This window comes from Actinomadura sp. CNU-125, assembly GCF_001942465.1.
Lineage (GTDB): Bacteria > Actinomycetota > Actinomycetes > Streptosporangiales > Streptosporangiaceae > Spirillospora.
The window spans coordinates 1-42,245 of the sequence record NZ_MKJY01000563.1 but is presented as its reverse complement, the minus strand read 5'-3'; the positions used below and the strand labels follow the sequence as shown (position 1 = coordinate 42,245).

Here is a 42,245-nt window from a genome sequence, read left to right as displayed (position 1 = left end):
GCGCGGCCGCCGAGGCGACCGCGGAGGCCGAGCGGCTGGGCGTCGAGCAGCGGGCGGCCGAGGCGGAGCTGGCGGGCCCGCTCGCGGAGGCGGCGCGGCTGCAGGCGGCGGCGGACACGGTGTCGGCGGAGTCCGGGGAGCTGACGCGCGTCGCGGACGCGGCGTACGCGCGGTGCACGGAGCTCGAACAGCGCGCGCAGCACGCCCAGGGCGAGATGCAGGCGGCGCGGCAGACCGAGGAGTCGCTGGCGGACGAGCTGCAGCGGGCGCGGGAGGCGTTGCCGGCGGCGGTCCACGAGGCCGAGCGGGCGATGGCGGCGGACGCGGACGCGGCGGCGGAGGGGCACGCGAGCTACTACCGGCTGGTGTCGGCCGAGTCGGCGCTGTCGGCGATGCAGAAGAAGATGTCGCTCGGGCAGCGGCTGCACGTGGCGTCGCCGCCGTCCGGGCTGCGGAGCATGCGCGCGGAGGTGAAGGCGCGGCGGCGGGAGCCGACGAGGCGGCGAAGCGGGCGGCGGAGACCCGGCACACGGCGGAGGAGGCCGACCGGCTGCGGCGCGGGCTCGACCAGTTCGTCACCGACGGCGGCGCGCGGCTCGGCGCGGCACGGGAGGCGCAGCAGCGGCTCGGCGAGGAGCTGGCCTGGCTGGCGACGGAGCGGGAGCGGGCGGACGCCGAGCATCGTGAGCAGGCGCGGCTCGCCGCGGAGGCGGTGCATCGCGCGACGGAGGCGGGCCTTGCGGCCCGGGTCGCGAAGCAGGCGGCGCGCAAGATCGAGGAGCGTGCCGAGGCGGCGCGGACGGCGCGGGAGGAGGCGCTCGCCGCGGCCGAACGGGACGGCGCGGCCGCCGAGGACGCGGCGGGGCGTGCGCGGCGGCGTCGGCCGAGCTGGAGCGGCGCTCCACGGAGGCGGGGGACGAACTGGCGGCGCGCGACGCCGAGCTGCAGACGGCCGAGGACGCGGAAGCGCGCGCGCGGGAACACGTCGAGGAGATCTGCGGTTCCGACCCGTCCGCCGAGCCGGACGCGATCGCCGCGCACCAGTCCCGCGCGATGGCCCGCATCGAGGAACTGTCCGGCTATCTGGACGGCCGCGCGCCCGACGGCGGCGTCCTCCTGCGCACCGCCGACGTGGTCGTCGGGACGCCGGTCGCGGGTTTCGCACTGGACGACGCGGAGTTCGACGCGTTGATCGCCGTGGGCGACGTCCGGGACGCGGACTTCCTCGTCGGCGCCGTCCGGACCCGGCGCTGGGTGCTGGTCGGCGCGCCCGGCGCGAGGCCGCCCGCCCACCGCGAGTACGCGAACGAGGAGCCCGCCGATCATCTGGCCCGCGGGCCGCTCGGCCGGGCCGTCGACGCCGGTGCCGCCACGGACGTCCCGTCCGGCGACGCCCCGGAACCGGACGACTCGACGGCCGCGGACCCTCGGGACACGACCTTCGCGGATCCGACGATCACGGACGTCCCGCCGGACGAACCGACGACCGCGGACCCGACGATCACGGACGCCGCACCCGACGAACCGACGACCGCGGACCCGACGATCACGGACGCCGCACCCGACGACGCGGCATCCGAAACCCCGAGCCCCTCGGACGAACCGCCCGCCCCCGACGAACCCACCCGTTAACGACGGAACCGCCCGAGGAGCGCGCGGGCGTCCTCGGGCGGCGTCGGAGGGGTACGGGCGGGTCGGTCAGTCGTCGTCGTCGCCGTCGCCCACGAACAGGTTCAGCACCCAGCCGACGACGCCGACGACGATCGCGCCCCAGAACGCGGCCCAGAAGCCGTCGACGTGGAAGGGCAGTTCGAGGCGCGCGGCGACCTCGCTGGTCAGCCAGAGCAGCAGCGCGTTGACGACGAGGCCGATGAGGCCGAGGGTCAGTACGTAGAAGGCGCAGCCCAGCGTCTTGACGATCGGCTTGATGATCGCGTTGACGATGCCGAAGACGACGGCGACGCCGAGGAGGGTCAGCGCACGTCCGCCGGCGGTGTCGCCGACGCTCGTGACGCCCTGGACGGTGATGCCGTGGATCAGCGCGGTGGCGGCCCACAGGGCGACCGCGGTGATGCCCACCTTGAGAAGAATGCGCACATCACCAGCATGCGCGGCCGGCCCGGGGGCCGCCATCAGCCCGTGCGGCGATTTGCCGGGGCGAGACGCTCACCGTCAGGTAGGAGACGCCCTCATTCGCTCCGGTCGAAGAAGGGGGACTTGACGGACGGGCCGCGGCCCGCCGGGGCGGGCTCGGGGTGCGGCGGCCACACCTGCGGGCCACCGGGCCGGGCCGGCTGCCGCTCGGGCGGGGGCGTCCCGCCCTTGCCCTGGCGGACGCGCGCGAGTTCGCGCTCCAGCCGCCGCTTCTCCATCTCGAGGGTGGTGAGCGATTCCTCGTGCTCATCGCGCAGGTCGCGCAGGTCACGGCGGGCGCGCAGCATGCGTCCGGCGCCCAGGAAGGTGATCATCATGCCGATGACGAAGACGGCCGCGACCGCGGCTCCGGCGACGAACACCTGCCATTCGTTGCTCACGAGCGGCACGTCCTGGCCGAAGACGACCAGGTGGGCCGGGCCGGTGTTGGCGAGCAGGACGCCCGCGCCGGCGGTGATCGCCGCCGCGACCAGGACGAATCCAACGAAAACCATGTGCAGAGCTCCTCTGCTGTGACTCCGGAGGGGGTACGGAGGGAACCCACCATGCCAGACACCCGTGCCCTAGATCCAAAAATCCACATTCGTCCCGAATTGGGTTCTACTTCGCTCAGCCGGGTACGCACCGGGGACACCGACCTGGGAGGACGATCATGCCCCTGCAGTCCATCGTGTTCGATCTGGACGGCGTCCTGATCGACTCCGAGCCCGTCTGGGAGGAGGTCCGGCGCGCCTACGTCGCCGAGCACGGCGGGCGCTGGCTGCCGGACACGCAGGAGCGGATGATGGGCATGAGCACCGACGAGTGGGCCGGCTACATCGCGTCCGACCTGGTCGACGGCCAGTCCGCCGACGACGTCGCCTACGCGGTGATCGACCGCATGTCGCAGCGGTACGCCGCGCACCTGCCCGTCCTGCCGGGTGCGCGCGAGGCCGTCCACCGGATGGCCGAACTCCGCCCGCTGGGCCTCGCCAGCTCGTCCCCGCGCGCCCTGATCGACATCGTCCTCGGACACCTCGGCGTCGACGCGCTGTTCCCCGCGACCGTCTCCACCGAGGAAGTCGACCAGGGCAAACCGGCACCGGACGGATATCTCACCGTGGCCGCGCAGCTCAACGTCCGCGCCGCCGACTGCGTCGCGATCGAGGATTCCTCCAACGGGCTCCGCTCCGCGCACGCCGCGGGCATGCGGGTGATCGCGATCCCGCGTCCCGCGCACCCGCCCGCCCCGGACGCCCTGGCGCTCGCCGCCCACGTCGCCGACGGCCTCGACGACCTGACCGCGGAGGTTATCCACAAGGTGGCGAAGTGACGCACGGTGTCGGCGGCGGCTCCTAGTATGGGCGAATGTCCTCCCCCGAGACGCCTGAGGCCACCGAGATCGACGAGACGCTGCGGCGCGTGTTCGGCTACGACACGTTCCGCGACGGCCAGCGCGAGATCGTCGAGCAGGTGGTCTCCGGCGGGGACGCGCTGGTCCTGATGCCGACCGGCGGCGGGAAGTCGCTGTGCTACCAGATCCCGGCGCTGGTCCGGAAGGGCACCGGCATCGTGATCTCCCCCCTCATCGCCCTCATGCAGGACCAGGTGGACGCCTGCGCGCGCTCGGCGTCCGCGCGGGTTTCCTCAACTCGACCCAAGACCTGGACGAACGCCGCATCGTCGAAGCGCAGTTCGTGCAGGGCGAACTCGACCTGCTCTACCTCGCGCCCGAACGGCTGCGGCTCCCCGCGACCGTCGAACTGCTCGACCGCGGCGACGTCTCGCTGTTCGCGATCGACGAGGCGCACTGCGTGTCGCAGTGGGGCCACGACTTCCGGCCCGACTACCTGATGCTGTCCGGCCTGCACGAACGCTGGCCGGACGTGCCGCGCATCGCCCTCACCGCGACGGCGACGGAGGCGACCCGCGCGGAGATCGCGTCCCGGCTCGACCTCGAACGCGCGCGGCACTTCGTCGCGAGCTTCGACCGTCCGAACATCCAGTACCGCATCGAGCCGAAAACCGACGCGAAACGCCAACTCCTCAAGCTGCTCCAAACGGAACACCAGGGCGACGCGGGCATCGTGTACTGCCTGTCCCGCAACTCGGTGGAGAAGCACGCCCAGTTCCTGACCGACAACGGCATCGAGGCCGTCCCGTACCACGCGGGCCTGGACGCCGAGACGCGCGCGGCGAACCAGTCGCGGTTCCTGCGGGAGGACGGGCTCGTCGTCGTCGCGACGATCGCGTTCGGCATGGGCATCGACAAACCGGACGTCCGCTTCGTCGCCCACCTCGACCTGCCCAAATCGGTCGAGGGTTACTACCAGGAGACCGGACGAGCCGGACGTGACGGCCTCCCGTCCACGGCCTGGCTCGCCTACGGCCTGCAAGACGTCGTCAACCTGCGCAAGATGATCGACTCCGGCGAGGGCGACGCCGCGTTCCGCCGCCGCCAGAGCTCGCACCTCGACGCGATGCTCGCACTCTGCGAGACGCCCGGCTGCCGTCGCGTCCAGCTGCTGAACTACTTCGGGCAGCCCGGCGAGCCCTGCGGCAACTGCGACACCTGCATCGCCCCGCCCGAGACCTGGGACGCGACCGTCCCCGCGCAGAAAGTACTCTCGACGGTCGTGCGGCTCGACCGCGAGCGCCGGCAGAAGTTCGGCGCCGGGCACATCGTCGACATCCTGCTCGGCAAGAAGAACGCGAAGATCATCCAGTTCGACCACGACTCGCTGAAGACGTTCGGCATCGGCGCCGAACTCCGCGACGTCGAATGGCGCGGCGTCGTCCGGCAACTCCTCGCGCAGGGCCTGATCGCCGTCGAGAGCAACCACGGCACGCTCGTCCTCACCGACGCGAGTTCCGAGGTGCTGCGCGGCGGACGCAGGTGATGATGCGCCGCGAACCCGAGCGGGCGACCACGAAATCCGCCAAGGCCGCGAAGGACCGCAAGGCGCCCGTCGAGCTGCCCGCCGAGGCCGCCCCGCTGTTCGAGCGGCTGCGCGCCTGGCGCGCCGCGACGGCGAAGGAGCAGGGCGTCCCCGCCTACGTGATCTTCCACGACGCCACGCTCCGCGAGATCGCGACCGCGCGCCCCAAGACCCTCGCCGAGCTGGGCGGCGTGAGCGGCGTCGGCGAGAACAAGCTGGCGAAGTACGGCGAGCAGGTCCTCGAAACCCTCGCCGCCGACTAGAAATCCACACGCGGAACGCACAACCGAACGCGAACATTCGTTACCCGCGTGAGGTATCACGGGGCGCGGGCGAACCTAGCTTCCTCCACATGATCCCCCGAACACGCGCCCTGCTGGCGATCGCCGCACTACTGGCCGTCCTGACGCCCGTCCCGGCCGCCGCCGCACCGCCCGCCCAGTCCGTCCCCGCCGACACCGGCGCGCGCATCACCGACCAAACCTGGCTGGACGAGCGCACCTTCGACGTCACCATCGACACGCCGGGCCTGCCCGAGCAGGTCAAGACCCGTGTCATCGTCCCCGCGGGCTGGTCGCCGGACGCCGAACGCACCTGGCCCGTCGTGTACGCCTACCACGGGGGCCGCGACAACTACGTGTCGTGGACGCGCAGCACCGACATCGAGGAGTACGCCGCGTCCTACGACGTCATGGTCGTGATGCCCGAAGCCGCCAACGGCGCGTACACCGACTGGTACAACGACGGCGAGGGCGGCCCGCCGATGTGGGAGACGTTCCACACCACCGAGGTCGTCCAACTCATGGAACGCAACTTCCACGCCGGGACGGCCCGTGCCGCGATGGGCATCTCGTCCGGTGCGAGCGGCGCGATGGCGTACGCGGGACGGCACCCCGGCATCTTCGAGTACGTCGCGGCGTCCAGCGGCGTCATGCACATGACCATGCCGGGCATTCCGACCATGCTGGTGCTCACGCAGGCGCTCTACACCGACACCGAGGACGCGACCGACGTCTGGGGCGTTCCGGGCATCGACGCCGAGAACTGGCTCGCGCACGACCCATGGGTCCTCGCCCGCAACCTGCGCGGCGTCGGCCTGTTCGTGTCCAGCGGCACCACCGGCCTGCCCGGCCCCCACGACGCCCCGGCGCCCGGCGAAGAGGAATCGGTGCAGGTCCACGAGGTCACGTGCGGCCGCACCACCGAGTCGTTCCTGCTCCGCCTCGACGCCCTCGACATCCCCGTCACGGCCCACGTCTACGAGGACGGCTGGCACAACTGGGAGGCGTGGCGGCCCGAGATGGACCGCTACTGGGAGCCGATGATGGAAGCGATCGGCGCACCTCACGTCTAACGAACCGGCGGGCCCTCGTCCGAGGGCCCGCCGTCACCGCACGAGACCCGTGTGCCGCCACAGCGCCCGTCCGGGGCCCTCGATCAACCCCAGTTCCTCCAGGAAAGGCATGATCTTCCCACCCATCCACAGGAGCGTCTCCCGATAGCGAGGATTCCCGAGCGCGATCCGCCGCCCCTCCTCCGGCTCCAGCCCGACGCACCGGTACACCTCGGGATCGATCATGAAACCGACCGGCGCGGTCGCCGTCAGCGCCGCGGTGAGCCGGTGCGCCGCCAGCCGCGCCTTGCCCAGCCCCCGCATGCTCCGGACGATCTCCGCCCGCGCGAACCGGACATGCCGCGCCTCCTCGATCACGTGGATCCGGCTGACGTCCCGGACGAGCGGCTGCACGCGCGGATCGTCCATGATCGCCCGCTGTATCCGGTCGAAGACCTCCTCGCCGACCAGGAACGTCGCCCACATCGCAGGCCCCGCCCCGACCGCCTTGTACAGCCGCCCGCCGTGGTGGACCACACCGGGCAGCCGGGTGCGCGGCGCGCCGAGCCGGTCGAGCAACCGGCCGAACATCACCGAATGGCGCGTCTCGTCACCGACCTCGGTCAACGCGAACTGCGCATGCGCGCTGCGCGGATCCAGGTCATAGACGAACCGCATGAACAGCTGCATCAGCGACACTTCAAGCCAGACGCCCACATACGTAATGCTCGCGAACTCGTGCCGCGACAACTCGATGCGCCGCTCCTCGTCGAGCCGCCCCCACACGTCCGTCCCGTACAGGGACACGCGTTCGGGCGGCATGAAGTACTTCCCGGGCTCCATCGGGGCGTCCCAGTCGACGTCGACACCGGGATCGAACGACGCCTTGGCCGCCGAACGCAGCAACCGCCGCGCGACGACCTCCCGCTCCTTCATCATCACTCCACGGGCAGACGGAAATAGGACCGCCCAACCATCCACCCGCCGCAAAACCCCGAGCCACACTCGTGTCGCGCGTACGACCGAACCGACTTTTGCGTCCTACTCATATACGGTGACGGACACCCCGCGTTCGACGAGCCGCCGTTCGATCAGCGGCTCCACGAGTTCCCACCGCCCGCCCCCGAGCCCGCACCCGATCCGCGGCATATGGACGCTCGCCGACAGTTCCAGCGCCCTCTCCCCGACCTTCTCCAGCGCCCGGTCGAGAGCCTCGTACCGGATCGGCGGCCCGCTCCGGCTCGGCTTGATCCCCCGCTGCGCGACCATGTTCGCCACCCAGATGTACCGCTCCACCTGCACGAACTGGACGGCCCCCAACCCGAAACCGTTCCTCGCCCGCGCCCGGTGCCAGGCCCGGTACTCCGCCTCCGGCTCCTTCCACCGCCGCGACACCGCGAGGACGAACCCTTTCCCCCAGCCCCCGAGATCGTTGCACACGTGCGCGACGATCTTCACGCCCTTCGCCTGCGGCGACGTCGCGTCCCCCTTGATGTACCGCATGGCCCCACGCTAACCGGAGCCACCGACACTTCAGGAAAGCAACCGAACAAGATCCAATTCGTCACCGCGAACATCCGCGAGCCACGAATCGCGCACATACTCGAACGTCTCCGTGTCGAGCAGCCCAATACTCCCGGGCATGACCTCCTGCCGAGGATTGAACGGCTCGCCCCCCTTAACCTTCGGCTGCACCAACTGACCAAGCGCATACGAAACCGTCGCCCCGTACCGTCGAGGCCCGTTCTCGTGGTGATAGTGACCGCTGACGTGCATCCGCGGCTGCAAACGTTCAAGAAGTGCAGTCATCTTCACCGACCCCTGCACAACACCCCGATAACTGGACATCGCGTAAGGCCCATCGTGGGTGACGAGCACATCGACACTCCCGGCCTCCGCGTCCAGCAACCTCGCGTAGGCATCGCGTCGTAGTCCATGCCCTCCGACTCGATCAACCCCAGGAACGCGAACCTCAACCCGGCCACGTCCACGACCGTCCCGCACGGCACATGGACGAACGCCCCGAGCGGATCCACCGCCCCCTCGCGCCCCGCCAACCACTCGTGATCTTCATGATTACCGCTCACGAACACCACCGGCGGCACCCGCGTCAACGCGAGCCGAACCCCCTCGGCCAACCGCGGCGACGGATCGAGCAACCGAAAGAAGTCGTGCTGCGCGGGATGATCACCCCCGAACCGCCGCGACGCCTCGTCCCACCTCTCCACCGACGGGAACGCCCCCAAGTCCCCGACCTGGACGACCGCGTCGAGCCGTCCCCGAGCCTCGGCCAACAGCGCCGCCGCCCCGAGCGCGTGAAGCACGCACCCGTGCACGTCCCCAACGAACGCGACCCGCACCCGACCTCCTCGGCCCCAAACGCCAAAGGCCCCTCCCGATCCCGGAAGGGGCCTCTGACCCGCTGCGCACCCGTAGGGATTCGAACCCCAAACCTTCTGATCCGTAGTCAGATGCTCTATCCATTGAGCTACGGGTGCTTGCCGCTGAATACTGTACCGGCTCCACCGGTCGTCCGCGAATCGGTTCCGTCCGCCCCGGACGGACGTGACGCGGGTCACGGAACCGTTCGTGGCCGTCAGGCGCCAAAGCGGTAATCAAGACGGAACTGACCTGCGCGGTCTACCCTCGTCCAAAGCTCCAAACCCCCCAGAAGGAGAAAACATGCGCATGTCTGCCACCAAGCTGGTCGGCGTCCTCGCCGTCGGTGGCGCCCTGTTCACCTCCACCGCCTGCGGCCCTCTCGGCTCGATCGCGGGCGGTGGCGCCAAGGACGAGGCGTGCAAGAACATCGAGACCGAACTGCGCGGCATCGCCTCCAGCAGCCCGTCCTTCACCGGCGGCGGCACCGACCAGACCGCCAACGAGTGGCTGGACGCCGCCTCCAAGATCCGCAGCGAAGGCCAGGACGCCGGCGGCGACGTCGAGTCCGCCGCCTCCGCGTTCGCCACGGACCTGGAAACCGTCGCCAACAGCCTCAAGGAGCTGTCCTCGGGCAACCTCTCCGGCGGCACGCCGAACATCAGCCAGATGCAGCAGCACGGCCAGGAGCTCGGCGAAGCCTGCGGTTACTCGGGCTTCCGCCTGGGCGGCTGACGGTGACGACCTCCGCTCCCGCGGCCCCGGGAGCGGATCGTCCCCGCAGGCGGAGGTTCCGGGCTATGCTTTCAGTGACCCGAGCTCAGGCTTTGCCGGTCGGCACGCCGAACCGGTAACCTGTCCTGTGCCCGAGGGCCACTGGAGGATTCGCCTAGTCCGGTCTATGGCGCCGCACTGCTAATGCGGTTTGGGTTCACGCCCATCCGGGGTTCAAATCCCCGATCCTCCGCCGTCTGAACTGCGGGGTTGCGTCTAGCTACGCAACCCCGCAGAGTCTTTTCCGAGCCAGATCGAGGCCCGAGCACGCACAAACGGCATGGCGCCGTCCAGCACGCTCACCACCCCTCGGCGCGTTCGGCCCGCCTACAGGACGCCCGTTCAGACGGCGCCGCGACGCGGCACGAAAGACCCGATTCTTGCCGCAGCGTCGGTCGCGAGTTCCGCGGCGACCACGGCCGAGGTGAACGACTCCGTGGCGTGGCCAAGGATCTCTGAGACGGCCTTCATGCTGACACCGGCCGCATGCGCCATGGCGACGGATCGGCGGAAGCACGGGCCCTTCCATAGCGATCACGGCCAGTTCGACGGTCGTGCGGTGCCGCTGGGCGATCCGCTCGAACGACCGACCGTCCTTGAGGTGCGGTTCGCGGTACAGCCTGTAGTGCTTGAGCTTCTCGTTGAGGGGTGCGGTGGGACGCCTGGCGTCCGGTCAGGTTTCTGTTTGTGGTCGGGGCAGGCTGCGCTGCGCCAACGCGTCGATGATCTTTTCGATGCCGTGCGGCTCCAGCAATCCCGGGACCGTCAGGTCGTCCACGATCACGCCGAGCATGGCGGTGTACTGGAGCAGCACAGTTTCGTGGTCGCCGGGGAGGCCGGTGTCCAGGTGCCAGGCGATGTTGGCCTCCAGCATCGCGGTGAAGGTACGGGTGAGATCTTCCCGCAGTTCCGGGCGGCGTGTGGCTTCCAGGCGCAACTCCAGCATGGCGAGGTGGCTGCTGCGGTCGGCGCGCATCCGGTCCAGCAGCTGGCGGAGCAGGGTGGCGGTCAGCTCGGGGGTGGGCTCGGCCTTCATGGTCTCTGCCAGCGCGGACGGGTCTGGGGTGAGGCGCTCGTGGGTGCGGGCCATGACCTGGCGGAGCAGGTCGGCGCGGTTGGCGAAGTAATTGGTGGTGGTGCCGGTGGGGACGCCGGCCTCCTTGTCGACCGCGCGCAGGGTGAGCCCGCGTGACCCCTCCTTTGCGAGGACCTCGATGGCGGCGTCGAGCAGCGCGGTGCGGCGGGCGGTGTTCTGTCGCATCTCATCTCCCGTGATTCGCCCAGGATTTGACATCACTGCAAGTGCAGTACTATCTTCAAACCACTTCACACAGAGTACATCAGATGATGTTCGTCGAGAGGAAACCCGAGATGCGAGTTCAGCCCACGCGCCGACACCTCCCGCAGCAGCCCCCGATGCCGCGCTCCCTGCCCCGCCCTCGCCCGCTTCCCAAGCCGGGCACCCGCCGCTGACCGACCGAAAGGCCCCGCATGCGCAAGCTCGTGTACTACATCGCCGCCACCCTCGACGGCTTCATCGCCGGCCCCGACGGTGCCGACCCCACCGGCCCCGGCGGCTTCTGGACGATCCCGGACGACTACCTGCAGCACCTCATCGCCGAGTACCCCGAAACGCTGCCCGGCCCCGCTCGGCAGGCCCTGGGCATCACCGCCGAGGGCACCCGCTTCGACACCGTCCTGGAAGGGCGGCACACCTATGAGATCGGGATCAAGGCCGGCATCGCCAACGCCTACCCGCATCTGCGTCACCTGGTGTTCTCCCGGACCCTGTCCGAGAGCCCTGACCCGGCCGTCCAAATCGTGTCCGGCGACCCGGTCACCGCCGTGCAGGAGTTGAAGGAGCAGGGCGGCAAGGACATCTGGCTGCTCGGCGGTGGCACGCTGGCGGGCGCCCTGTACCGGGAGATCGACCAGCTCGTGATCAAGCTGGCGCCGCTGACCATCGCCGCCGGCATCCCGCTGTTCGGCCGCGCCGCCGCCTTCGACCCATCCACCTGGCGACTCACCGACCAAACGGCCTTGGGCAGCGGCGCCCTCTTCCTCACCTACACCCGCATCCCGGCCGAGCACGAGGCGTGACCGCCTTGCCGCCGCGGCTCATCCGGGGGACGGGTCCCCTCATCGGCGCGGGCCGGCGCCGTGCAGCAGGGTGTCGATGACGCGGGCGGCGAGGGCGTCCGGGTCGGCGCCGTCCGTGTTGCCGTTCAGGGATTCGCCGATGAGCGTGTAGTAGACCCGGCGCACCCAGTCGAGATCGGCTGCGTCGTCGATGAGCTTGTCGGCCTGGGCCCGTTTCAGCACGGCGGTGCAGCGGCGGGCGATGTCCTGTTGGAGGACGGCGGCCTCACTGTCCGGGTTTGTCGGTAGCCCCAAGGCGAATGCCCAGGCGCTCTTGACCTGGAGCACGTTGGCCGTGATCCGGTGCATCGCTACCAGCGGCGGCGCGGTGTCCGGCCTGCCGTCGTCCACCGCCTGGGCCAGCCGGCGGGCCGCGGATGAGGCCAGCGCCTCGATCAGCGCCTGTCGATTGGCGAACCGCCGGTGGATCGTCGTCCGGGCGACTCCCGCGGCTGCGGCGATCTGCTCCATGGAAGCGCCGGGGTCTTCGACGAGCACCCGCTCCGCCGCCTCCAGGATCACGCGCACGCTGCGCTCTGCGTCCGCCCGCAACGACCGGGCCGCTGCCTCGCTCATCATGCCTCCCGTTGGGTCACTTGTAACGCAAAGACTACATTGTCGATGCAAGGTTGCTGTGATTTGCATCAGGGCTGTTGCATGTTTTGATGTTATTGGTACAGTCTTTTCGCAGTTGCTCCCCTGACGACGGAGAAGACATGCACAGCACCGCCCTCATCACCGGAGCGTCGTCCGGCCTCGGCGCGGAGTTCGCCGCGCAAGGGCACGATGTGATCCTGGTGGCGCGGTCCGGCGACCGGCTCGCCGCCCTCGCCGAGCGCCTGATCGCCGAGCACGGCGTCCAGGCTCATGTGCTGGTCCAGGACCTCGCCGAACCGGACGCGGCCCGCCGCGTCGCCGACCAACTGGCCGCTCGCGCGCTGAGCGTCGACCTGCTGGTCAACAACGCCGGCTTCGGGACCTGCGGCCGTTTCGAGGAGATCTCCGGTGCCCGTGACCACGATCAGCTGATGGTCAATGTGGTCGCGCTCGTCGACCTCACCCATGAACTGCTGCCGGGGATGCTCGAACGCGGCCGCGGCTCGGTCGTCAACGTCGTCTTCCAGGCTTCCCCGTACTTCGCCGTCTACGGCGCGGCCAAGAGCTTCGTACTGAACTTCGGCCTCGCCCTGCGGCAGGAGTACCGCCGGCGCGGCATCCGCGTGCTCACCTTGTGCCCCGGCCCGGTCGAGACCGCGTTCTTCGACACCCTCGGCACCCGCCGTGCGGCCGTCACCGGTTCCATGACCACCGCGGAGCCCGTCGTCCGCGCCGCTCTGCGCGCGCTGGACCGCGACCGCGGCTATGTCGCCCCCGGATTCGGCAACGCCCTGGCCGCGCACCTGACACCCCGCCGCCCCAGGACCCTGGTCGCCGCCATCGCCGAACGCATCACCCGCAAGGTCCTGGCCCCCTCCCCGGCGGTGCTGGAGCACACCACATGAAATCCCCCGTCGGCGCCGCCTCGGCGATGCTGCTCGTCGGCACCTCGACCGCGGTCTCCGCCACCATCGCCGACTACCCGGTCTTCACCGGACAGGCCCTGCGCTACGGGCTCGCCGCGGCGATCCTCCTGGCCGTCGTACGCCACCGGCGCCTGCCCCGCGTCCGCCTGACTCCACGTGACATCCTGCTCCTGATCGCGCTGGCGGCCACCGGTTTGGCCGGGTTCAACGTCTTTCTCGTCGAAGCCACCCGGCATGCCGGGCCCGCCATGATCGGCACCGTGGTCGGTGCCGTCCCCCTCGTCCTGGCCCTCGTCGGGCCCTTGCTGGAACGCCGACGCCCGGCCCCCCGCACCGTCGGCGCCGCGCTCGTGGTCGCACTCGGCGCGGCCGTCGCCGCCGGCCTCGGCTCGGGCAGCCTCACGGGCCTGCTGCTGTCCCTGGGCGCACTCGTCGGCGAAGTCGCGTTCTCTCTGCTCGCCGTCCCTCTGTTGGCCAAACTCGGCCCCCTGAGGGTCGCCGCCTATCCCGCCGCTGTCTCCGTCCCCATGCTGCTGGCCGCGGGCCTCGCCCTGGACGGTGCGGCCTCCCTGCGGGTGCCCACGCCCAGCCATGCGGTCGCCTTCGCCTACCTCGGCGCGATCGTCACCGCGGCCGCCTTCTTCCTCTGGTATGACGCACTGCGCCGCCTCGGCGCCGACCGCGCCGGCCTGTTCGCCGGCCTCGTGCCGGTGGGCGCACTGCTCACCACCATCGCACTCGGCCTCGGCCGGCCAGGTACCGCCGACGTCATCGGCGCCCTGCTCGTCACGGCCGGCGTCGCCATCGGCATGCGACGACCCGGCCAGGACAGCCGGGGACCACACCGGCCCGGCAGTCCGGCGGGTGAGCCGACCTCCGGTCGGACACTGCACCATGCCTGACGCGGCCCCGGTCAGCGCCCGATTGGGATATTGGCTACGGATGGCTGTCGGTACGTCGTGTTCTTGTAGCATGGGGTGGTCTCTTCGTTCGAAGGAGTGTCACCTTTCATGCCCAGCGAGGTTCGGCGGCAGGCCGGGGCGGGGAGCGCGCAGTCGCTGCTCATGACCATGTTGGGCGAGTATCTGTTGCCGCACGGTGAGCCGGTTTGGACGTCGGCGCTGCTGCACGTGCTGGCCGGGCTCGGGGTCGAGGAGAAGTCGGCGCGGCAGGCGTTGAGCCGGACGGCGGCCAAGGGGTGGATCGTCTCCGAACGGAGCGGGCGTCGGGTTCGGTGGGCGCTGACCGGGGCCGGGCACACGCTGCTGAGCGAGGGCGCGGAGCGGATCTACTCGTTCGGCCGGGAGCGCGAGACCTGGGACGGGCGCTGGCTGGTGCTGCTGGCCAGTGTGCCGGAGTCCAAGCGGGACCTGCGGCACCAGTTGCGCACGGGACTCACCTGGGCGGGGCTGGGCAGTCCGGTGCCTGGGGTGTGGATCAGTCCGCACGCCTCTCGGGAGGCCGAGGCCAAGCAGGTGGTGGAGAGGCTTGGGCTGGGGTCGGCGTTGTCGTTCTGTGGTCCGTTCGCCGGTATCGGGTCGGAGCGCGGGATGGTTGAGCAGGCGTGGCATCTGGACGAGCTCGCGGCTGCCTACGATGGGTTCGTGCGGGAGTTCGCGGGGCTTCGGCCCGCGTCGGGCGATCAGGTGCTGCTCGCGCAGATCCGGCTCGTGCACGAGTGGCGGCGGTTTCCCCGTCTGGATCCGCAGTTGCCGCTGGAGTTGTTGCCTCCGCACTGGATCGGGGTTCGTGCCGCGAATCTTTTCAATGATCTCCATGGGGAATGGCGGGGCGCCGCGCGGGAGCGTTGGGCGGCCCTCGCCGTTGAAGGCTGACGATCGGCTGTCAGGTGAGGTTGTAGACGCGGGCGGCGTTGCCTGCCAGGACGAGCGCGGCGGTGTCGTCGTCGGGGCACAGGGCGGCGACGGCGCGGGCGTTGCGGGCGATGCCGGGGACGCCCGGCCAGTCGGTGCCGAAGATCATGCGGCGGGTGAGGCGGTTCCAGTTGTGCTTGGCGTAGTACTCGCGGAGCCGGGACGGGGGGAGGCCGGACAGCTCGATCCACACGCGTTCGCTGGTCAGCGCCATGAACGCGGCCGCGTCGTACCACCAGCCGCGGCCGCCGTGGGCGAGGGCGACGTTCAGGCGGGGGAAGTCGCGGAGGACGTCGTCGAGGAGGACGGGGTCGGCGAACTTGTTGGACGAGCCGGGGAACGTGCTGGTGCCGCAGTGCACGACCAATGGGGTGTTCGTTGACTGGCACAGCTCGTACGCCGGGTACAGGCTGCGGTCGTTGGCCGGAATACCGGCGTGGACGGGGTGCAGCTTGCAGGCGACTGCGCCGAGGTCGAGCTGGCGTTGGAGTTCGTCGTCGACCGGGTAGTGCAGGTGCGGGTTGATGTTGGCGATGGCCTTGATGCGGGACGGGTGGTGGCGGGTGAGCGGGAGCAGGTCCTCGATCGGCTGGACGCCGGTGGCCTTGGGGCTGTACTCGGCCAGGAGGAGTGCGACGTCGACGCCTTCGTCGGCGAGGTAGGCGTCGAAGCGGTCGGGGACGACCGTGCCGGAGTCGTCGTAGACGCGGTCCAGGATCGCGGGGTCGCCGAAGTCGTGCGCCCACTGTTTCCAGGCGGGCTTGAGGGTGGGGAGCCGCGCGGCGTGCAGGTGCACGTCGATGAGCGGCATGCCGTCCAGCATCAGAGCGCGTCGGGTTCGGTCACGGGGGTCTCCTTCGAGCCGGCGAGGAGGCCGGCGGCGTGGGCTCGCAGTTCGACCCGGCGGACCTTACCGGTGGCGGTGGTGGGGAGGGTCTCGGTGAACACCACGCGGCGGGGCCGTTTGAACGAGGGCAGTCCGGCCCGGCAGAACTCGATCAGGTCGGGTTCGGACGGTGTGGCGGCGGGCGCGGGGACGACGTAGGCGACCGGTTTCTCCAGCCCGTCGGTGTCGATGGCGGCCACGACCACGGCCTGGGCGACGGCCGGGTGCGCCAGCAGGCGGGCCTCGACCTCGGCGGGCGAGACCCAGATGCCGCTGGCCTTGAGCATGTCGCCGGTGCGGCCGAGGCAGGTGTAGTAGCCGTCCGAATCCATGACGTAGGTGTCGCCCGTGCGCAGCCATTCGCCTTGGAAGACCCGGCGGGAGGCCGTGTAGCGGGACCAGTAGCCCGTGGCGGTCGAGTCGCCGCGGACGAACAGGGTGCCGGGCGTTCCCTCGGCGACATCGTTGCCCTGGTCGTCCAGGATGCGCAGGTCGTACCCGGGGACCGGAACGCCGGTCGTACCAGGACGTACTTCGCCTTCTTTGTTGGACAGGAAGATGTGCAGCATCTCGGTCATGCCGATGCCGTCGAGGATGTCGATGCCGAAGCGTCCGGTCCAGCGCCGGTAGAGCTCGGCGGGGAGGGGTTCGCCGGCGGAGGTCGCCAGCCGCACCGCGCCGAGGGCTTCGGGGGGAAGCTGCGCGCGGAGCATGTTGGCGAAGAAGGTCGGGCCGGCGAAGAACAGCGTCGCGCCGAGGTTTCGGGCGTGGGCCGCCAGGGCGTCCGGACGGGACGGCGCGGGCTCCAGGATCGCGCTCGCCCCGGCCGCGAGGGGGAACAGCACCGAGTTGCCGAGGCCGTAGGCGAAGAACGCCTTCGCGGCCGAGAGGCACCGGTCGTCCGGGCGGATGCCGAGGACCTGCGCGCCGTAGGTCTCGCACACCACGCGGATCGACGCGTGGCGGTGCATCGCGGCCTTCGGTGTCCCGGTCGTCCCGGAGGTGTAGAGCCAGAACGCCGGGGAGTCGTCCGAGGTGGGGTACGCCCCGGTCGGGTCGGTCTGAGCCAGGTCGGTGAGCGTGTGCACGGGGAGGTCGGTGTCGATGCGGGCGCCGACGCCGGTGAGGATCGCCGTCAGTTCCGGTGACTCGGCGGCGGCCGCGGCGGCGGGTCCGGCGAAGTCCGCGGTCACGGCCAGGAGCGCGGCTCGGGAGTCGCGGAGGAGTTCGGCCAGGCCGTCCGCGTGCAGCATGGTGGAGACCGGCACGGGGACGGCGCCGATCCGCATGGCGGCGAGGAAGACCGTGACGAAGTCGGGCGAGTCGGCCATGAACATCAGCAGTCGCTGCTCCGGCAGCAGGCCGGTGCCGCGCAGGCCGGCGGCGGTGCGGCCGACCCGGTCGTGCAGTTGCGCGTAGGTGAGGTCGCCGCCCGGTCCGGTCAGGGCGAGGCGGTCGCCGTCGCCCCGGTCGAGGTGACGGTCGAGCAGGTAGAGGGACGCGTTGAAATCGCTCATCTGCCGCTGCCCGCTTTCAGGCCAGGTGGACGTAGTCGTAGTCGAACGGGTTGCCGTTGATCCCCTGGCGGGGCGGCGCGATCCAGGCGGCGATCTTGCCGGGTTCGTGGACGGGCCGCATCAGCGAGCGGACGTGCGTCTTGTCGACGTCGGTCGGCAGCCAGTCGCCCTTGCGCCGGTGCCATTGCGCGGACGGCACGACCTCGCCGTCCGGGGTCGCCTCGATGCCGGCGAACGCGCCGACCCGGCGGTTGAACGCGACGTGCGGGAGGCGCAGCCGATACTCGATGCCCGCTTCGTCGAGGATGCGGTTCCAGCGGTTGACGCCGTTCCGGCAGTCGCCGGTGTACTCGCGTCGCAGGTCGGTGTTCAGGCCGACGAGCGCGGACACCTCCGTCCGGCCGATGCCGCCGTCCACTACGGCGTCGACGAGGATCGAGTCGTCGACGAGGCGGTGGTCGTCCTTGCGGCGTTCCTCGGACCAGCGGCCCTTCAGTCCGGCGGTGTAGTAGTTCGCGACGTTGGTGGAGGTCTCGCCGCCGAACAGGTCGAGGGAGACCGAGTAGTGGAAGTTGATGTACTTCTGGATCACGTTCAGGGGGATGCCGCCGTGTCCGGTCACGTCGTCGGTGTCGTGCTCGCGCATCAACTCGACCGTCCGCCGGACCACGCGGTCGATACCGGTGGTGCCGACGAACATGTGGTGCGACTCCTCCTTCAGCATGACTCGCACGTCCGGCTGAGCGGGTCGAACGCCGATTCCTTCAACGTGCCCAGCTGGTACTTGCCGTCCCGGTCGGTGAAGTAGGTGAACATGAAGAAGGAGAGCCAGTCGGGGGTTTCCTCGTTGAACGCGCCGAGGATACGGGGCGACTCCTCGCTGCCGGAGTTGCGGTGGAGCAGTTCCTCGGCCTCTTCGCGGCCTTCGCGGCCGAAGTAGGCGTGCAGGAGGTAGACCATCGCCCACAGGTGGCGGCCTTCCTCCACGTTCACCTGGAACAGGTTGCGCAGGTCGTAGAGGCTGGGCGCGGTGGCGCCGAGGTTGCGCTGCTGCTCGACGGACGCGGGTTCGGTGTCGCCCTGGATCACGATGAGCCGCCGCAGGTCGGCGCGGTACTCGCCGGGGACCTTCTGCCAGGCGGGCTCGCCCTTGTGCTGCCCGAACGCGATCCGCCGGTCGTGCTTGCGTTCCGCGAGGAAGATGCCCCAGCGGTAGTCGCGCATCGCCACGTGGCCGAAGTGCGCCCAGCCCTCGCGGCCGACGTTCACGGCCGTGCGCAGGTAGACGTCCCGGGTGGGCAGGGTCGGGCCCATCGAGTCCCACCAGGTCAGGAAGTTCGGCTGCCACGACTCCAACGCGCGTTGCAGACGGCGGTCCTCGTGCAGGTCGACGTTGTTGGGGATCTTCTCCGAGTAGTCCGCGGTGATCGCCATGCTCAGACTCGCTTCCTGTCGAAGTCGGCGCGCCGCCCGGTGCCGTACTTGCGCAGGGCGCCGTCGGGGCCGGAGGCGTTGGGACGGTCGAAGATCCAGTTCTGCCAGGCCGTCAGCCGTCCGAAGATCTTGGTTTCGAGGGTCTCGGGGCCGGTGAACCGGTAGTTGGCCTCCAGGCCGGTCAGCGCGTCCGGGGAGAACCCGGTGCGTTCTTCGATCGCGATCCGGACCTCCTCGTCCCAGTCGATGTCGTCGGGGGCGAAGGTGACCAGGCCGAGCCGCTCGGCGTCCGCCGCGGCCAGTGGCCCGCCCCGGGCCGACTCGGCGGCGGTCAGGCTTTCGGGGTCGCCGAAGAACCGGGTGGCCAGGCGGGTGAGGCCGTTGCCCATCGGCAGGGGGCCCAGGTTCATCGGACCGACCGTGATCGCGGCGGGGTCGGCGTCCGGGTCGACCTCCTCGAAGACCCCGGCGAGCTGGAAGGAGCGGTCGGCGGCCAGCGCCGGTTCGAGGAGGGAGCCGGCGAAGCAGCTGCCGGGTTCGATCAGCGCGATGAGGCTGCGGCTCGTGACGTCGAGGCGCTTGAAGGTGCGTTTGAGATACAGGACGATCTCGTTCGCCAGCCAGTCGCGGGCGTTGTCGAGCAGGAGCGCGTCGTGGGCGAGGACCCGCTTCGCGTCGCCCCGGGTCCGCAGCACCCACGTGCCGAGGGAGGTCTCGTTGGTGCGCAGGTCGAGGATCAGGTCGTCCAGCTCGCGGGTCATCGCCAGGGTCCAGAAGTCGGCGCCCCGCGCGTGGACGCCGGACGCGTCGGCGGGCGCGTCCTCCTCGGGACCGAGCACGGTGATCTCCACGGTGCTCCGGTCGCGGTCCAGCACCGCGTCGACGTACCGGTAGGCGACGCGGTCGTCGGTGCGGGTCTTGTCCAGCGGGGGAAGCCCGATGCCGCGCGCGTCCGCGGGCCGGGGCGATCGTTCGGCGAAGGCCGCGGCGCGCTCCCGGACGGTCGCGGCCCAGGCCGTCCGGGGGACGACCTCGTCCACGAGCCGCCATCGCACGGCCTTCGCGCCGCCGATCCCTTCGGCCTTGGTCGAGAAGTAGTCGGCCAGGTCGCGGCGCACGTGCCGCTTGTCCGACACCCGGGTCAGGCCGCCCGTCCCCGGCAGGACGCCCAGCAGCGGCAGCTCCGGCAGCGAGACGGTCGACGAACGGTCGTCGACGAGCATGATGTGCTCGCAGGCGAGCGCCAGCTCGTAGCCGCCGCCCGACGCCGTCCCGTTGCACGCGGCGATGTAGGTCTGCCCCGAGTTCGCCGTCGCGTCCTCGATGCCGTTGCGGGTCTCGTTGGTGAACTTGCAGAAGTTCACCTTCCACGCGTGCTCGGACGCCGCCAGCATCCGGATGTTCGCACCGGCGCAGAAGACCTTCTCCTTGCCGCCGGTCAGCACGACCGTCCGCACTTCGGGGTGCTCGAACCGCAGCCGCTGGACGGCGTCGTACAGCTCGATGTCCACGCCCAGGTCGTAGGAGTTCAGCTTCAGCTCGTAGCCGGGCACGAGGCCGCCGTTTTCGTCGACGTCCATCGTCAGTGTGGCGACCGGGCCGTCGAACGTCAGCCGCCAGTGCCGGTAGCGGGACGGCTCGGTCCGGAACTCGACCCGGGCTTCCCGCGGCGTGGTCGCCGGTTCGCTCGCCAAGGTGGTCATCGCTGTCCTCCCAGGGTCTCGACGGCTCAATGTTCCACAGGAATACGATGTCGCGTCAATAGGTTGTCGCATGAGACTGCGGGCGGTCCGTTGCCGTGAGCGGCTCGGACCACGGGGGCGACGTGCGCGCCCCGTGGTCGCCGTGCGCCGGCAGGTTCCCGCCTTGTTGGTAGGCGGACATTTCGCGTTTTGCTTCTCGATGTTTCTCCATAACGGCCATACGAGACTCTGCGCCTGATTCCCCCCCACATAGGGAGGTCAGTCGTGAAGAAGCTCTACGCCGTGGCCGCCGTGTCGGCCGCCGCCGCCGTCCTCGTCGCCGCCGGGCCGCCCGCGTCGGCCGAACCACCGCCGCCGCCGGGCGAGGCCACCGCCCGGAGCCATCTCGCGGACCTGACCGTCCGGGCCGAGGGATCGATGACCGGCTACGACCGCGAGAAGTTCCCGCACTGGAGCGACCAGGGCGGCGGCTGCAGCACCCGGGAGAAGGTGCTCCAACGCGACGGGCAGAACGTCACGGTCGGGTCGGACTGCTATCCGACGGGCGGCTCCTGGACCAGCCCGTACGACGGCGCCACCTGGAAGCAGCCGTCGGACATCGACATCGACCACATGGTGGCCCTGGCGGAGGCGTGGCGTTCCGGGGCGTCGAGCTGGACGACGTCCCGCCGCGAGGCGTTCGCCAACGACCTGGACAGCTCGCAGCTGTGGGCGGTCACCGACAACGTCAACCAGTCGAAGGGCGACCAGGACCCGGCCGAGTGGACGCCGCCCAGCGCCGGATTCCACTGCATGTACGCCCGGTCGTGGATCGACGTGAAGTGGCGGTACGGCCTCACCGTGGACTCGGCGGAGCGCGGCGCCCTCGAAGGCCTGCTCGGCACGTGCTGAGGGCCCGCGGGCGGGCCGGTTCGCGGGTGTCGAGTTTGGCGGTCCGTGTCCGGGTAGCCCAGCGGGCATGACGCAGACCATGTCCGCTCGGGCGGGCGCGCCCGAGCGTTACGACGGCTTCGACACGATGCCGATCGCGGGGGTGTGGCGGGCCGGGCGCGCGGGCGGGTCCAGGGCGGACCTCGACCCGTGGAGCGGCGCCACGCTGACCGAGATCCCGCTGGCCGGCGCCGACGACCTGGACGAGGCGTTCCGTGCGGCCCACGAGGCGCAGCCGGGGTGGGCCGCACGGACGCCCGGGGAACGGGCCGGTGTGCTCCGTACGGCAGCCGCGATCTTCGAGGCGCGCCACGACGAGATCGTCGACTGGATCGTCCACGAGTGCGGGGGGACGGTCGCGAAGGGCGAGCTCGAATGGGGGCTCGTACGGTCCGTCCTGCACGAGGCCGCGTCGATGGCGCACCATGTCGAGGGGCGGATCACGCCGTCGGACGTCCCGGGCAAGGAGAACCGCGTGTACCGGCGGCCGATCGGTGTGGTGGCCGTCATCAGCCCGTGGAACTTCCCGGTGCAGCTGTCGGCCCGCTCGGTGCGCCCGCGCTGGCCGTGGGCGACGCGGTGGTGCTGAAACCGGCGAGCGACACGCCGGTGACGGGCGCGCTGCTGCTCGCGAAGATCCTCGACGAGGCGGGGCTGCCGCCCGGGGTGCTGAACGTGACGATCGGGTCCGGCGGCGAGATCGGGGACGCGATCGTCGAGCATCCGCTCGCCCGGATGGTGTCGTTCACCGGGTCGACGCCGGTGGGCGAGGGGATCGTCCGCAAGGCCGGGGTGAAGAAGCTCGCGCTGGAGCTCGGGGGCAACGGCCCGCTGGTGGTGCTGGACGACGCCGACCTGGACCGTGCGGTGGACGCGGCGGTGTTCGGGTCGTTCTTCCACTCGGGACAGATCTGCATGATCGCGAACCGGGTGATCGTGGACGCGGCGGTGCACGACGCGTTCGTCGAACGGTTCGTCGAGCGGGTGCGGACGCTCGCGGCGGGCGACCCGTCCGACCCGGCGACGCGGATCGGGCCCGTCGTCAACCGGAGCCAGCTCGACGGGATCCGCGACAAGGTCGCGCGGGCCCGGGAGGAGGGCGCGGAGCAGGTGCTCGGGGGCGAGCCGGGCGGGCCGTCCGGTCTGCTGCTGCCGCCGCACGTCCTGCTCGCGGGGAACGACGTGGCCACGGCCCGCGAGGAGGTCTTCGGGCCGGTGATCACGGTGATCCGGGCGGACGGCGAGGAGGACGCGCTGCGCATCGCGAACGACACCGAGTACGGGCTGTCGAGCGCGGTGTTCACGCGGGACGTGGAGCGCGGCGTCCGCTTCGCCCTGCGCGTGGACGCCGGGATGACGCACGTGAACGACTCGCCCGTGAACGACGACGCGAACACGGCGTTCGGCGGGGAGAAGGCTTCGGGCATCGGCCGGTTCGGCGGCGAGTGGGCGATCGAGGAGTTCACGACCGACCACTGGGTCAGCGTCCAGCACGGCGAGCGCCGGTTCCCGATCTGAGCGGGAGCGCGCTTCACGCCTGTTCTCCCTCGTCTCGCTGGTGCGGGCGCACGGCGCGCAGGATCGCGGTCGCGGTGCCCGCGAGCACGGCCGTGAACAGGGCGATCGTCGCGTCGGGGACCCATGCCCACAGGCGGCGCGCGTCGAGCACGGTGAGGACTCCGGCGAGGAGCAGCCAGGGGACGAGGCCCGCGAGGGACCAGGCGGCGATCGCGCGGACGCGGCGGGACGAGCGGGGCCGGCGGACGACGGCGATCGAGCGGGCCGTCGTGAGGACGAGCGCCAGGGCGAGCGCCGTCGTGCCCCAGACGGTGGCGTGGTGGACGGTCGCGAACGGCGCGTCGTCCGCTTCGGCACCTGCGAGGACGCGGGCCGCACCGAAGCCGATCTTCATGACGGAGTCGTCCCGCAGGAGGCCGTACAGGTTCTGCTGGAGGACGAGCGCGACGTCGCGTTCGGGCAGCAGGAAGATCATCGCGGAGTAGCCGGGGGTCGCGCCGGTGTGCCAGATGGCGTTCTGCAGGGGCGCGTCGAGTCCGCCTACGCGCCACCCGAAGCCGTAGCCGGTTCCGGGTTTGGTCTCTTTACGCATTTGCTGGACGGACTCGGGCGTGAGCATCGAGCCGGGGCGCAGTTGTGCGGATGCGAATGCGGCCAGGTCGTTGAGGTCTCCGCCCATGTAGCCGTAGGCGGCGCCATGCGGGTCGTACTCGTCGGCCGTTGCCGTGGGGATGCCCCAAAGGTACTGGTGGCCCGGCGCCAGTTTCTTTGCCGATTCCGCGTCAGCTATGACGCCGTCCATGTGGGCGGGGCCGAACACCGCTTCGCGCATGAAGTCGGCGAACGAGCGTCCGGTGACGGCCTCGACGACGGCGGCGAGGGCGACGTAGTTCGCGCTGGTGTAGGCGTACTCGGTGCCGGGCGGGCCGAGGGGGTCGAGGTCGTCGAGGTCGGCGAGGCGTCCGGCCGGGCGGGGGCAGTCGGCGGCGTGGCAGTCGGCGATCTCGAAGGTCGCCTCCGGGGGGATGCCCGAGGTCTGGCCGAGGAGGTGCCGGACGGTCACGTCCGGGTCGAACGTGAACTCGGGGACGTGGTCGGCGACGCGGTCGTCCAGCCCGAGGCGTCCGGACTGGACGAGCGTCATGACGCCCGTCGCGGTGACGGGCTTGGCGACCGAGCCCCAGAGGAACGGGGTCCGGTCGGTCACCGGGTCGCCGCGGCCGTCGGTGCCCCACGAGCGGTGGTGGATCGGGCCGTCCGGTCCGACGACGGCGTAGGAGACGCCGGGGGCTCCGGACTCGCGCATGCGGTCGCGGACGTAGGCGTCGATCTCGGCGTACGGGGCCGCGGCGGCATCGGCGGCGTGGGCGGGGACGGGGACGGACATGAGCGTGCACAGAACGCCCAGGACGACCGCCAGGACGGCGGCCGGCATGCGGGACATGGGTGGCTCCTCGGATAACCGTATGGTCGTACGGTTTTTACCGTATGCTGGTACGGTAATCAAGTGCCGAGAATCGCCGACCACGAGGCGCGCAAGCGCCAGATCGGGCTCGCGGTGTGCGAGCTGATCTCCGAACAGGGGCTGGACGCCGTGACCGTGGCCCGCACGGCCGCCGCCGCGGGCATCTCCGTCGGGCTCGTGCAGCACTACTTCCGCACGAAGGACGACATGCTCCTGCACGCGTTCACGCAGGTCAGCGCACGCATCCGGGAGCGGATCGAGCGGCATGCGCGGGCCGGGACGCAGCATCGGCGGCCGATCGCGCACATCATGGCCGAGGCGCTGGTCGAGCTGGTGCCACTGGACGAGACGCGGCGCACCGAGTTCCGGGTGGCGCGGGCGTTCGCGGGGCGCGCGCTGGACGCGCCCGAGCTCGCGCGCGTCGACGCCGAGACCGCCCGCGCGCTGCGCCTGGACGCCGCGCGGGCCGTCCACAACGGCAAGGAGTGCGGGGAGGTCGACCCCGATGTGGACGAGACGGCCGCGGCCGTGCGGCTCACGGCCGTCACCGAGGGCCTGGCCATGCAGGTCTACCGCGACCCGGACGGGGCGGAGGGCCGGAGCGCGGCGGAGCTGACGGCGTCGATCGTCCGGGCGGAGCTGGCGGCCGTGTTCACCGGGGAGTGCCGCCAGTACGCGGGGGCGCGCACGGGGGCGGAGGTCAGCCGGGGGCCAGGCGGCTGAGTTCCTCCCACTCGCGGTACAGCTCCGCGCGGGCCCGGTCCATCTGCTGGACCTGGTCGTAGGACCGGCTGCCGACGATCAGGCGGCGGGGCGGGTCCGGGAGCTCGGCCAGCCGCATGATGACGGGGGCGGCGGAGCTCGGATCCGGGCCCGCTTCGTCGCCCCACATCTCTTCGAGCTCGGCGCGCAGGGACGCGTAGGCGGGGTCGGGGTCGGTGGCCGTCGTGCCCCGGGTGAACAGCCCGGTGTCGTAGCCGCCCATCTGGACGACCGTCACCTTGACGCCGAAGCGCTCGACCTCCATCGCGAGGGCCTCGGCGACCGAGTCGAGGGCGGACTTGCCGGCCCCGTAGAACCCGACGGACGCCATGCCGCCGCCGGTGCCCATCGAGGTGACCTGCAGGATCCGGCCCGAGCCCTGCGCGCGCAGGTGCGGGACCGCGGCCTGCGACACCCAGACGGCGCCGAAGAAGTTGACGTCGAGATGGGCCCGGATCTGCTCCTCCGTGGCCTCCTCCACCATCCCGTACAGCATCCCGCCCGCGTTGTTGACGACGACGTCGAGACCTCCGAGCGCGGCCTTCGCGTCGTCCACCGCACGGAACACGGCGGCGCGGTCGGAGACGTCCAGGGGGAGGAGCACCAGGTCGTCCGGGTGTTCCGCGGCGAGGTCGGCGAGCGGCTCGGGGTCGCGGGCGGCGGCCGCGACGCGGTGCCCGGCGGCGAGGGCGGCCTCGGTGAACGCGCGGCCGAGTCCGCGGGTCGCGCCGGTGATGAACCATGCTTGCGCGGTGGTCATATGTCGCACCTCCTGGCGATAGACGAGACGGTCCGTCTCGTTCGTGGGATCAGTATGCACACGATGTCCGATCGGAGTCAAGACGGTCCGTCTCGTCTCGTCTCGTGTTAAGGTGCGGGCATGACCAGCAAGAAGAAGCCCGACCGGTCCCGGCGCAGCGAACGGTCCCGGCGCGCGATCCTGGACGCCACCCGCGAGCTGATCTCCGAGGTCGGGTACGCGAAGGTCTCGATCGAGGCGATCGCCGCGCGGGCGGGCGTCGGCAAGCAGACGATCTACCGCTGGTGGCCGTCCAAGGGCGCGGTGATCTTCGACTCGTTCCTCGCGCTCAGCGAGGGCGGGGGCGAGGGCGGGGGCGAGGGCGAGGTGACGCTGCCCGACACCGGCGACCTGGAGGCCGACCTCAAGGCCGTCCTGCGCGCGACCGCCGCCGAGTTCGCCGACCCGGGGTTCGAGCGGCCGGTCCGCGCGCTCAACACCGAGATCCTCGGCGACCCGGAACTCGCCGCGCAGTACCACGAGAAGCTCGCCGGGCCGGTGGACGAGGCGAAGAAGGCGCGGCTGCGCAGCGGGCAGGCGGCCGGGCAGCTCGCGGCGGACGCCGACCTCGACCTGGTCCTCGACATGCTCTACTCCCCCCTCACCCTGCGCTGGCTGTACCGCTCGGGGCCGCTCACCCCGGAGTACGCCGACGCCCTCGTCGACGCGACGCTCCGCGCGTTCCGGCCCTGAGCGGAGCCCGGCGCGTTCGCGCGGGTCGCCGAGGCGCCGACCCCGGAGGACGCCCGGGGCGGCTTAATGCCAAGAAATGGGCGAATCTTCCCCTTTATAGGCGTGTGAGAGGTCACGTGCCGGAAACAGGAAGTCCGCAACCCTTGCGAGCGGAAAGGAGAGGGACAATGACCACTCGTTCGAGTCGGTCGACGAGCGGTATGGAGCACCATCCCGACATCGTCGAGATGCGGAACCGGTACGAGGCGGCGTCCGCCACGCCCGCCGCCCAGGGGACGGACGGACTGATCGTCCTCGCCGGCCTGTTCCTGGCCGTGTCGCCGTGGATCGTCGGGTTCTCCGGCTTCACGAACCTGGCGGTCAACAACCTGATCATCGGGATCGCGGTGGCGCTGCTCGCCGCGGGCTTCGCCGCCAACTTCGCGCGGACCCACGGCATGGCCTGGGTGGTGCCGGTGCTCGGCGTCTGGACGATCGTCGCCCCGTGGGTGATCAGCGGGGACCAGGCGACGACCCGCACCATCTGGACGAACGTCGTCGTCGGAGCCGTCGCGGTCTGCCTGGGACTCGCGGCCATGGGCGTCGCGATGATGCGCAGACGCGGCTGACGCACGCCGCGAGCCGGGCCGGCGCCCCCGGCCCGGTTCAGCCTTTCCGGGGACGGCGCAGCAGGCGCGGGCGGACGCGGCCGAGCCCCTGCAGGGGACGGGGACGCAGGCCCGAGACGTCGAACCGCAGTTCGTCGCGCGGAAGGGCCTCGGCGAGCCCGCCGTCGATCAGCACCGCGCCCGGGTAGGCGGTCGCGGTGAGCCGTGCCGCGAGGTTGACCGGGGTGCCGAACACGTCGCCGAGCCGCTGGACGACCTCCCCGTAGGCGAGGCCGACGCGGACGTCCGGGAAGCCGGGCTCGGCGGCGAAGCGTTCGGCGAGCCGCAGCCCCGCCTCGGAGCCCGACCGGTTCGGCGACGACGAACAGCACCTCGTCGCCGAGCGTCTTGACGATCCGGCCGCCCGCCTCGACGACCACCTCGCTCGCGGCGGACTCGAACCGTTCGACGAACGCCGCCAGCTCGTCGGCGTCCAGTCTGCGGCTGAGGCGGGTGAACGAGACGACGTCGGCGAACCCGACGGCGAGGTGGGCGATGCCGGCCGCCGGGTCGGTGCGGGCGGCGGCGGTGCCCGCGGCGGCGCGCATCCCGGCGGCGGCGAGCTGCCGCCGCCAGCCGTGCAGGAGGAGCCGTTCGAACGCGGGGCGCAGCTCCTCGGTCGATTCGAGCGCGGTGACGACGAGGTCCGCGGTGACCGGTTCGTCCGGGGGCAGCATGGCGCTCAGCCGCAGCAGCCACACGTCCCCGAGCCAGCTCGCCAGCCGTCCCATCGTCTGCCCGACGGCCCGGACGAGCTGCAGCACCATCTCCTCGTCGACGAGGTCGCCGTCGAGGATGTCGCGGATCTCGCGCAGGGCGGCCACGTCCCCGTCGGTGAACGCGGCCTCGTCGTCGGCCGGGATGGGGAAGCCGAGGGCCTGCCAGATCCGCACCGCGAGGTCGCCGGACAGTCCCGCGACCTCCTCGACCTCCTGCCGGGTGAGGTGCATCGGACCGCCGAGGAGCGTCTCCTCGATGTCGTCCGGTACGCGGGATGCGACCATGGCGCCACCTTGTCATCGTTCGATGTCACATATCTTGGCGGAGTAAGATCACGCCGGTCAAGGCGGACGACACCGGCGGGTGGGGATGGCCGAGTACCGAATCGACGAGCTGGCGCGGACCGGCGGGAGCACCGTCCGCAACATCCGCGCCTACCAGGACCGGGGCCTGCTGCCGCCGCCGCGCCTGCAGGGCCGGGTCGGCCTCTACGACGACAACCACCTCGCCCGGCTGCGGCTGATCGGCAAGCTGCTCGGCCGCGGCTACACCCTGGCGATCATCAAGGAGCTGCTGGCCGCCTGGCAGACCGGCAAGGACGTCGGCGAGGTCCTCGGCCTCGAAAAGGTGCTCACCGACCCGTGGTCGGACGAGCTCCCCGGCACCGCCACCGACGCCGAGCTCGTCGAACTCTTCGGCGCCGGGCTGGACGAGGACGAGGTCGCGCACTTCCGGCAGCGCACGATCGAACTCGGCCTCATCGAGCGCGAACCGGACGGCGACGGCTACCGCGTCCCGAGCCCGCGCCTCCTGCACGTCGGCGCCGAACTCGTCGCGGCCGGGATCCCGCTGGACGCCGTCCTCGACATCGCCGCGCAGATCCGCGCCGACTGCGAGGTCATCGCGGGCCGGTTCGTCGGGCTCGTCGAGGAGCACGTGTTCGACCGGCTCGACCAGGCCGCGCCCGGCGGCGAGGAGGTCACCGAGGTCGCGGCGGTCGTGCGCCGGATGCGTCCGCTGGTGAAGATGGTCGTCGACCCGTTCATCGCGCGGGCGATGGAGGCGCGCGTCCAGGAGGCGCTCGGCGACCGGCTGGAGACCGTCCGGAACCAGCCCACGCAGAGCTGACGCCGCCGGGCCCGGTCACGGCACCGCGGGCGGCGCGTCGGCGATCTCGACGTCGAGCTGCGCGGTGGCGGTCAGGACCGTCCCCGCGGGCGCGCGGGCGCGGGCCGGGTCGGTGACGACGCCGCGTTCGCCCAGGTAGCGGTAGGTGCCGGGGTCGAAGATGTACTCGGTGCGGACACCGCTGCCGGGAACGACGAGCGCGACCGCGACGCCGGTGCGTCCGGCGGCGTCCACCGCCTCGCCGACCGTCTGGACGCCGGAGATCGCGGCGGCCGCGCGGAACAGGGCGGCGCGCTGCGCGGCGGGCATGTACGCCTCGGTGAGCATGCCGCCGAGGTTCTGCCATGCCTGCGCGTCGGCCTCGGGGCCCGTTCCGAGGCCGGCGTAGAGGTGCGCGTACATGCCCTCCGGAGTGACGGGCAGTTCGCTGAGGTAGGCGTAGTCGGTGCGCAACCACTCGGCCCGGTCGTCGAAGTCGGCGGCTCTCTCGGTGGTGGTCTCGCCTACGCCCGCGCGCGCGCTGTCCGGGATGGGACTGCCTGGCCACGGCCTGGGCTGCAGGTTCGTGGTCCGCAGGACGGCACGGGTCGAGTCGCCCTCGACCGGCGTCCACATCGTGCGCTTCACCCGATGCAGGTAGCGGGTCTGCCCGGCGGCGGAATTCTCCTCGGACGTGTTCATCATCTGCGACTCGAACACGAGGAACTGGCCGGGCTTCGGATGCAGTTCGGGGTGCTCGCCCGCCTTGTCCGCCGCCTGCTGGAGGAACCGGACGTGCGCGACCGGCATCGTGCGGACGACCGCGGGCCCGGCGCCGCCGCCCGGGGCGTCGTCCCCGATCACGGCCAGGGACACGACGGCCGTCGCCACGACGGCGGCGGCGCCGAGTACGGCGGCGACCCCCGTCCGGAAGCGGACGCGGACGCCGGAGCCGCGACGGAGGCGGGGACGGGCCGCGGCGTCCTCGGCCTTCCCCGCGATGGCGGCCCGGAGAGCGGCCTCCTCGCCGCGCAGGCCGGGCGTTTCGGGAACCTCGGAGCGGAACTCGCGGAGTCGGCTGATCTCAGTCATGGACGGGCTCCTCGTGCACGATCGTGCGAAGGTGCGACTCTTCGGGTTCGCCGAGTTCCTTCCGCAGCCTGCGCCGCGCCCGGCTGATGCGGGACCGGACCGTCCCGACGCGCACGTCCAGCGCCTCGGCGATCTGGACGTACGACAGGTCGCCCCACGCGAACAGCAGCAGGGCGTCGCGGTGCCCCTTCGGCATCGCGGCGAGCGCGGCGGCGATCCGCGGCCCGTCGGCCCGGGCGCTGATCCGGTCGTCGCTGCGGTCGGTGAACGGCTCGACGACCGGGTCGCGCCGGTGCGCCGGAGGACGCGCAACTGCCGCACCTCCGTGCGGACGTGCCGTCCGACGAGGTTCGTCGCGATCCCGAACAGCCAGGGGCGGGCGCTCGGGCGGGACGGGTCGTATCGGTCGCGCTGCCGGAACGCGGCCAGGAACGTCTCGGCGACGACGTCCTCGGCGGTGTCGGCCCCGAGGCGGCGGGTCACGTAACGCTTGAGGTCGGGCGCGTGTCGACGGAAGATCTCGGCGAACGCGTCCGGATCGTCCCGGGAGCGCCGGATGTGGAAGGCGTCATCGCCGTCCGTGCTCATGTGGGTGGCCTCTCGGCTCTGCGAATGGTCACCCGTACTTGCCGGGCCGGAGACGGCCGGTTCCCCGCTCGGCGGTCAGAGCAGGGTGACGCCCCACTCGACCTCGACGACGTGCGGGAACCCCTCGGAGTCGGTGAAGGTGAGCTTGCCGGTGCCGGGCAGGCCGATCAGCGCGGTCCGCAGCGTGACGGTGAGGTTCATGGTGCCGTCCTCGGGCATGCCGCCCTGCATCTGCGACAGTTCGAGCTGGCTGGTGGAGGACATCGCGGTCCACTGCACCGGGCCGTTCTCGGCGGCCAGGCTGAGGTAGGCGGTCTTGGTCCCGTTCAGCTCGACCTTGTTCGGGTTGACGACCAGGACGCCCTTCTCCAGCGGCGGATTCGGCGTCGGGGACGACGGCGCGGGCGAACTCGGCGGGCTCGTCGTCGGCGACTGCGCGGGCGACGAGGAGTCGGGCCGCGTCTGCGGGTTCATGGGCGGCGTCCGGGGGCCGCCGCTGCCGCCCCCGCCGGGACCGGCACCCGGACCGGACGGCCGTCCGCCGCCGCCGGGGGACGGCGACGGGCTGGTCATCGACCGGCTGCGGTTCGGTGCCGAACGGCGGCCACGTCAGCGTGCCCTCGCCGATGCCGGGCCCCATCGCGGCCACCGCGGCCACCGCCGCCGCGAGCGCGCCCGCCATGCCGCCGACGGTGAACAGCCAGCGGCGGGTGAACGGCGACGGGACGTCCGGCTGGATCGGCAGGCCCGCGGGGGTGAGGGCGCCGCCGCGGGCGGCGATGTCCGCGCGGTGCGCGCCAGCTCGGGGTCGGTCGCGGTGTGCATGACCCGGTGCCGGAGGGCGGCGGGCAGCACCGGGGCGGGCACGGCGCCGAGCAGCACGGTGCGCGGACCCGGCCGCGGCGCAGGCAGTCCGGACAGTCGTCGGCGTGCGCGTCGCCGCGCATCGCCCTCGGCGGCGGACGGACGGGACGCGCACGCGCGGGCGGCGCGGCGCAGTTCGTCGGCGAGCGCGGCTAATCACGGCCCGGCCGCGCCGCGTGCGCGCCTTCGCGCGGCGGGCCGACAGCCCGAGCGCGGCACCGAGCCGGGCGGGCGGCAGGCCGTGCCGGAACGCCAGCAGGACGATCTCCTGGTCGACCGGGTCGAGGCGGGACAGGGACGCGCGCAGGAGTTCGTGCAGTTCCTCCGACGGCGGGAGTTCGCCGGCGTCCTCGGTTTCGGCACGATCCAGAAAGGGCGCGTCGGCGAACTCGCCGTCCCGTTCCCAGTACAGATCCTTGACGCGTCCGCGGCGGATGCAGCGGCGGCGCGCCGCACCGTACAGCCAGGAGCCGAGGTGGACGTGGTCGCGCATCCGGGGGGCGCGGCGGGCGGCGTCGATGAAGGTGTCGTGGACGATCCGCGCCGCGGCCCGCTCGTCCCCCAGCATCGACAGTACGTAGTCGTAGACGCGCTCGCCGTACTCGTCGTAGATCGCGGCGAGGGCCGACTCGTCGCCGTCGTTCAGCCCCTTGACCAGCTTTCGGTCGGAGGCGTCGGCGGAGGGGGACATCCTCGGCATTCAAGCTCCCGGCGCCGGCATGGGAGTCCGTCCCCAAGGGGGTCGTCCGGACAATCGGCCCACCTTGCATACACCCGTCGACCCCCGGAAGGCCACATGAACCCCGAAATCACCATTAACGGTGACCTGAGGGTTACCGATCACATCCCTACGTGATCACGCGGACCCTGACTCGACGTCAGAATGCCGTTCACGGCCCGTCGGGCGGGTCGCCGTCCGGACGGTCGCGGCGCCGCGGCCGCTGCGGCGGGATGCCGGGGAAGTCGTCGCCGAGCGCGTCGTCGTCGCGGAGCCGCGCCATGGCCCGCGAAACGGTGCTCTTGACCGTCCCGACGCTGACGCCGAGCACCTCCGCGATCTCCGCTTCGGACATGTCCTCGTAATAGCGGAGCATCACGGCGAGCCGCTGCCGTTCGGGCAACCGGCGGAGCGCGCGGCCGAGCACGTCCCGCAGTTCGGTACGGCGCGTGTGATCATCGACGGGACGGTCCGGAAGATCATCGGTGGGGTAAATGTCGAGTTTGCGGCGTCGCCACCAAGAAATCTGCGTATTGACCATGGCCCGCCGGACATATCCGTCGACCGCCGCACGATCGCGAATGCGTCCCACGCCAGGTACGTCTTGGCGAGGGCGGCCTGGAGGAGGTCCTCGGCCTCGGCTCGGTCGCCGGTCAGCCGCTTGGCGGCGCGGAGCAGGGCGGGCCCGCGTTCCGTAACGTAGTCGCGGAACTCCTCTTGCCGCGTCCTGCTCAACTCATCACCGGACCAGGGGTTGTGGAGCCGCCCGGCCGCCTTTCCTGATCTTGGACCGTGCGCACTCCCGGTACAGTTGACGATCGCACGAAGATCGTAATTCCGGTCCTACAAAAAGCACATATTCGGGTCAACCAGTGCATAATCTTCAACCCAGGTAGATCAGACGTCCCCCACCTGGCCACTTATCGCGACAAATCCGTCGACACGGATGTCGGCACACGTGAACCTTGACTCGCTGTCCTAACAACAGCGTCCCCACCGGCCCGGTTCAGACAGCCGTGCGCCACCGCCGACCACGCCGGAGTGCCGCCGCATGCCGCCACGCCACCGCCGCGGAGCGACCCGCCGCCACCGCAAGGCCGTCCTCGGCGGCCCCGCCCCCACCGCCCCTTTGCCGGAGATCCCGCGCCGCATCACCGAACCCCGGTCCTGGCGCGGCCGTTCCGGCCGCCGCCGGTCGGGGCGTCACCGCGCGGGAGGCCGCCGGCGCGGGCATGTCCGGACCGGGCGGTGGGCCGTTCGGGTCCTTCAGCGGGCCCGTCCGCAGGATCGACCCCGTCGAAGTACTGGCGGACGCGCAGACGGGCGGGGTCCGAGCCGGGACGATCGTGGACGCGACGGCGCGCGCGCTCGTCCTCGACATCGCGGGCACGTCCGTCCGGATCGGGATGGACCAGGACGTTCGGGTCTGGCACGGCGGGCGCGGGGACCTCGCCGCGCTGCGGCCGGGACGACGGGCGATCGTGCGGGTGGGCGGCGGCGCGCCGGACGGCGACGGGGGCCGGGCCGACCGGGTCTGGGTCGACATCGAGCGCGTCGCAGGCACGATCACGGCGTGCGGGCGGGACACCGTGGAGGTGGACATGGGCCCCCATCGCGGGCGCGCCCGCGTGGTGATCCCCCCGCACGCCCTCGGGACGGTGCAGGTCAGGCATCCGCGGATGCAGCCCGGATACCTGTTCGACGTGATCTGCGTGGGTTCGCCGGACGGGCCGCTCGCGGTGCGTCCGGGCACGTCCCAGCCGGGATATCGGGTGGCCGACCTCGCGGCGCCCGAACCCGCGGCGCCCGTCCCGGGGACGCTGCACGGGACCGTGACCTGGTTCGGGGGGCTCGCCGCGCCCGCCGGGGCGGCGTATCCGGCGGTCGATCCGGAGGGGCACGCCGGGGGCTGCGCGGACGCGCCGGCGCCGTGCGTCGCGATGCCGTACCTGTCGCTGGGCAGCGCGGTCGTGGTGCGCAACGAGTGCGACGGCCGGGAACGTTCGGTGCCGGTGATCGAGTGCGGGTGCGTCGCGGCGCGGTTCTGCGACCGGTGCACCGAGTGCGGGGCGTCGCCGCGGGGGCGGGTCGCCGAGCTGACGCCCGCGGCGTTCGTCGCGCTCGGCGGCGAACTGGACGCCGGATGCTTCAACTCGACGGTGCGTCCGATGATCGGCGGGAGGGCCGCGAGATGGTGACGACGGCGCAGAACGCGCAGGTCCTGCTGCTGGCGGCGGTGCTGCTGGCGGCGTGCGCGGCGAAGCTGGCGTTCCGCGAACCGGTGCCGCAGGCGCCCGACCATGTGCACGGGGTGCCGGTCCCGGCGGGTCTCGCGCGGTTGACGGCGCTGCGGCGCAGCCGCCGGATGACCGTGTGCCTCGGCGCGGGCGAGGGCGTCCTCGGGCTGGGGCTGCTGGTGTCGTCGCACCTGTCGGTGCGGCTGGCGACGACGGTGGCGTTCGCGGCGGCGACCTGGGTGGTCGGCGAGCTGCGGGTGCGGCGGCCGGACGCCGGGTGCGGGTGCTTCGGCGGCCTCAGCGGCAGGCGGGTCGGGCGGCGCAGCGTGGCGCGGGCGGTGCTGCTCACGGCCGTCGCGGTCACGGCGCTGGGCGCGCCGCACACCGGCCTGGACGCCCTGCGCGACGGGCACGTGACGCTCGGCGCGGTGTTCGCGGTGGAGTTGCTGCTGTTCGCGGCGCTGTCGCCCGAGGTGACGGCGGTGTTCGGACGGCGGCGCCTGCCGGGGGCGCGCCCGGTGACGCCGTGCGAGCGGCGGCGCAGCCCGCTCGCCGAGACGTACGCGACGCTGCACGCGAGCGCCGAGTGGGCCGCGTACGAGAACGCGGTGACGAGCGCCGTCCCGCTGGACGTCTGGCGCGAGGGCTGCTGGCGGTTCCTGGCGTTCCCCGCCCGCCTGGACGGACGGGACGTGCGGCTCGTCTTCGCGGTGTCGACCGCGGAGCGCGCGCGCGTGGATCGGCAGCCCGTCCGCGTGCAGGCCGAACCACGGCTCTCTGCGGCTCTCTAGCCCCATCTTGGGGCAGCCCTATATACGGCTAGAAAACCATCGCGATGGGCATCGCCTTCTATAGCTCTTTATAGGACTGATGCTAGGTACGGCTATAGAACGGTGACCACAGCAATCTAGAGCTCTCTAGGGTTTTCGCTAGAGAAGCGAATATTTTTCGCGAGTCAGGGTTTCGATCCGGCCCTATAGCGGGCTATGAGCCGGAACCTAGAAAGCCCTAGACAACCATCGAGGACGGCGAAACAGCAGGTCAGCCGGGTTGCGAGCGGAGGAACTTGCCGAAGTGCGGCACCGTGAACGCGATCATGCCGCGCTCCGCGCTGTAGATCAGGCCCTTCTTGATGAGACCGTCGCGGGCGGGCGACAGGCTGGACGGCTTGCGGCCGAGCTCCTGCGCGACTTCGGCGGTCGGGACGGGGTCGTCGCCGAGCATCGCCATCGCGCGCATGTAGTCGCGTTCGGCGGGCGTGGCCCGCTCGTAGCGGCTGCCGAAGAAGCCGACCGCGAGTTCGCTCTCGGCCTCCGGCGCGGCGACCTTGATGTCGTCGGCGGTGATCGGGGTGCCGGGCGCGACGTCCCACACGACCTTCGCGTACGCCTGCACGAAGTACGGGTAGCCGTCGGCCGCGCCGTACAGCGCGTCCAGGGCGTCGGGGGTGAAGGTGACCTCCTCCCGTTCGGCGGGCGCGAGGAGGGCGTGGTCGGCGGACTCGCGGTCGAGCCGGTCGATGCGGGCGTACCGGAACAGGCGCTCGCTGTAGGACTTGCTCGCCGACAGGACGGCCGGCAGGTGCGGCAGCCCGGCGCCGACCACGATCAGCGGGCCGCCGACCTGGGACAGCTCGTGGCACGCCGCGCACAGCGCGGACACGTCGTCGGGCGGGACGTCCTGCATCTCGTCGACGAACAGCGCGATGCCCGCGCCGACGTCGGTCGCGACGGACGCGGCGTCCACGAACAGCTCGGTGAGGTCGATCTCCAGGTCGCCGGAGTCGGCGCGGCCGCGCGCGGCGGGCACGTCGATGCCGGGCTGCCAGCGGTGCACCCGCGCCTTCTTGTCGTCCGGCTCGGCTCCGGCCTGCGCGAACGCCTTGAGCACGCCGAGGAAGTCCTCGATGCGGTCGGGGGCGCGGTGCCGGGGCGCCAGCTCCCGGACGGCCCGGTGCAGCGCCGACGCGACCGGGCGGCGGATCGACTGGTCGGGCCGCGCCTCGATCTTGCCGGTGCCCCACAGCCGCTGGATCGCCATCGAGCGGAACGCGTTGAGCAGCACGGTCTTGCCGACGCCGCGCAGCCCGGTAACGATCATGCTGCGTTCGGGGCGGCCGCGGGCCACCCGTTCGAGCACCACCTCGAACTGCCTCAACTCGCGGTCGCGGCCGGCCAGCTCGGGGGGACGCTGCCCGGCGCCGGGGGCGTAGGGATTGCGCACGGGGTCCACGCTCTCGGACTCTATGAGGCGGTATAGCTGCGGCCGTAGATTTCCGTAGAAACCGCTGCGGCGTGTCGCGGGTCGCTGCCGCCGGTGGCACGCCGTCCCGTCGCGGATCGCCGTCGTCGCCATGTCGCCTCCCCGGGCGAGCGCGTTCGCGGGCTGGATCGAACTCGTCGAACCTCTGTTCGACTCGTTCGAACACAGTAGCGCACGCACTCGCCCGCGTCACACGAACCCGCGAGTTCGGCGGCGGATTCACACCACGGTTTCGTCGGCCTCCGAGCGGTGGGGGATCTTTTCGGCCGGGATCGTCCCCATGCGTCCGGCCTGGAAGTCCTCGAACGCCTGCACGATCTCGTCCCGCGTGTTCATCACGAACGGCCCGTACCGCGCGACCGGCTCGCGGATCGGCAGGCGCCCAGCACGAGGACCTCCCAGCCGTGCGCGCTCGCCTGCGGCTGCGCGTCGGCCGCCCGCAGGACCAGGCCGTCGCCCGTCCCCTTGCGGTGCGAGCCGCCGAACACCGCGAGCCGCCCCTCGTCCAGCGCGACCTCCTCGCGGCCGACCGTCCCGCGCCCGGACAGCACGTACACCATCGCGTTGAAGTCGCGCGGCCACGGCAGCGTCAGCCGGGCGCCCGGCGCGACGGTCGCGTGCAGGTAGTTGATCGGCGTGTAGGTGACGCCCGGCCCGTCGTGCCCCGCGAGGGACCCGGCGATGACGCGGACGAGCGACGACCCGTCGTCCGCCGCGAGGAGCTTGACGTCGCGCGCCTCGATGTCCTGGTAGCGGGGTTCGACCCACTTCTGCGCCCGGGGCAGGTTCACCCAGAGCTGGACGCCGTGGAACAGGCCGCCGCCGGTCACGAGCTCCGGCGGCGGCTGCTCGATGTGCTGGATACCGGACGCGGCGGTCATCCACTGGGTGGCGCCGTCGGTGATGAGACCGCCGCCGCCCGTGGTGTCCCGGTGCTGGAAGGCGCCGTCGATGATGTAGGTGACGGTCTCGAAACCGCGGTGCGGATGCCACGGGGTGCCCTTGGCCTCACCGGGGCCGTACTCGACGGCGCCCATGTGGTCGAGCAGCAGGAACGGGTCGGCGAGCGACAGGTCGATGCCGGGGAACGGACGCCTGACCTGGAACCCCTCGCCCTCCAGGTGCTTCTTCGCGGTGACGACCTTGGCGACGCGGCGCCAGTCGGTGTCGTCCTCGGGCAGCAGGGGAAGGCGCGGCAGGGTCAGCGGGTCGGCGGTCACGGCGGGCATGGTGTCTCCCCTCGGTGGGCGCCCGGTCGGCCGCCGGGCGCTGTTTCCCGCACAACATAGTTGATGCTTCAACTATTTCCGGTTCGGGGTACCGTCTCGTTGGGGCCGGAGCGGGGGCGCCGAGCCGGGAGTGCCGGGTTCCGCCCTCGGATTCCGTTCTCCGCCGTTTAATTGAACGTTCAATCTGTGTTCTATACTGGTGCCATGAGCGAACCGCGCTGGCTCGACGCCGCACAGCAACGTGACTGGCGTGCCTACGTGGACGGCAGCGTCCGGCTGAGCGAGATCATGGACCGCGACCTCAAGAACAGGCACGGCCTGTCGGTGTCGGAGTACGAGATCCTCGTCCGGCTCTCCGAGGCGCCCGAACGGCGGCTCCGGATGGCCGAACTCGCCGAGAACGCCAGCCAGTCGCGCAGCCGCCTCTCCCACACCTGCGCCCGGCTGGAGTCCAAGGGCCTCGTCGAACGCGACAACTGCCCGAACGACAAGCGGGGCGTCTTCGCCAACCTCACCGACGCGGGCATCGCCGCGCTCGAACGCGCCGCGCGCGACCACGTCGAGACCGTCCGCGACTTCTTCGTCGACGTCATCGAACCCGAAGACCTCGAAGCCGTCGGGCGCGCCTTCGGCGCCGTCCTCAAGCGGCTGGAGACCGGCCCCGGGCTCCCGTAGGTCACAGCGGCGCGGTGAGTCCGGTGAGAAGGCCGACCGACAGCAGGCTGAGCGACACCCAGCCGATCATCATCCCGTAGCCGAACGTCCGCCACCGTCCGCCGACCCGCCACACCAGCAGCCCGCCCAGCCCGAACGCCAGCACCAGCAGCGCCACGAACTGCGGCAGGACGCTCGGCCGGTCCGACGCCATCAGCGGCGCGTACATCATCACGAGATCGACGAAGACGAACGCGCCGCACCCGGCGGCGAGCGCGGACACGTCCCGTCCGACGAACGCGCGGGCGCGCTCGACGAACGCCTCCGCCCGGTCCGTCCTGATCCGCGGGCCCGGCGCCCGCTCGACCTCCACCTGCTGCGCCACCGCGAAGATGTCGTCTTCGAGCGACGCGTCGTCGCGCTCCCGCTCGTCCGGATCCGCCATACCGGCTCCCTGGCCCGAGGTCGCCGGGTGCCCCGCCCGGCCCTGGAAAGGCGCGCCGCCCGTCCTGCCCCGGCCCCTTCGCCGGGCGGGCGCGCTCACCGGAACGGTAGCGAATCCCGGGGTGACGCGCAGGGCACGTGTCATGTCATTGTGGAGTCATGCCAGGTAGCAGGCTTGCGAAGGGCGTGGCGACCACCGCCGCGCTGCTCATGATGGGGGTCGCGGCCGCGTGCGGCGGCGGCGACGGAGACTCCGAGGGCACCGCCCCGGCGACCCCGCCGACCGCGACCGGATCGGCGGAGTCCCCGTCGGCGGCGCCCACCGACACGAAGTTCGGCTCGAAGATCAAGAAGGTGACCGCCAAGGATCTGCCGTCCTCGTGGCGCGAAGGCTGCCCGGTGTCGCCGGGCGACCTCCGCATGATCGAGATGACGTACTGGGGGTTCGACGACCGCCCGCACACCGGCGGCCGGCTCGTGGTCAACGAGAGCGCCGCCGAAGAACTCGTCCCGGTGTTCGAGAAGCTGTACGAGATGCGCTACCCGATCGCGCGCATGGAACCGGTCGACAAGTACGACGGCAGCGACTTCGACTCGATCGAGGCCAACAACACGTCGGCCTTCAACTGCCGCCAGGCGACCGGATCGGGCTCGTGGTCGCAGCACGCCTACGGCCTCGCCATCGACATCAACCCGTGCCAGAACCCCTACGTCAGCGCCGACGGCTCGATCGCGCACCCCGACTGCGTCAAGTACGGGGACCGCGATCTCGACGAACCCGGCGTGATCCACGCCGGGGACGACGTCGTCGCCGCGTTCGAGGAGATCGGCTGGGGCTGGGGCGGAACGTGGACGGGCGCGAAGGACTACCAGCACTTCAGCTCGAACGGCCGCTGACCCGCGCGACGTCCGCCCGCCTCATCACATCAGGACGAACGCGATCGCGATGATCGCGACGACGACCACGACCGCGGCGATGCCGAGGACGAGGCCCTTGTTCATGCCCGGCGCCTTCTCGGGCTGCTGCGGCCCCTGCCCGGCGAAGTTCTGGAACTGGTGTGTCGTGCCCGCGGGATCGTTCGGTGTCTGCGACATGCCGACGAGGGTAACGGATCACTGACGGGCGTTCACTGACAATTCGCCCGTCCGTTTCGGCGGAGAGTGTGGGATTCGAACCCACGAGGACTGTCCCCAGCCCTGGGCGCTTTCAAGGCGCCTGCACTAGTCCACTATGCGAACTCTCCCGGTGACCCTTGCAGGCCGGTGCCCACGATAGCGCCCGCACGCCGGTGGCTTCGACCGCATTACCGCTTCGGACCGCCGCCCCCGTCCGGCACCCGGTAGCCGGGGATCGACGGCCACCGGACGGTCAGCACGACCGACTCCTCCTCGGCGCACCACGAGTGATCGACGCCGGGCCCCCACACCACGTAGTCGCCCCGCTCGCACAGCACGACGTCCCGTCCGGGGAACTCCAGCCGGAACCGCCCGCCGATCAGCACGAGCAGCGCGGTGCGCCGCTCGCCGTCCGTCCACGCCGCGCGGCGCTCCCCCTTCGGGTGCACGCCCCACTTGACCTCGACCTCGTCGCTGTGCCGCGGGTCGCCCGCGGGCTTGAAATGGCCGAGCAGCCAGCCCCGGTCGGCGGCCGCGTCGGGCGCGGCCTTCCCGACGTACACGCCGTCGGCGTCCATGACCTTCTCGTCCACGGCACGCGACTCTACGCGCGGCCGGTCAGCCCTGGGCGTCGTTCTCGGGGCGGCGGTAGGCGAAACCGTCGCCGACGACGGCCGCGAGGTTCAGGTACGCCTCGCGGGTCGGCGGCGCGAGCTGCTCCAGCTCGACCTCGGCGCCCTCCTCCAGGTGGTCGTCGTAGGGGATGCGGACGACCGCGCGGCAGCGGCTCTCGAAGTGCGCCTGGAGCTTGTCGAGGTCGACCTGGCTGCGGGTGCGGTTGCGGACCATCGACAGGACGACGACGCCGTTGCGCACGAGGTGCCCGTGGTCGTGCGCCTCCAGCCAGTCGAGGGTCGCGCTCGCGGACCGGGCGCCGTCCACCGACGGGGAGCTGACCAGGACGAGCTGGTCGGCGAGGCTGAGCACGCCCGCCATTGCGGAGTGCAGCAGCCCGGTCCCGCAGTCGGTGATGCAGATCGAGTAGAACTGCTCCAGGATCGCGGCGGCGGCGGCGTAGTCGTCGGCGCTGAACGCCTCGCTGACGGCCGGGTCGCGGTCGGAGGCGAGGACCTCCAGCCGGGCCTGGTTCTGCGAGGTGAACGCGCGCACGTCCGCGTACCGGTGGATGCTCTCGCGGCTGTTCAGCAGGTCGCGGACCGTCGCGGCGGTCTCCAGCCTGACCTTGTCGGACAGCGTGCCGCGGTCGGGGTTGGCGTCGACCGCGATGACGGTGTCGCCGCGCAGCGAGCCCAGCATCGAGCCGAGGCCGGTGGTCGTGGTCGTCTTGCCGACGCCGCCCTTCAGCGACATCACCGCGACCCGGTGGTGCCCGCCCGCGACCTGGGTGCGGGCGCGGGCGACGAGGTCCTTGCGGCGGACGTCGCCCTGGGACTCGCCCATGTGGATGTTGCCGCCGCTGGCCTTGTAGACGGCGCGGCGCCAGCCGGACGACGGCGCGATGCGACGCTCGCCGAGCAGGTTCTCGGAGCTGAGGCTGTCGGCGCCCGCCGGGTCGGCCTCCTGCGGCGGCTGGGGCTGCTGCGGCTGCGGGTAGCCGGCCGGGTAGACGTAGCCCTGCATCGGCCGGCCCGTGTTGGGGTCGATGGGCGGGTAGGGCTGCCCGGTGTTCGGGTCGACCTGCGGGTACGGCTGCCCGGTGGCGGGGTCGACCTGCTGGTACGGCCGTCCCGTGCTCGGGCCGACGG

The 42,245-nt window shown here is 71.6% G+C and carries 47 protein-coding genes, 3 tRNA genes and 4 pseudogenes; 22 read left to right on the top strand and 32 right to left on the bottom strand.

All coding sequences use genetic code 11. From position 1 onward, the window contains the following. Both BJF79_RS41825 and BJF79_RS41820 read right to left on the bottom strand, forming a co-directional pair. Positions 1-347: hypothetical protein (locus BJF79_RS41825; protein ID WP_143220853.1), on the bottom strand; the 347-nt coding region annotated here is incomplete at its 3' end. 8 nt (positions 348-355) lie between these two features. After that, on the bottom strand, positions 356-718 hold the full coding sequence (locus tag BJF79_RS41820; protein ID WP_075905772.1) for a hypothetical protein: 363 nt from the start codon (positions 716-718) through the stop codon (positions 356-358). 335 nt (positions 719-1,053) lie between these two features. Here BJF79_RS41820 and BJF79_RS41815 point away from each other — a divergent pair, with 335 nt between their 5' ends. After that, a complete protein-coding gene (locus BJF79_RS41815; protein ID WP_075905770.1) occupies positions 1,054-1,632 on the top strand; it encodes a hypothetical protein in 579 nt (192 codons plus the stop codon). A gap of 66 nt (positions 1,633-1,698) precedes the next feature. Here BJF79_RS41815 and BJF79_RS41810 read toward each other — a convergent pair whose 3' ends face one another. Together BJF79_RS41810 and BJF79_RS41805 are read right to left on the bottom strand one after the other, a co-directional pair. Beyond that, positions 1,699-2,097, bottom strand: a complete 399-nt coding sequence (locus BJF79_RS41810) for a phage holin family protein (RefSeq protein WP_075905768.1) — start codon at positions 2,095-2,097, stop codon at positions 1,699-1,701. Positions 2,098-2,189: 92 nt separating this feature from the next. After that, positions 2,190-2,648: a hypothetical protein gene (locus BJF79_RS41805; protein WP_075905766.1), complete on the bottom strand. Its 459-nt coding sequence runs from the start codon at positions 2,646-2,648 to the stop codon at positions 2,190-2,192. A 158-nt stretch (positions 2,649-2,806) separates the two neighbouring features. Between BJF79_RS41805 and BJF79_RS41800 the strand changes: the two genes are divergently transcribed. From BJF79_RS41800 to BJF79_RS41790, 5 genes and pseudogenes are all read left to right on the top strand, one after another. Next, positions 2,807-3,466: an HAD family hydrolase gene (locus BJF79_RS41800; RefSeq protein WP_075905764.1), complete on the top strand. Its 660-nt coding sequence runs from the start codon at positions 2,807-2,809 to the stop codon at positions 3,464-3,466. Positions 3,467-3,501: 35 nt separating this feature from the next. After that, positions 3,502-3,720: pseudogene (locus tag BJF79_RS66130) on the top strand (DEAD/DEAH box helicase); the annotation flags it as partial. Then, the gene (locus tag BJF79_RS41795) at positions 3,663-5,033 is read left to right on the top strand and encodes a RecQ family ATP-dependent DNA helicase (protein ID WP_316043549.1); all 1,371 of its coding nucleotides are present in this window, start codon (positions 3,663-3,665) and stop codon (positions 5,031-5,033) included. The pseudogene BJF79_RS66130 and the gene BJF79_RS41795, both read left to right, overlap by 58 nt. Beyond that, entirely contained in the window at positions 5,033-5,335 is a 303-nt protein-coding gene (locus BJF79_RS64215; protein WP_262403383.1) for an HRDC domain-containing protein, read from the top strand. Before BJF79_RS41795 ends, BJF79_RS64215 begins: the two co-directional genes overlap by 1 nt. Positions 5,336-5,424: 89 nt before the next feature. Further along, the gene (locus tag BJF79_RS41790; protein ID WP_075905762.1) at positions 5,425-6,426 is read left to right on the top strand and encodes an alpha/beta hydrolase; all 1,002 of its coding nucleotides are present in this window, start codon (positions 5,425-5,427) and stop codon (positions 6,424-6,426) included. A 33-nt stretch (positions 6,427-6,459) separates the two neighbouring features. Here BJF79_RS41790 and BJF79_RS41785 read toward each other — a convergent pair whose 3' ends face one another. The 5 genes from BJF79_RS41785 to BJF79_RS41765 form a co-directional block, all read right to left on the bottom strand. Beyond that, on the bottom strand, positions 6,460-7,341 hold the full coding sequence (locus BJF79_RS41785) for an AurF N-oxygenase family protein (protein ID WP_262403382.1): 882 nt from the start codon (positions 7,339-7,341) through the stop codon (positions 6,460-6,462). Positions 7,342-7,446: 105 nt separating this feature from the next. Further along, a complete protein-coding gene (locus BJF79_RS41780; RefSeq protein ID WP_075905760.1) occupies positions 7,447-7,908 on the bottom strand; it encodes a macro domain-containing protein in 462 nt (153 codons plus the stop codon). 30 nt (positions 7,909-7,938) lie between these two features. After that, a complete protein-coding gene (locus BJF79_RS64210) occupies positions 7,939-8,220 on the bottom strand; it encodes a hypothetical protein (RefSeq protein WP_143220852.1) in 282 nt (93 codons plus the stop codon). Continuing rightward, positions 8,217-8,765, bottom strand: a complete 549-nt coding sequence (locus BJF79_RS41770; RefSeq protein ID WP_075905756.1) for a metallophosphoesterase — start codon at positions 8,763-8,765, stop codon at positions 8,217-8,219. The genes BJF79_RS64210 and BJF79_RS41770 overlap by 4 nt, the downstream gene beginning before the upstream one ends. Before the next feature lie 65 nt (positions 8,766-8,830). Further along, positions 8,831-8,903, bottom strand: a tRNA-Arg gene (locus BJF79_RS41765). A gap of 184 nt (positions 8,904-9,087) precedes the next feature. Between BJF79_RS41765 and BJF79_RS41760 the strand changes: the two genes are divergently transcribed. Together BJF79_RS41760 and BJF79_RS41755 are read left to right on the top strand one after the other, a co-directional pair. Next, positions 9,088-9,519 carry a hypothetical protein gene (locus BJF79_RS41760; protein WP_075905754.1) on the top strand — a complete coding sequence of 144 codons (432 nt, stop codon included), beginning with the start codon at positions 9,088-9,090 and terminating at the stop codon, positions 9,517-9,519. A gap of 143 nt (positions 9,520-9,662) precedes the next feature. Beyond that, positions 9,663-9,751: transfer RNA gene (locus tag BJF79_RS41755), tRNA-Ser, on the top strand. Between the two features lie 480 nt (positions 9,752-10,231). On the opposite strand, the gene BJF79_RS41750 is transcribed toward BJF79_RS41755, so the two are convergent. After that, a complete protein-coding gene (locus BJF79_RS41750) occupies positions 10,232-10,819 on the bottom strand; it encodes a TetR/AcrR family transcriptional regulator (RefSeq protein ID WP_075905752.1) in 588 nt (195 codons plus the stop codon). A gap of 230 nt (positions 10,820-11,049) precedes the next feature. On the opposite strand from BJF79_RS41750, the gene BJF79_RS41745 reads away from it, so the two are divergent. After that, entirely contained in the window at positions 11,050-11,658 is a 609-nt protein-coding gene (locus tag BJF79_RS41745; RefSeq protein WP_075905750.1) for a dihydrofolate reductase family protein, read from the top strand. Positions 11,659-11,697: 39 nt separating this feature from the next. On the opposite strand, the gene BJF79_RS41740 is transcribed toward BJF79_RS41745, so the two are convergent. Further along, positions 11,698-12,225 (bottom strand): TetR/AcrR family transcriptional regulator, encoded by a 528-nt coding sequence (locus BJF79_RS41740; RefSeq protein WP_262403381.1) that lies wholly within the window; start codon positions 12,223-12,225, stop codon positions 11,698-11,700. 188 nt (positions 12,226-12,413) lie between these two features. Here BJF79_RS41740 and BJF79_RS41735 point away from each other — a divergent pair, with 188 nt between their 5' ends. From BJF79_RS41735 to BJF79_RS41725, 3 genes are all read left to right on the top strand, one after another. Continuing rightward, complete coding sequence (locus tag BJF79_RS41735) at positions 12,414-13,199, top strand: SDR family NAD(P)-dependent oxidoreductase (RefSeq protein ID WP_075905746.1); 786 nt, start codon at positions 12,414-12,416, stop codon at positions 13,197-13,199. Between the two features lie 26 nt (positions 13,200-13,225). Next, on the top strand, positions 13,226-14,122 hold the full coding sequence (locus BJF79_RS41730) for a DMT family transporter (protein ID WP_262403380.1): 897 nt from the start codon (positions 13,226-13,228) through the stop codon (positions 14,120-14,122). A 108-nt stretch (positions 14,123-14,230) separates the two neighbouring features. Next, complete coding sequence (locus BJF79_RS41725; RefSeq protein WP_075905742.1) at positions 14,231-15,055, top strand: PaaX family transcriptional regulator C-terminal domain-containing protein; 825 nt, start codon at positions 14,231-14,233, stop codon at positions 15,053-15,055. Positions 15,056-15,065: 10 nt separating this feature from the next. Here BJF79_RS41725 and BJF79_RS41720 read toward each other — a convergent pair whose 3' ends face one another. Genes BJF79_RS41720 through boxC form a run of 5 tightly spaced genes read right to left on the bottom strand, consistent with a single transcriptional unit; the run spans position 15,066 to position 20,634 of the window. Further along, entirely contained in the window at positions 15,066-15,917 is an 852-nt protein-coding gene (locus BJF79_RS41720; RefSeq protein ID WP_075905740.1) for an amidohydrolase family protein, read from the bottom strand. Continuing rightward, a complete protein-coding gene (locus tag BJF79_RS41715) occupies positions 15,917-17,497 on the bottom strand; it encodes a benzoate-CoA ligase family protein (protein ID WP_075905739.1) in 1,581 nt (526 codons plus the stop codon). The genes BJF79_RS41720 and BJF79_RS41715 overlap by 1 nt, the downstream gene beginning before the upstream one ends. Positions 17,498-17,513: 16 nt before the next feature. Beyond that, a complete protein-coding gene (locus BJF79_RS64205; protein WP_262403379.1) occupies positions 17,514-18,221 on the bottom strand; it encodes a hypothetical protein in 708 nt (235 codons plus the stop codon). After that, positions 18,215-18,931, bottom strand: a complete 717-nt coding sequence (locus BJF79_RS64200) for a hypothetical protein (RefSeq protein ID WP_262403378.1) — start codon at positions 18,929-18,931, stop codon at positions 18,215-18,217. Before BJF79_RS64200 ends, BJF79_RS64205 begins: the two co-directional genes overlap by 7 nt. 2 nt (positions 18,932-18,933) lie before the next feature. Next, entirely contained in the window at positions 18,934-20,634 is a 1,701-nt protein-coding gene (gene boxC, locus BJF79_RS41705; protein WP_075905737.1) for a 2,3-epoxybenzoyl-CoA dihydrolase, read from the bottom strand. Between the two features lie 264 nt (positions 20,635-20,898). Here boxC and BJF79_RS41700 point away from each other — a divergent pair, with 264 nt between their 5' ends. Further along, complete coding sequence (locus BJF79_RS41700; protein ID WP_143220851.1) at positions 20,899-21,525, top strand: DUF1524 domain-containing protein; 627 nt, start codon at positions 20,899-20,901, stop codon at positions 21,523-21,525. A gap of 67 nt (positions 21,526-21,592) precedes the next feature. Beyond that, positions 21,593-23,082 (top strand): annotated as a pseudogene (locus tag BJF79_RS67885) (aldehyde dehydrogenase family protein). A 13-nt stretch (positions 23,083-23,095) separates the two neighbouring features. Here BJF79_RS67885 and BJF79_RS41690 read toward each other — a convergent pair. After that, positions 23,096-24,526, bottom strand: coding sequence for a serine hydrolase domain-containing protein (locus BJF79_RS41690; RefSeq protein ID WP_083734637.1), 1,431 nt, complete (start codon positions 24,524-24,526; stop codon positions 23,096-23,098). Positions 24,527-24,589: 63 nt separating this feature from the next. On the opposite strand from BJF79_RS41690, the gene BJF79_RS41685 reads away from it, so the two are divergent. Then, positions 24,590-25,270 carry a TetR/AcrR family transcriptional regulator gene (locus tag BJF79_RS41685; protein WP_075905733.1) on the top strand — a complete coding sequence of 227 codons (681 nt, stop codon included), beginning with the start codon at positions 24,590-24,592 and terminating at the stop codon, positions 25,268-25,270. Here BJF79_RS41685 and BJF79_RS41680 read toward each other — a convergent pair. Beyond that, entirely contained in the window at positions 25,248-26,069 is an 822-nt protein-coding gene (locus tag BJF79_RS41680; protein WP_075905731.1) for an SDR family NAD(P)-dependent oxidoreductase, read from the bottom strand. The two genes, BJF79_RS41685 and BJF79_RS41680, sit on opposite strands and share 23 nt — an antisense overlap. A gap of 120 nt (positions 26,070-26,189) precedes the next feature. On the opposite strand from BJF79_RS41680, the gene BJF79_RS41675 reads away from it, so the two are divergent. Beyond that, on the top strand, positions 26,190-26,801 hold the full coding sequence (locus BJF79_RS41675) for a TetR/AcrR family transcriptional regulator (protein ID WP_075905729.1): 612 nt from the start codon (positions 26,190-26,192) through the stop codon (positions 26,799-26,801). Between the two features lie 167 nt (positions 26,802-26,968). Then, positions 26,969-27,409, top strand: coding sequence for an SPW repeat protein (locus BJF79_RS67880; protein ID WP_075905727.1), 441 nt, complete (start codon positions 26,969-26,971; stop codon positions 27,407-27,409). Between the two features lie 37 nt (positions 27,410-27,446). Here the strand turns inward: BJF79_RS67880 and BJF79_RS67875 are convergent, their stop codons facing one another. Next, positions 27,447-27,644 carry a hypothetical protein gene (locus tag BJF79_RS67875; RefSeq protein WP_410050213.1) on the bottom strand — a complete coding sequence of 66 codons (198 nt, stop codon included), beginning with the start codon at positions 27,642-27,644 and terminating at the stop codon, positions 27,447-27,449. 893 nt (positions 27,645-28,537) lie between these two features. On the opposite strand from BJF79_RS67875, the gene BJF79_RS41660 reads away from it, so the two are divergent. Next, the gene (locus BJF79_RS41660; protein ID WP_075905725.1) at positions 28,538-29,296 is read left to right on the top strand and encodes a MerR family transcriptional regulator; all 759 of its coding nucleotides are present in this window, start codon (positions 28,538-28,540) and stop codon (positions 29,294-29,296) included. A 15-nt stretch (positions 29,297-29,311) separates the two neighbouring features. On the opposite strand, the gene BJF79_RS41655 is transcribed toward BJF79_RS41660, so the two are convergent. The 5 genes and pseudogenes from BJF79_RS41655 to BJF79_RS41640 all read right to left on the bottom strand — a co-directional run bounded on the left by BJF79_RS41655 (position 29,312) and on the right by BJF79_RS41640 (position 33,272). Further along, the gene (locus tag BJF79_RS41655; protein ID WP_262403374.1) at positions 29,312-30,367 is read right to left on the bottom strand and encodes a CU044_5270 family protein; all 1,056 of its coding nucleotides are present in this window, start codon (positions 30,365-30,367) and stop codon (positions 29,312-29,314) included. After that, complete coding sequence (locus tag BJF79_RS66125; protein ID WP_316043550.1) at positions 30,360-30,563, bottom strand: sigma factor-like helix-turn-helix DNA-binding protein; 204 nt, start codon at positions 30,561-30,563, stop codon at positions 30,360-30,362. Before BJF79_RS66125 ends, BJF79_RS41655 begins: the two co-directional genes overlap by 8 nt. Before the next feature lie 179 nt (positions 30,564-30,742). Beyond that, positions 30,743-30,955, bottom strand: a pseudogene (locus BJF79_RS66120) (RNA polymerase sigma factor); the annotation flags it as partial. Between the two features lie 28 nt (positions 30,956-30,983). Then, entirely contained in the window at positions 30,984-32,510 is a 1,527-nt protein-coding gene (locus tag BJF79_RS41645; protein WP_262403373.1) for an RNA polymerase sigma factor, read from the bottom strand. Between the two features lie 199 nt (positions 32,511-32,709). Beyond that, positions 32,710-33,272: pseudogene (locus BJF79_RS41640) on the bottom strand (SigE family RNA polymerase sigma factor). Between the two features lie 497 nt (positions 33,273-33,769). On the opposite strand from BJF79_RS41640, the gene BJF79_RS41635 reads away from it, so the two are divergent. Next, positions 33,770-34,735, top strand: coding sequence for a hypothetical protein (locus BJF79_RS41635; RefSeq protein ID WP_262403372.1), 966 nt, complete (start codon positions 33,770-33,772; stop codon positions 34,733-34,735). Beyond that, complete coding sequence (locus BJF79_RS41630) at positions 34,729-35,565, top strand: MauE/DoxX family redox-associated membrane protein (protein ID WP_075905721.1); 837 nt, start codon at positions 34,729-34,731, stop codon at positions 35,563-35,565. Before BJF79_RS41635 ends, BJF79_RS41630 begins: the two co-directional genes overlap by 7 nt. A gap of 250 nt (positions 35,566-35,815) precedes the next feature. On the opposite strand, the gene BJF79_RS41625 is transcribed toward BJF79_RS41630, so the two are convergent. From BJF79_RS41625 to BJF79_RS41620, 3 genes are all read right to left on the bottom strand, one after another. Further along, positions 35,816-37,006 carry an ATP-binding protein gene (locus BJF79_RS41625; protein ID WP_075905719.1) on the bottom strand — a complete coding sequence of 397 codons (1,191 nt, stop codon included), beginning with the start codon at positions 37,004-37,006 and terminating at the stop codon, positions 35,816-35,818. A 249-nt stretch (positions 37,007-37,255) separates the two neighbouring features. Next, positions 37,256-37,372 carry a hypothetical protein gene (locus tag BJF79_RS64185; protein ID WP_262403384.1) on the bottom strand — a complete coding sequence of 39 codons (117 nt, stop codon included), beginning with the start codon at positions 37,370-37,372 and terminating at the stop codon, positions 37,256-37,258. After that, complete coding sequence (locus BJF79_RS41620; protein ID WP_262403370.1) at positions 37,372-38,265, bottom strand: pirin family protein; 894 nt, start codon at positions 38,263-38,265, stop codon at positions 37,372-37,374. The genes BJF79_RS64185 and BJF79_RS41620 overlap by 1 nt, the downstream gene beginning before the upstream one ends. Before the next feature lie 204 nt (positions 38,266-38,469). On the opposite strand from BJF79_RS41620, the gene BJF79_RS41615 reads away from it, so the two are divergent. Further along, positions 38,470-38,940 carry a MarR family winged helix-turn-helix transcriptional regulator gene (locus tag BJF79_RS41615; RefSeq protein ID WP_075905717.1) on the top strand — a complete coding sequence of 157 codons (471 nt, stop codon included), beginning with the start codon at positions 38,470-38,472 and terminating at the stop codon, positions 38,938-38,940. A gap of 1 nt (position 38,941) precedes the next feature. On the opposite strand, the gene BJF79_RS41610 is transcribed toward BJF79_RS41615, so the two are convergent. Further along, positions 38,942-39,364 carry a hypothetical protein gene (locus BJF79_RS41610; RefSeq protein ID WP_075905715.1) on the bottom strand — a complete coding sequence of 141 codons (423 nt, stop codon included), beginning with the start codon at positions 39,362-39,364 and terminating at the stop codon, positions 38,942-38,944. 185 nt (positions 39,365-39,549) lie between these two features. On the opposite strand from BJF79_RS41610, the gene BJF79_RS41605 reads away from it, so the two are divergent. Beyond that, the gene (locus tag BJF79_RS41605) at positions 39,550-40,260 is read left to right on the top strand and encodes a M15 family metallopeptidase (RefSeq protein ID WP_262403369.1); all 711 of its coding nucleotides are present in this window, start codon (positions 39,550-39,552) and stop codon (positions 40,258-40,260) included. Between the two features lie 24 nt (positions 40,261-40,284). Here the strand turns inward: BJF79_RS41605 and BJF79_RS57625 are convergent, their stop codons facing one another. From BJF79_RS57625 to BJF79_RS41590, 4 genes are all read right to left on the bottom strand, one after another. After that, complete coding sequence (locus tag BJF79_RS57625) at positions 40,285-40,458, bottom strand: hypothetical protein (protein WP_187357137.1); 174 nt, start codon at positions 40,456-40,458, stop codon at positions 40,285-40,287. A 60-nt stretch (positions 40,459-40,518) separates the two neighbouring features. Next, positions 40,519-40,607, bottom strand: a tRNA-Ser gene (locus tag BJF79_RS41600). Positions 40,608-40,667: 60 nt separating this feature from the next. Continuing rightward, positions 40,668-41,057 carry a signal peptidase I gene (locus BJF79_RS41595; RefSeq protein WP_075905710.1) on the bottom strand — a complete coding sequence of 130 codons (390 nt, stop codon included), beginning with the start codon at positions 41,055-41,057 and terminating at the stop codon, positions 40,668-40,670. Positions 41,058-41,097: 40 nt separating this feature from the next. Then, a partial coding sequence (locus BJF79_RS41590; RefSeq protein ID WP_143220850.1) for a MinD/ParA family protein occupies positions 41,098-42,245 on the bottom strand: 1,148 nt, incomplete at its 5' end.

What these genes read in the sequence shown, in the direction of transcription:
- BJF79_RS41800 (WP_075905764.1), top strand. Translation starts at nt 2,807, where the DNA reads ATGCCCCTGCAGTCCATCGTGTTCGATCTGGACGGCGTCCTGATCGAC.
- BJF79_RS57625 (WP_187357137.1), bottom strand. Translation starts at nt 40,458, where the DNA reads ATGTCGCAGACACCGAACGATCCCGCGGGCACGACACACCAGTTCCAG.
- BJF79_RS41660 (WP_075905725.1), top strand. Translation starts at nt 28,538, where the DNA reads ATGGCCGAGTACCGAATCGACGAGCTGGCGCGGACCGGCGGGAGCACC.
- BJF79_RS41615 (WP_075905717.1), top strand. Translation starts at nt 38,470, where the DNA reads ATGAGCGAACCGCGCTGGCTCGACGCCGCACAGCAACGTGACTGGCGT.
- BJF79_RS41805 (WP_075905766.1), bottom strand. Translation starts at nt 2,648, where the DNA reads ATGGTTTTCGTTGGATTCGTCCTGGTCGCGGCGGCGATCACCGCCGGC.
- BJF79_RS41750 (WP_075905752.1), bottom strand. Translation starts at nt 10,819, where the DNA reads ATGCGACAGAACACCGCCCGCCGCACCGCGCTGCTCGACGCCGCCATC.
- BJF79_RS41655 (WP_262403374.1), bottom strand. Translation starts at nt 30,367, where the DNA reads ATGACTGAGATCAGCCGACTCCGCGAGTTCCGCTCCGAGGTTCCCGAA.
- BJF79_RS41720 (WP_075905740.1), bottom strand. Translation starts at nt 15,917, where the DNA reads ATGCTGGACGGCATGCCGCTCATCGACGTGCACCTGCACGCCGCGCGG.
- BJF79_RS41815 (WP_075905770.1), top strand. Translation starts at nt 1,054, where the DNA reads ATGGCCCGCATCGAGGAACTGTCCGGCTATCTGGACGGCCGCGCGCCC.
- BJF79_RS66125 (WP_316043550.1), bottom strand. Translation starts at nt 30,563, where the DNA reads ATGCCGAAGGGGCACCGCGACGCCCTGCTGCTGTTCGCGTGGGGCGAC.
- BJF79_RS64215 (WP_262403383.1), top strand. Translation starts at nt 5,033, where the DNA reads ATGATGCGCCGCGAACCCGAGCGGGCGACCACGAAATCCGCCAAGGCC.
- BJF79_RS41785 (WP_262403382.1), bottom strand. Translation starts at nt 7,341, where the DNA reads ATGAAGGAGCGGGAGGTCGTCGCGCGGCGGTTGCTGCGTTCGGCGGCC.
- BJF79_RS41690 (WP_083734637.1), bottom strand. Translation starts at nt 24,526, where the DNA reads ATGTCCCGCATGCCGGCCGCCGTCCTGGCGGTCGTCCTGGGCGTTCTG.
- BJF79_RS64205 (WP_262403379.1), bottom strand. Translation starts at nt 18,221, where the DNA reads ATGCTGAAGGAGGAGTCGCACCACATGTTCGTCGGCACCACCGGTATC.
- BJF79_RS41675 (WP_075905729.1), top strand. Translation starts at nt 26,190, where the DNA reads ATGACCAGCAAGAAGAAGCCCGACCGGTCCCGGCGCAGCGAACGGTCC.
- BJF79_RS41820 (WP_075905772.1), bottom strand. Translation starts at nt 718, where the DNA reads ATGCACCGCCTCCGCGGCGAGCCGCGCCTGCTCACGATGCTCGGCGTC.
- BJF79_RS64185 (WP_262403384.1), bottom strand. Translation starts at nt 37,372, where the DNA reads ATGAACACGCGGGACGAGATCGTGCAGGCGTTCGAGGACTTCCAGGCC.
- BJF79_RS41595 (WP_075905710.1), bottom strand. Translation starts at nt 41,057, where the DNA reads ATGGACGCCGACGGCGTGTACGTCGGGAAGGCCGCGCCCGACGCGGCC.
- BJF79_RS41735 (WP_075905746.1), top strand. Translation starts at nt 12,414, where the DNA reads ATGCACAGCACCGCCCTCATCACCGGAGCGTCGTCCGGCCTCGGCGCG.
- BJF79_RS41715 (WP_075905739.1), bottom strand. Translation starts at nt 17,497, where the DNA reads ATGAGCGATTTCAACGCGTCCCTCTACCTGCTCGACCGTCACCTCGAC.
- BJF79_RS41680 (WP_075905731.1), bottom strand. Translation starts at nt 26,069, where the DNA reads ATGACCACCGCGCAAGCATGGTTCATCACCGGCGCGACCCGCGGACTC.
- BJF79_RS41780 (WP_075905760.1), bottom strand. Translation starts at nt 7,908, where the DNA reads ATGCGGTACATCAAGGGGGACGCGACGTCGCCGCAGGCGAAGGGCGTG.
- BJF79_RS41620 (WP_262403370.1), bottom strand. Translation starts at nt 38,265, where the DNA reads ATGCCCGCCGTGACCGCCGACCCGCTGACCCTGCCGCGCCTTCCCCTG.
- BJF79_RS41635 (WP_262403372.1), top strand. Translation starts at nt 33,770, where the DNA reads ATGTCCGGACCGGGCGGTGGGCCGTTCGGGTCCTTCAGCGGGCCCGTC.
- BJF79_RS64200 (WP_262403378.1), bottom strand. Translation starts at nt 18,931, where the DNA reads ATGGCGATCACCGCGGACTACTCGGAGAAGATCCCCAACAACGTCGAC.
- BJF79_RS41610 (WP_075905715.1), bottom strand. Translation starts at nt 39,364, where the DNA reads ATGGCGGATCCGGACGAGCGGGAGCGCGACGACGCGTCGCTCGAAGAC.
- BJF79_RS67880 (WP_075905727.1), top strand. Translation starts at nt 26,969, where the DNA reads ATGACCACTCGTTCGAGTCGGTCGACGAGCGGTATGGAGCACCATCCC.
- BJF79_RS41745 (WP_075905750.1), top strand. Translation starts at nt 11,050, where the DNA reads ATGCGCAAGCTCGTGTACTACATCGCCGCCACCCTCGACGGCTTCATC.
- BJF79_RS41645 (WP_262403373.1), bottom strand. Translation starts at nt 32,510, where the DNA reads ATGTCCCCCTCCGCCGACGCCTCCGACCGAAAGCTGGTCAAGGGGCTG.
- BJF79_RS41760 (WP_075905754.1), top strand. Translation starts at nt 9,088, where the DNA reads ATGCGCATGTCTGCCACCAAGCTGGTCGGCGTCCTCGCCGTCGGTGGC.
- BJF79_RS41730 (WP_262403380.1), top strand. Translation starts at nt 13,226, where the DNA reads ATGCTGCTCGTCGGCACCTCGACCGCGGTCTCCGCCACCATCGCCGAC.
- BJF79_RS41725 (WP_075905742.1), top strand. Translation starts at nt 14,231, where the DNA reads ATGCCCAGCGAGGTTCGGCGGCAGGCCGGGGCGGGGAGCGCGCAGTCG.
- BJF79_RS41790 (WP_075905762.1), top strand. Translation starts at nt 5,425, where the DNA reads ATGATCCCCCGAACACGCGCCCTGCTGGCGATCGCCGCACTACTGGCC.
- BJF79_RS41630 (WP_075905721.1), top strand. Translation starts at nt 34,729, where the DNA reads ATGGTGACGACGGCGCAGAACGCGCAGGTCCTGCTGCTGGCGGCGGTG.
- boxC (WP_075905737.1), bottom strand. Translation starts at nt 20,634, where the DNA reads ATGACCACCTTGGCGAGCGAACCGGCGACCACGCCGCGGGAAGCCCGG.